At 67.1% G+C, this 57,671-nt stretch carries 48 protein-coding genes and 1 pseudogene (2 of these 49 running past the window's edge); 23 read left to right on the top strand and 26 right to left on the bottom strand.

The window, feature by feature from the left end; all coding sequences use genetic code 11:
• From RR42_RS03330 to RR42_RS03320, 3 genes are all read right to left on the bottom strand, one after another.
• Positions 1–20, bottom strand: the start of a protein-coding gene (locus tag RR42_RS03330; protein ID WP_043343998.1) for a GYD domain-containing protein. 274 nt of this gene lie to the left of the window's left edge; only the first 20 of its 294 coding nucleotides appear in the window; the start codon lies at positions 18–20; the stop codon falls past the left edge of the window.
• A gap of 211 nt (positions 21–231) precedes the next feature.
• Complete coding sequence (locus tag RR42_RS03325) at positions 232–1,509, bottom strand: ATP-binding protein (protein ID WP_043343995.1); 1,278 nt, start codon at positions 1,507–1,509, stop codon at positions 232–234.
• Positions 1,506–2,237, bottom strand: a complete 732-nt coding sequence (locus RR42_RS03320; protein ID WP_043343992.1) for a response regulator — start codon at positions 2,235–2,237, stop codon at positions 1,506–1,508. The genes RR42_RS03325 and RR42_RS03320 overlap by 4 nt, the downstream gene beginning before the upstream one ends.
• Before the next feature lie 331 nt (positions 2,238–2,568).
• Here RR42_RS03320 and RR42_RS03315 point away from each other — a divergent pair, with 331 nt between their 5' ends.
• The 4 genes from RR42_RS03315 to RR42_RS03300 are packed head-to-tail and all read left to right on the top strand — an operon-like array spanning position 2,569 to position 11,987.
• Positions 2,569–4,008: an MdtA/MuxA family multidrug efflux RND transporter periplasmic adaptor subunit gene (locus RR42_RS03315; RefSeq protein ID WP_043343990.1), complete on the top strand. Its 1,440-nt coding sequence runs from the start codon at positions 2,569–2,571 to the stop codon at positions 4,006–4,008.
• Positions 4,009–4,017: 9 nt separating this feature from the next.
• Positions 4,018–7,191, top strand: a complete 3,174-nt coding sequence (locus RR42_RS03310; RefSeq protein ID WP_043343988.1) for an MdtB/MuxB family multidrug efflux RND transporter permease subunit — start codon at positions 4,018–4,020, stop codon at positions 7,189–7,191.
• Entirely contained in the window at positions 7,191–10,487 is a 3,297-nt protein-coding gene (locus tag RR42_RS03305; RefSeq protein ID WP_043343985.1) for an efflux RND transporter permease subunit, read from the top strand. Before RR42_RS03310 ends, RR42_RS03305 begins: the two co-directional genes overlap by 1 nt.
• A gap of 9 nt (positions 10,488–10,496) precedes the next feature.
• Complete coding sequence (locus RR42_RS03300; RefSeq protein WP_043343982.1) at positions 10,497–11,987, top strand: efflux transporter outer membrane subunit; 1,491 nt, start codon at positions 10,497–10,499, stop codon at positions 11,985–11,987.
• A gap of 44 nt (positions 11,988–12,031) precedes the next feature.
• Here RR42_RS03300 and RR42_RS03295 read toward each other — a convergent pair whose 3' ends face one another.
• Positions 12,032–13,459: a sensor histidine kinase gene (locus RR42_RS03295; protein ID WP_043343980.1), complete on the bottom strand. Its 1,428-nt coding sequence runs from the start codon at positions 13,457–13,459 to the stop codon at positions 12,032–12,034.
• Positions 13,452–14,153, bottom strand: a complete 702-nt coding sequence (locus RR42_RS03290; protein ID WP_043343978.1) for a response regulator — start codon at positions 14,151–14,153, stop codon at positions 13,452–13,454. The genes RR42_RS03295 and RR42_RS03290 overlap by 8 nt, the downstream gene beginning before the upstream one ends.
• 125 nt (positions 14,154–14,278) lie before the next feature.
• Here RR42_RS03290 and RR42_RS03285 point away from each other — a divergent pair, with 125 nt between their 5' ends.
• A complete protein-coding gene (locus tag RR42_RS03285; protein ID WP_052494426.1) occupies positions 14,279–15,256 on the top strand; it encodes a tripartite tricarboxylate transporter substrate binding protein in 978 nt (325 codons plus the stop codon).
• A 57-nt stretch (positions 15,257–15,313) separates the two neighbouring features.
• Here the strand turns inward: RR42_RS03285 and RR42_RS03280 are convergent, their stop codons facing one another.
• Entirely contained in the window at positions 15,314–16,219 is a 906-nt protein-coding gene (locus RR42_RS03280) for a LysR family transcriptional regulator (protein WP_043343975.1), read from the bottom strand.
• Positions 16,220–16,336: 117 nt separating this feature from the next.
• Between RR42_RS03280 and RR42_RS03275 the strand changes: the two genes are divergently transcribed.
• Positions 16,337–16,807: a PACE efflux transporter gene (locus tag RR42_RS03275; RefSeq protein ID WP_043343973.1), complete on the top strand. Its 471-nt coding sequence runs from the start codon at positions 16,337–16,339 to the stop codon at positions 16,805–16,807.
• Between the two features lie 94 nt (positions 16,808–16,901).
• Here the strand turns inward: RR42_RS03275 and RR42_RS03270 are convergent, their stop codons facing one another.
• Positions 16,902–17,111 (bottom strand): glycine zipper 2TM domain-containing protein, encoded by a 210-nt coding sequence (locus RR42_RS03270; RefSeq protein ID WP_043343970.1) that lies wholly within the window; start codon positions 17,109–17,111, stop codon positions 16,902–16,904.
• Positions 17,112–17,465: 354 nt separating this feature from the next.
• Between RR42_RS03270 and RR42_RS03265 the strand changes: the two genes are divergently transcribed.
• The 5 genes from RR42_RS03265 (at position 17,466) to dacB (ending at position 22,794) form a co-directional block, all read left to right on the top strand.
• On the top strand, positions 17,466–18,746 hold the full coding sequence (locus RR42_RS03265) for a flavin-dependent oxidoreductase (protein WP_043343966.1): 1,281 nt from the start codon (positions 17,466–17,468) through the stop codon (positions 18,744–18,746).
• Positions 18,747–18,841: 95 nt separating this feature from the next.
• Positions 18,842–20,026 carry an ABC transporter substrate-binding protein gene (locus RR42_RS03260; RefSeq protein ID WP_082054787.1) on the top strand — a complete coding sequence of 395 codons (1,185 nt, stop codon included), beginning with the start codon at positions 18,842–18,844 and terminating at the stop codon, positions 20,024–20,026.
• Positions 20,023–20,523 carry a DUF3237 domain-containing protein gene (locus RR42_RS03255; RefSeq protein ID WP_043343963.1) on the top strand — a complete coding sequence of 167 codons (501 nt, stop codon included), beginning with the start codon at positions 20,023–20,025 and terminating at the stop codon, positions 20,521–20,523. Before RR42_RS03260 ends, RR42_RS03255 begins: the two co-directional genes overlap by 4 nt.
• 60 nt (positions 20,524–20,583) lie before the next feature.
• Positions 20,584–21,189: a MarR family winged helix-turn-helix transcriptional regulator gene (locus tag RR42_RS03250; RefSeq protein ID WP_052494425.1), complete on the top strand. Its 606-nt coding sequence runs from the start codon at positions 20,584–20,586 to the stop codon at positions 21,187–21,189.
• A 72-nt stretch (positions 21,190–21,261) separates the two neighbouring features.
• Positions 21,262–22,794, top strand: a complete 1,533-nt coding sequence (dacB, locus tag RR42_RS03245) for a D-alanyl-D-alanine carboxypeptidase/D-alanyl-D-alanine-endopeptidase (protein ID WP_043343962.1) — start codon at positions 21,262–21,264, stop codon at positions 22,792–22,794.
• A 384-nt stretch (positions 22,795–23,178) separates the two neighbouring features.
• Here dacB and RR42_RS03240 read toward each other — a convergent pair whose 3' ends face one another.
• The 9 genes from RR42_RS03240 to RR42_RS03200 form a co-directional block, all read right to left on the bottom strand.
• Positions 23,179–24,351, bottom strand: coding sequence for an integrase core domain-containing protein (locus RR42_RS03240; protein WP_043343959.1), 1,173 nt, complete (start codon positions 24,349–24,351; stop codon positions 23,179–23,181).
• Positions 24,352–24,618: 267 nt separating this feature from the next.
• Entirely contained in the window at positions 24,619–25,605 is a 987-nt protein-coding gene (locus RR42_RS03235) for an L-threonylcarbamoyladenylate synthase (RefSeq protein WP_043343954.1), read from the bottom strand.
• Between the two features lie 105 nt (positions 25,606–25,710).
• The gene (locus RR42_RS03230; protein WP_043343951.1) at positions 25,711–26,955 is read right to left on the bottom strand and encodes a 5-(carboxyamino)imidazole ribonucleotide synthase; all 1,245 of its coding nucleotides are present in this window, start codon (positions 26,953–26,955) and stop codon (positions 25,711–25,713) included.
• A gap of 59 nt (positions 26,956–27,014) precedes the next feature.
• Positions 27,015–27,512, bottom strand: a complete 498-nt coding sequence (gene purE, locus RR42_RS03225; protein WP_006158083.1) for a 5-(carboxyamino)imidazole ribonucleotide mutase — start codon at positions 27,510–27,512, stop codon at positions 27,015–27,017.
• A 61-nt stretch (positions 27,513–27,573) separates the two neighbouring features.
• The gene (locus RR42_RS03220; protein WP_043343946.1) at positions 27,574–28,482 is read right to left on the bottom strand and encodes a phosphoribosylaminoimidazolesuccinocarboxamide synthase; all 909 of its coding nucleotides are present in this window, start codon (positions 28,480–28,482) and stop codon (positions 27,574–27,576) included.
• Positions 28,483–28,668: 186 nt separating this feature from the next.
• The gene (gene fba, locus RR42_RS03215) at positions 28,669–29,733 is read right to left on the bottom strand and encodes a class II fructose-bisphosphate aldolase (protein WP_043343944.1); all 1,065 of its coding nucleotides are present in this window, start codon (positions 29,731–29,733) and stop codon (positions 28,669–28,671) included.
• A 162-nt stretch (positions 29,734–29,895) separates the two neighbouring features.
• Complete coding sequence (pyk, locus tag RR42_RS03210) at positions 29,896–31,332, bottom strand: pyruvate kinase (RefSeq protein WP_043351281.1); 1,437 nt, start codon at positions 31,330–31,332, stop codon at positions 29,896–29,898.
• Between the two features lie 13 nt (positions 31,333–31,345).
• Positions 31,346–32,239, bottom strand: coding sequence for a DUF4349 domain-containing protein (locus RR42_RS37560; protein WP_052494424.1), 894 nt, complete (start codon positions 32,237–32,239; stop codon positions 31,346–31,348).
• 32 nt (positions 32,240–32,271) lie between these two features.
• Positions 32,272–33,480, bottom strand: coding sequence for a phosphoglycerate kinase (locus RR42_RS03200; RefSeq protein WP_043343942.1), 1,209 nt, complete (start codon positions 33,478–33,480; stop codon positions 32,272–32,274).
• 361 nt (positions 33,481–33,841) lie between these two features.
• Here RR42_RS03200 and RR42_RS03195 point away from each other — a divergent pair, with 361 nt between their 5' ends.
• Complete coding sequence (locus RR42_RS03195) at positions 33,842–34,969, top strand: helix-turn-helix transcriptional regulator (protein ID WP_043343939.1); 1,128 nt, start codon at positions 33,842–33,844, stop codon at positions 34,967–34,969.
• Between the two features lie 40 nt (positions 34,970–35,009).
• Here RR42_RS03195 and RR42_RS03190 read toward each other — a convergent pair whose 3' ends face one another.
• The 4 genes from RR42_RS03190 to RR42_RS03175 form a co-directional block, all read right to left on the bottom strand.
• Positions 35,010–35,333, bottom strand: a complete 324-nt coding sequence (locus RR42_RS03190) for an AzlD domain-containing protein (protein ID WP_043343936.1) — start codon at positions 35,331–35,333, stop codon at positions 35,010–35,012.
• Positions 35,330–36,160, bottom strand: a complete 831-nt coding sequence (locus RR42_RS03185; protein ID WP_043343932.1) for an AzlC family ABC transporter permease — start codon at positions 36,158–36,160, stop codon at positions 35,330–35,332. Before RR42_RS03185 ends, RR42_RS03190 begins: the two co-directional genes overlap by 4 nt.
• Positions 36,161–36,313: 153 nt before the next feature.
• Complete coding sequence (locus tag RR42_RS03180) at positions 36,314–37,354, bottom strand: Bug family tripartite tricarboxylate transporter substrate binding protein (RefSeq protein ID WP_043343928.1); 1,041 nt, start codon at positions 37,352–37,354, stop codon at positions 36,314–36,316.
• A gap of 217 nt (positions 37,355–37,571) precedes the next feature.
• On the bottom strand, positions 37,572–40,499 hold the full coding sequence (locus RR42_RS03175; protein WP_419188878.1) for a DEAD/DEAH box helicase: 2,928 nt from the start codon (positions 40,497–40,499) through the stop codon (positions 37,572–37,574).
• A gap of 1,308 nt (positions 40,500–41,807) precedes the next feature.
• Here RR42_RS03175 and RR42_RS03170 point away from each other — a divergent pair.
• From RR42_RS03170 to RR42_RS03150, 5 genes are all read left to right on the top strand, one after another.
• Positions 41,808–42,002, top strand: a complete 195-nt coding sequence (locus RR42_RS03170; RefSeq protein WP_006158072.1) for a zinc-finger domain-containing protein — start codon at positions 41,808–41,810, stop codon at positions 42,000–42,002.
• Between the two features lie 121 nt (positions 42,003–42,123).
• Positions 42,124–43,146 (top strand): lipopolysaccharide heptosyltransferase II, encoded by a 1,023-nt coding sequence (gene waaF / locus RR42_RS03165; RefSeq protein ID WP_043343924.1) that lies wholly within the window; start codon positions 42,124–42,126, stop codon positions 43,144–43,146.
• A 57-nt stretch (positions 43,147–43,203) separates the two neighbouring features.
• Complete coding sequence (locus tag RR42_RS03160; RefSeq protein WP_043343921.1) at positions 43,204–43,644, top strand: YybH family protein; 441 nt, start codon at positions 43,204–43,206, stop codon at positions 43,642–43,644.
• Positions 43,645–43,723: 79 nt separating this feature from the next.
• Positions 43,724–44,791 (top strand): YheT family hydrolase, encoded by a 1,068-nt coding sequence (locus tag RR42_RS03155; protein ID WP_173430671.1) that lies wholly within the window; start codon positions 43,724–43,726, stop codon positions 44,789–44,791.
• A 77-nt stretch (positions 44,792–44,868) separates the two neighbouring features.
• On the top strand, positions 44,869–45,480 hold the full coding sequence (locus RR42_RS03150; protein ID WP_043343918.1) for a DUF2946 family protein: 612 nt from the start codon (positions 44,869–44,871) through the stop codon (positions 45,478–45,480).
• A gap of 48 nt (positions 45,481–45,528) precedes the next feature.
• On the opposite strand, the gene RR42_RS03145 is transcribed toward RR42_RS03150, so the two are convergent.
• A complete protein-coding gene (locus RR42_RS03145) occupies positions 45,529–47,241 on the bottom strand; it encodes a M48 family metalloprotease (RefSeq protein WP_052494742.1) in 1,713 nt (570 codons plus the stop codon).
• 190 nt (positions 47,242–47,431) lie between these two features.
• Here RR42_RS03145 and moaC point away from each other — a divergent pair, with 190 nt between their 5' ends.
• The 6 genes and pseudogenes from moaC to RR42_RS03120 all read left to right on the top strand — a co-directional run bounded on the left by moaC (position 47,432) and on the right by RR42_RS03120 (position 51,822).
• Entirely contained in the window at positions 47,432–47,914 is a 483-nt protein-coding gene (moaC, locus tag RR42_RS03140; protein ID WP_043343914.1) for a cyclic pyranopterin monophosphate synthase MoaC, read from the top strand.
• A 922-nt stretch (positions 47,915–48,836) separates the two neighbouring features.
• Positions 48,837–49,799 (top strand): M35 family metallo-endopeptidase, encoded by a 963-nt coding sequence (locus RR42_RS38240; protein WP_082054786.1) that lies wholly within the window; start codon positions 48,837–48,839, stop codon positions 49,797–49,799.
• Complete coding sequence (locus RR42_RS03130) at positions 49,786–50,202, top strand: hypothetical protein (RefSeq protein WP_052494423.1); 417 nt, start codon at positions 49,786–49,788, stop codon at positions 50,200–50,202. Before RR42_RS38240 ends, RR42_RS03130 begins: the two co-directional genes overlap by 14 nt.
• A 32-nt stretch (positions 50,203–50,234) precedes the next feature.
• Positions 50,235–50,434: pseudogene (locus RR42_RS40920) on the top strand (cyclic pyranopterin monophosphate synthase MoaC); the annotation flags it as partial.
• A gap of 238 nt (positions 50,435–50,672) precedes the next feature.
• Positions 50,673–51,167, top strand: a complete 495-nt coding sequence (locus RR42_RS40640; RefSeq protein WP_043351269.1) for a hypothetical protein — start codon at positions 50,673–50,675, stop codon at positions 51,165–51,167.
• A gap of 178 nt (positions 51,168–51,345) precedes the next feature.
• Positions 51,346–51,822, top strand: a complete 477-nt coding sequence (locus RR42_RS03120) for a YMGG-like glycine zipper-containing protein (protein WP_144409872.1) — start codon at positions 51,346–51,348, stop codon at positions 51,820–51,822.
• Positions 51,823–51,851: 29 nt separating this feature from the next.
• Here RR42_RS03120 and RR42_RS03115 read toward each other — a convergent pair whose 3' ends face one another.
• From RR42_RS03115 to sucC, 5 genes are all read right to left on the bottom strand, one after another.
• Positions 51,852–53,732 carry a PglL family O-oligosaccharyltransferase gene (locus RR42_RS03115; protein ID WP_043343911.1) on the bottom strand — a complete coding sequence of 627 codons (1,881 nt, stop codon included), beginning with the start codon at positions 53,730–53,732 and terminating at the stop codon, positions 51,852–51,854.
• Between the two features lie 102 nt (positions 53,733–53,834).
• Positions 53,835–54,365: a pilin gene (locus RR42_RS41585; protein ID WP_144409731.1), complete on the bottom strand. Its 531-nt coding sequence runs from the start codon at positions 54,363–54,365 to the stop codon at positions 53,835–53,837.
• Positions 54,366–54,673: 308 nt separating this feature from the next.
• Positions 54,674–55,369, bottom strand: coding sequence for a TerC family protein (locus tag RR42_RS03105; protein ID WP_043343908.1), 696 nt, complete (start codon positions 55,367–55,369; stop codon positions 54,674–54,676).
• 306 nt (positions 55,370–55,675) lie between these two features.
• A complete protein-coding gene (sucD, locus tag RR42_RS03100) occupies positions 55,676–56,557 on the bottom strand; it encodes a succinate--CoA ligase subunit alpha (RefSeq protein ID WP_043343904.1) in 882 nt (293 codons plus the stop codon).
• Between the two features lie 81 nt (positions 56,558–56,638).
• Positions 56,639–57,671: the 3' portion of an ADP-forming succinate--CoA ligase subunit beta gene (sucC, locus tag RR42_RS03095; protein WP_043343899.1), read on the bottom strand. It continues 134 nt past the right edge of the window; the window shows 1,033 of its 1,167 coding nt (coding positions 135–1,167); its start codon lies off the right edge, out of view — the gene reads right to left on this strand; its stop codon occupies positions 56,639–56,641.

Genomic DNA, 57,671 nt, shown 5'->3' with positions numbered 1-57,671 from the left:
AGCGTGACGAACGTTGCCATGATGCGTCTCCTGATCAACTGGATTGGCGCTTCGCGTTGTCAAAGCGCACAGAGCAACTACTCACAGCAAGCTGCGTACCACGCAAGCCAGCATATGGCCCGCGTGGCCATGGCGTAAGCCGGCAGCCCCCGCGCAGGGGAAAACCGCCTGAATGTGTTCCAGATCTGATACGGGCCGGGACGCCGCCGTCCGGCGGACGGCGGCTGGCGCTCAGGCCGCTTGTGCCAGCGTCGCGAACGGAAACACCATTTCCACCCGCAAGCCGCCCTCGTCCCGGTTTGCCAGCACCAGGCGGCCGCCCGCCTGGCGCACCAGCCGGTCGACGATGGCCAGGCCCAGGCCCGAGTGCGCATTGCCGCCGCGTGCCGGGTCCAGCCGCACGAATGGCAGGGTGACCTTCTCCATGGCATCCGGCGGAATGCCTTCGCCGTGGTCCTCCACCACCATGTGCCAGCCATCGGCCTGGCGCGAGGTCCTGAGCAGCACCGGCGCCGCCCCGTAGGCATAGGCGTTGTCGACCAGGTTGCCGACGATACGGTCGAGCTGGGTGGCGATCATGCGAAAGCCCTCGCCTGCCATCAGCGAGACCTCCACCGACTTGTCCTGCTCGGCCAGCGAGGCGGCCAGCTCGCCGATACGGCGATCGACCGGCACCGGCCGCGCCGCGGGTTCGCCGCTCTGGGCAAAGGTCAGGAACTGCTCGACGATGGCGGACATGGACTCGACATCGCGCGTGACGCCGGCCGCGGCCTTGGGATCGGCCAGCATCTCGGCGCGCAGCCGCAACCGTGCCAGCGGCGTCTTGAGGTCGTGGGCGATGCCGGCAAGCATCGTATTGCGCTCCTGGTCGATGCGGGTCAGGTCAGCCATCATGCGGTTGAAGCGCACGATCAACTGGCGCAGCTCATGCGGGCCGCGCTCACGCAGCGGCTTGACGATGTGCTGGCGCGACAGCTGCTCGGCCGCGGCGGCCATGTCGCGCACGGGGCGCTGGATCTGCCAGGCAATCAGCAGGGCCACGGCCATGGCTACGCCGACCACCAGGATCACGCCAGGCAGCAGGCGGTTGTCAGGTGGGGGGTTGACCACCCACAGCGCCGGCATCGCGATCCAGTCCTGCCGGTGCGGCAGCTTGACCCAGATGCGCGTGGTCTGGTCTTCCTCTAGCCGTACCTGGGTCCCAGGCGGCATGCGCTGGGAGAACTGCTCGACCAGCCGGCGCGCCCGGCCCTTGGCCGCCACGGTGTGCTCGGCCGCGCTGGCCTCGCTGGCCACCTCCACCAGGCTTGGCAGCTTGATGGGCGGCTGAGCGGCAAGCGCGCGCTGGATGCTCTCGAACTGGAACATCATCTGCTCGACGGAGTAATCCACCTGCTGCTGGCGGCGATCCATGCGCAGGATGGCAAGCCAGGAGAAATGGCTCAGCACCAGCACCGCTGCGATCAGCAGCGCGATGCGTCCGAACAGCGTATCGATGCGCAACTTCATTGGACAATGTCTTCAGCTTCGTCGGGCACGAAGGTATAACCGCGCCCCCGTACCGTCTGGATGTAGCGCGGCCGCTGGGCGTCTTCGTCCAGCAGGCGGCGCAGGCGCCAGATCTGGACGTCGATGCCGCGGTCGCTGATGCCGCTCGCGGTGCCGTACATCAGCTCCACGATGCGCTCGCGCGACAGCACTTCAAGCGGGTGCATCAACAGCAGCTTGAGCAGCGCGAACTCCGTATCGCTGATCGCCACCGGGTCGCCGCTGCGCACCAGCGAACGCTGGCGGAAGTTGACGCGGAACGGCCCGAAGGCCATGCCCTCGCGGTCTTCCGGCGCGGCCGCGGGGCGGGCCAGCTTGCGGCGCAGCACCGCGTTGATCCGCGCCAGCAGCTCGCGCGGCGAGAATGGCTTGCCGAGATAATCGTCCGCGCCGATCTCCAGCCCGACGATGCGGTCGATCTCGTCGCTGCGCGCGGTGAGCAGGATCACGGGAATGTCGTCGTTCTTGGCGCGCAGGTTGCGCAATGCGGTCAGCCCATCCACCTTGGGCATCATCAGGTCAAGCACGACCAGGGCGGGGCGCTCGCGCTCCAGGCGCGCCTGCAAGCCTTCGCCATCGTGCAGCACGGACACGGCAAAGCCCTGCTGGGTGAGGTATTCGCGCAGCAGGTCGCGGAGTTCGGGATCGTCGTCGACGACGAGGATCTGGGTAGGCTGATTGGCTCGCATAGGCAGATGATAGCTAGGCTGGGCGCGGCAATCCGGGCGAATTGTTTCAGGGCATTACACCCGGGCCGCTGGTAATGATCTGTAAGAATGGTCGCCCGCGCTGAAACATGGGCGCTGCCAAGGCGCATTATGCTTCGCTTATGTTGCCGTTGCCGGCGGTTGCCGGACCAGGACGGCCCCGCCCGACGCCACCCGGCCAGCGCGCCATTGCGCAGGAAGCCGCGTGCCGCCAACGGCACGTGCCGACGGCGTTACGGCATACTTCTGCCTCTCTTACCCCGAAAATCGTTCGAACGCGTCCTTGTTGACGCGTCGCTCCCAGGACCCGGTCATGGCCAACCCCGAAGAACATCAACCGGCTAAGCTGCCACCACCGCCCAAGGCTGCCTCGCGCCGCCGCAAACTGATTGCCGCCGCGCTGATCCTGCTGCTGGCCGGCGGCGGCTGGTATTGGTACAAGCATCGTACGCCCGCCGCCGGCGGCGCGAACGGCAGCCGTGGCGGCCCTGGGGGCCCTGGGGGCCCTGGGGGTCCCGGCGGCCAGCGCTCGCCGGTGGTGGTCAGCACCGTGGCCCAGCGTAATATGGACGTCATCCTCAACGGCCTGGGCAATGTCACGCCCGTGGCCAATGTGACCGTGCGCGCCCAGGTGTCCGGGCCTTTGCTCAAGGTCCTGTTCAAGGAGGGCCAGATGGTCAAGGCCGGCGACGTGCTTGCCGAGATCGATCCGCGCCCGTTCCAGGCCACGCTGGACCAGGCCGTGGGCACGCTGGCGCGCGACCGCGCCTTGCTGGAAAACGCCCGCCTGGACCAGAGGCGCTACCGCACCCTGCTCGGCCAGGACTCCATCTCCAGCCAGCAGGTAGACACCCAGGACGCCCTGGTGCGCCAGTATGAAGGCGTGGTCAAGACCGACCAGGCCAACGTGGACAGCGCCCGCCTGCAACTGGGCTACACCCGCATCATCGCGCCGGCCTCCGGGCGCATCGGCCTGCGCCAGGTCGACCCGGGCAATATCGTCAGCACCAGCGACACCAACGGCATCGCCCTGATCACCCAGATCCAGCCGATCGCGGTGCTCTACACCATCCCTGAGGACAACCTGCCGTCGGTGCTCAAGCGGCTGCACGCGGGCGAGACCATTCCCGTCCAGGCCTGGGACCGCCAGGCCCGCAACCGCCTGGCCGAGGGCACGCTGCTGACCACCGACAACCAGATCGACACCACCACCGGCACGGTCAAGCTCAAGGCGATCTTCCAGAACCAGGACGGCCTGCTGTTCCCGAACCAGTTCGTCAACATGCGCACCAAGGTGGACACCATCGAGGACGCCACCGTGGTACCGGTGGCGGCGATCCAGCGCGGCCAGCAAGGCACCTTTGTCTATGTGGTGGACGACAGCAGCAAGGTCAAGGTCCAGGTGGTCGCGCTCGGCCCGAGCGACGGCGAGCGCACCGTGGTGACCAAGGGCCTGCAGCCCGGCCAGCGCGTGGTGATCGACGGCGCCGACCGGCTCAAGGAAGGCATGACGGTGGAAACCGTGGACCCGGCGGCGCGCGCCGCCGCGCTGGTACCGGCCAGTGCGCCGCGCGGGCGCGGACGGCGCCGCGATGGAGGCGCCAGCGGCGCGGCCGGCGCCTCCGGCGTGCCGGGCGCCTCGGGTGCGCATGGTGAAGGGCGGCGTCACCGCGACGGCGCAAGCGCGGCGGCAACGGATGGCGGCGCCAGCGCTGGCGCCGCGGCGGGCGCGGCGCCCCAGCGGCCGCAGTAAGGACCCAGCATGAATCCCTCACGCCTGTTCATCGAGCGGCCGGTCGCCACCGCGCTGCTGATGGTCGCCATCCTGCTGTCGGGCCTGGTGGCCTTCAAGCTGCTGCCGCTGTCGGCGCTGCCGGAGGTCGACTACCCGACCATCCAGGTCACCACGCTGTATCCGGGCGCCAGCCCGGATGTGATGACTTCGTCCATCACGGCGCCGCTGGAGCGCCAGTTCGGCCAGATGCCGGGCCTCAAGCAGATGTCGTCGTCGTCCTCGGGCGGCGCCTCGGTGATCACGCTGCAGTTCGAGCTCACGCTGTCGCTGGACGTGGCCGAGCAAGAGGTGCAGGCCGCCATCAACGCCGGCGGCAACCTGCTGCCGGCGGATCTGCCGATGCCGCCGGTGTACAGCAAGGTCAACCCGGCCGACGCGCCGATCATGACGCTGGCCATGACGTCCGACACCATGCCGCTGCCCAAGCTGCAGGACATGGTGGACACCCGCGTGGCGCAAAAGATCTCGCAGTTGCAGGGCGTGGGGCTGGTGAGCATCAGCGGCGGGCAGCGCCCGGCGGTGCGCATCCAGGCCAATCCGACCGCGCTGGCCGCGCTCGGCATGTCGATCGACGACCTGCGCACGGCGATCGGCAGCGCCAACGTCAATGGCGCCAAGGGCAGCTTCGACGGCCCCGCGCGCGCCTCCACCATCGACGCCAACGACCAGCTCAAGTCCGCCGACGAGTACCGCCAGATCATCGTCGGCTACCAGAACGGCGCGCCGATCCGCATCACCGATGTGGCCAACATCGTCGACGGGCCCGAGAACAGCCGCCTGGCGGCCTGGGCCAACGACAAGCCGGCCATCGTGCTGAGCATCCAGCGCCAGCCCGGCGCCAATGTGATCGAGGTGGTGGACCGCATCAAGGCGCTGCTGCCGCAATTGCAGAATGCGCTGCCGGCCTCGGTCAAGGTGCAGTTGCTGACCGACCGCACCACCACCATCCGCGCCTCGGTGCGCGACGTGGAGTTCGAGCTGCTGCTGGCGGTCGCGCTGGTGGTGATGGTGATCTTCGTCTTCCTGCGCAACGTGCCCGCCACCATCATCCCGGGCGTGGCGGTGCCGCTGTCGCTGGTGGGCACCTTCGGCGTGATGTACCTGGCTGGCTTCTCGATCAACAACCTGACGCTGATGGCGCTGACCATTGCCACCGGCTTCGTGGTGGACGATGCGATCGTGATGATCGAGAACATCATGCGCTACATCGAAAAGGGCGATTCGCCCATGGAGGCGGCGCTCAAGGGGTCCAAGCAGATTGGCTTCACCATCATCTCGCTGACGTTCTCGCTGGTGGCCGTGCTGATCCCGCTGCTGTTCATGGGCGATGTGGTCGGGCGCCTGTTTCGCGAGTTCGCCATCACGCTGGCGGTGTCGATCCTGATCTCGGCGGTGGTCTCGCTGACGCTCACGCCGATGATGTGCGCGCGCCTGCTGCACCATGTGCCCGAAGAGAAGCTCTCGCGCTTTCACCGCGCCACCGGCCGCTTCTTCGACAACGTGATCGACCGCTACGGCCGCGCGCTGGAATGGGTGCTGGACCGCCAGAAGCTCACCCTGCTGGTCGCCGTCGGCACCATGGTGCTGACCGTGGTGCTGTACATGCTGGTGCCCAAAGGCTTTTTCCCGGTGCAGGACACCGGCGTGATCCAGGGCATTACCGAAGCGTCCCAGACCACCTCGTTCCCCGCCATGGCACGCAAGCAGCAGGCAGTGGCCAAGGTGGTGCTGGAAGACCCGGCGGTGGAGAGCCTGTCCTCCTTCGTCGGGGTCGACGGCACCAATACCACGCTCAACGCCGGGCGCCTCTTGATCAACCTGAAGCCCAAGGACCAGCGCAGCGACTCCATCGAGGACGTGACGCGCCGCCTGCAGGCCGCGGTCGACAAGCTCGGCGGGGTTTCGCTCTATACCCAGCCGGTGCAGGACCTGACCATCGAGGACCGTGTGGCACGCACGCAGTACCAGTTCACCGTGCAGGACCCGGATCCCACCACGCTGGCCACCTGGGTGCCGAGGCTGGTCGAGCGCCTGAAGCTGGAGCCGGAGCTGCGCGATGTGGCCAGCGACCAGCAGAACAACGGCCTGCGCGCCTATGTGGATATCGACCGCGACGCCGCGGCGCGCTTTGGCATCACCACCGCGGTGATCGACAGCGCGTTGTACAGCGCCTTCGGCCAGCGCCTGGTATCGACCATCTTCACCCAGGCGAGCCAGTACCGCGTGGTACTGGAGGCCATGCCGCAGTTCCGCACCGACCCGCAGTCGCTGGCGGAGCTGCGCCTGCCCTCCTCCTCCGGCGGGCAGGTGCCGCTGGGCGCGTTCGCGCGCATCAGCGAGCGCACCGGGCCGCTGGTGATCAACCACCAGGGCCAGTTCCCGTCCGCCACCATCTCGTTCAACCTGGCGCCGGGCGAATCGCTCGGCGCCGCGGTCGACAAGATCGCCAAGGTGGAGCAGGAAATCGGCCTGCCGATCTCGATGCAGACTGACTTCCAGGGCGCCGCGCTGGCCTTCCGCGCTTCGCTGTCCAACACGCTGTGGCTGATCCTGGCCGCGGTGATCACGATGTACATCGTGCTGGGCGTGCTCTATGAGAGCACCATCCATCCCGTGACCATCCTCTCCACCCTGCCCTCGGCCGGCGTGGGCGCGCTGCTGGCGCTGCTGGTCTCGGGCCAGGACCTGGGCATCATCGCGATCATCGGCATCATCCTGCTGATCGGTATCGTCAAGAAGAACGCCATCATGATGATCGACTTCGCGCTCGAGGCCGAGCGCGAGGGCGGCATGGCGCCGCGCGAGGCGATCTTCCAGGCCTGCCTGCTGCGCTTGCGCCCCATCCTGATGACCACCATGGCGGCCCTGCTGGCGGCGCTGCCGCTGATGCTGGGCACCGGCATCGGCTCGGAGCTGCGCCGCCCGCTGGGCATCACCATGGTGGGCGGCCTGCTGGTCAGCCAGGTGCTGACGCTGTTCACCACGCCGGTGATCTACCTGGCGTTCGACAGCGTGGCAACGCGCCTGAAGGCCTGGCGCCGGCGCCGGTTTGGCGACGACGCGGGTGGCGGCGCAGGTGGCGGCGCGGGTGGCGGCGCGGGTGGCAATGAAGCCGGGCATGCTCCGGAGCCGAGGCCGTAATGAACCTGTCGGCCACGTTCATCCATCGCCCGGTCGCCACCGCGCTGCTGACCATCGGCATCCTGCTGGCGGGGCTGGCGGCGCTGCGGCTGCTGCCGGTGTCGCCGCTGCCGCAGGTGGATTTCCCCACCATCTCGGTGTCCGCTTCGCTGCCCGGCGCCAGCCCCGAGACCATGGCCGCTACCGTGGCCACGCCGCTGGAGCGCGCCCTGGGCGCCATTGCCGGCGTCACCGAGATCACCTCCAGCAGTTCGCTGGGCTCGACCCGCATCACGATGCAGTTCGAGCTCTCGCGCGACATCGACGGCGCCGCGCGTGACGTGCAGGCCGCCATCAACGCCTCGCGCGCCACGCTGCCCACCAGCCTGCCGAGCAACCCGACGTACCGCAAGGTCAACCCGGCCGACGCGCCGATCATGATCATCGCGCTGACTTCGCCCACCATGACGCGCGGCCAGCTCTACGATGCGGCCTCGACCATCCTGGCGCAGAAGATGTCGCAGATCGAGGGCGTGGGCCAGGTCACCATCGGCGGCTCGTCGCTGCCGGCGGTGCGGGTGGAGCTCAACCCCACGGCGCTCAACAAGTACGGGGTCTCGCTGGAGGATGTGCGCAACACCATCAGCGCCACCAACGCCAACCGTCCGCTCGGCTCGCTCGAAAACACCACCACCAACTGGCAGGTCTACGCCAACGACCAGGCCATGAAGGCGGCGGACTACATGCCGCTGATCGTGCGCTACGCCACGCCGGGCACCTACTCGTCGGCCTCGGCCGGCGCGCTGATCGCCAGCACGGCCAACGCCACCGCGGGCGGCGGCGTCAGCACCAAGACCGTCAACGGCGTCACCACCACCACGCTGACCACCAGCAGCGGCACCACCACCATTTCCACCGGCGCCACCGGCGGCAACGCCAGCAGCCGCGGCCCGAACGCCTTCGCGGTGCCGATCCGGCTGTCGGACGTGGCGCGGGTGACCGACTCGGTGCAGGACATCCGCAACGCCGGCTCCGCCAACGGCCAGCCCTCAGTGCTGCTGGTGCTCAACCGCTCTCCCGGCGCCAACATCATCGAGACGGTGGACCGCGTCACCGAGATGCTGCCGTCGCTGCAGCAGATGATCCCGTCCGCCATCAAGATGGAAGTGATGATGGACCGCACCCCCACCATCCGCGGCTCGCTGCGCGAGGTGGAGCACACCCTGATGATCTCGGTGGCGCTGGTGATCATGGTGGTGTTCCTGTTCCTGCGCAATGTGCGCGCCACGCTGATCCCTAGCGTGGCGGTGCCGGTGTCGCTGATCGGCACCTTCTCGGTGATGTACCTGGCGGGCTTCTCGCTCAACAACCTGTCGCTGATGGCGCTCACGGTCGCCACCGGCTTTGTGGTGGATGACGCCATCGTGGTGCTGGAGAACATCTCGCGGCACATCGAGGAAGGCATGAAGCCGCTCGAAGCCGCGCTCAAGGGCTCGCGCGAAGTCGGCTTCACGGTGCTGTCGATGAGCTTGTCGCTGATCGCGGTGTTCATCCCGCTGCTGATGATGGGCGGCATCGTCGGGCGGCTGTTCCAGGAGTTCGCCATCACCTTGTCGGTGGCGATCCTGGTGTCGCTGGTGGTCTCGCTCACGGCCACGCCGATGATGTGCGCGCGCCTGCTCAAGCCGGTGCGCCCCGAGCGCCAGGGGCGTCTCTACCGCGCCAGCGAGCGGGTGTTCGCCTGGATGCACGATGGGTACTCACGCACGCTGGCGGTGGCGCTGCGCCACAGCGCGCTGGTGTGGCTGGTGCTGCTGGCCACCATCGGCCTCAATGTCTGGCTCTACACGATCGTGCCCAAGGGCTTCTTCCCGCAGCAGGATACGGGGCGCCTGATCGGCTTTATCCGTGCCGACCAGGCCACCTCGTTCCAGGCCATGCGCCCCAAGCTGGATAACTTCATCAAGATCGTGCAGTCCGACCCGGCGGTGGTCAATGTCACCGGCTTCACCGGCGGCTCGCAACGCAATACCGGCCAGATGTTCGTCACGCTCAAGCCGCTGTCCGAGCGCGATTCCGCGGATGCCATCGTGGCACGCCTGCGCGTCAAGCTCGCCAAGGAGCCCGGCGCGAGCCTGTTCCTGACCTCGGTGCAGGACATCCGCATTGGCGGGCGCCAAAGCAGCTCGGCCTACCAGTTCACGCTGCAGTCGGACGATCTCGACGTCCTGCGCGAGTGGGAGCCCAAGGTGCGCGCGGCCATCTCCAACCTCAAGGGGCTGGAAGACGTCGACACCGATACAAACGACAAGGGCTTGCAGACCTCGGTGATCATCGACCGCGACACCGCGTCCAAGCTCGGCGTCACCACGCAGCAGATCGATGCGGTGCTCAACGATGCCTTCGGCCAGCGCCTGGTGTCCACCATCTACAATCCGCTCAACCAGTACCGGGTGGTGATGGAGCTCAGCCCCGAGTACCTGGAAGGCCCGCATGCGCTCCAGGATATCTATGTGGTCACGGGCGGCGGCAAGCGGGTGCCGCTGTCGGCCTTCGCGCACTTCGCGCCCACCAGCACCCCGCTGGGCGTCAATCACCAGGGCCAGTTCGCGGCCTCCACCATCTCCTTCAACCTGGCCGAGGGCGTCTCGCTATCGCAGGCCACGGACATGGTCAAGGATGCGATGGCGCGCATCGGCGTGCCGGAGACGCTGCAGGCCAACTTCCAGGGCAGCGCCAAAGCCTTCCAGGATTCGCTCAAGAGCCAGCCGCTGCTGATCCTGGCCGCGCTGATCACCATCTATATCGTGCTCGGCATGCTGTACGAGAGCTATGTGCATCCGCTCACCATCCTGTCCACGCTGCCGTCCGCCGGCGTGGGCGCGCTGCTGGCGCTGCTGGCCTCGGGCACGGACTTCAGCATCATCGCGCTGATCGGCGTGATCCTGCTGATCGGCATCGTCAAGAAGAACGCCATCATGATGATCGACTTCGCCATCGACGCCGAGCGGCGCGAAGGCCTGTCGCCGCGTGACGCCATCTACCGCGCCTGCCTGCTGCGTTTCCGCCCGATCCTGATGACCACCATGGCCGCCCTGCTGGGCGCCATACCCCTGGCGATCGGCCACGGCGACGGCGCCGAGCTGCGCGCGCCGCTGGGCATCTCCATCGTCGGCGGGCTGGTGGTCAGCCAGTTGCTGACGCTGTACACGACGCCCGTGGTGTACCTGACGCTGGACCGCTGGCGCCTGAAGGTGAAAGCCTGGCGCCAGCGCCGCTCCGCCGTGCCTGCGGCCACGATCAGCCTCGAACCCTGAATGCGATCCATGAACGCTTTTATTCGCCTCCCTGCCCTCTCCGTCCCCGCGACCGTGCTGACGGTAGCCTGCGCCCTGCTGCTGGGCGGCTGCGCCGTGGGTCCCGACTACAAGCGGCCCGACGCGCCCGCCACCCCGGCTTTCAAGGAAGCACCCGCCGACACCTCGCAGTGGGGCGAGTGGAAACCGGCCGAGCCGCGCGATACCAGCGCGCGCAGCAACTGGTGGGCGGTGTTCGGCGATCCGGCACTCGACACGCTGATGTCGCAGGTGCAGGTATCCAACCAGAACATCAAGGCGGCCGAGGCGCAGTACCGGCAGGCGCTGGCCGCGCTGCAATCGGCGCGCGCCGGCTACTTCCCCACGGTGGGCGCATCTGCCGGGCTGAACCGCGCGAGCGGCAGCAGCGGCCTGATCGGCAACAGCCAGAACGCCACGCTGTCGGCCAGCTGGGAGATCGATGTGTGGGGCCGCGTGCGCAGGCAGGTGGAAAGCAGCGAAGCCAGCGCGCAGGCCAGCCAGTCCGACCTGGCTTCGACCTTGCTGTCGACCCAGTCCACGCTGGCGCAGAGCTATTTCCTGCTGCGCATCGCCGACCAGCAGAAGGCCTTGCTTGACCGCACCGTAGTCGACTACGAGAAGTCACTGCAACTGGTACGCAACCAGTACGCGGCCGGCACCGCCCAGCGCTCCGACGTGCTGCAATCCGAGACTCAGCTCAAGTCCGCGCAGGCGCAGCAGATCGATATCCAGATCACGCGCGCGCAGCTCGAGCACGCCCTTGCCATCCTGACCGGCAAGCCACCGGCCAACCTCTCCATCGCGCCGCAGGACTATGCCGCCGCGGTGCCGCGCGTGCCTGTCGCGGTGCCGTCGGCGCTGCTGGAACGCCGGCCCGATATCGGCGCGGCCGAGCGCCGCATGGCCGCGGCCAACGCGCAGATCGGCGTAGCCCAGGCGGCTTATTACCCGACGCTGTCGCTGTCGGCCACCGGCGGGCTTTCCGCTGGCACGCTGGCGCGCTGGCTGTCGCTGCCGGACCGCGTGTGGTCGATCGGCCCGGCGCTGGCAGGCACGCTGTTCGACGGTGGCCTGCGCAGCGCGGCCAAGGCGCAGGCGGTGGCGGCCTACGACCAGACCGTGGCCAACTACCGCCAGACGGTGCTCGCCGCGTTCCAGGAGGTCGAGGACAACCTGGCCGGCGCGCGCCTGCTGGAGCAGGAAGGCGTGGTGCAGAACGACGCGCTGCGTTCGGCGCGCGATGCGCTGGCCCTGGTCAACAACCGTTACCGCGCCGGCACCGCCAGCCTGCTGGACGTACTGACCGCGCAGACCACCGCCTACACGGCGGAACGCACCTACTTGACCATCTTAGGCCGCCAGTACACCACCAGCGCGGTGTTGATCAAGGCGCTGGGCGGCGGTTGGCATATCGAGACGGATAGCGCGTCGAATACGGCGCCGGCTGGCACAGCGCCCGGCGGCTCGGCAACGCAATAGCAGATCGCAAATGGCGAATAGCGGTGGGAGCCTTCGCGGCCGCCCTATGCCGGCGCGAAGCGCACCCGCACCAGCAGGCCCCTGCCGTGCGCGCCATCCAGCAGCACCAGCGACGCGCCATGCGCCACGGCGATGTCGCGCACGATGGTCAGGCCAAGCCCCGAGCCAGTGGGCGCCGCCTCACCAGGCGCCTTCAAACCCGCCGCCTTGCCCCGGTAGAACGGCTCCAGCACCGCCGCGCGTTGCGCGGCGGGAATGCCGGGGCCGTCGTCCTCCACTTCCAGTACTACCGCCTCGCCCGCGCGCAAGACACGCGCCGTGACCATGCCGCCCGATGGCGTATAGCGCAGGGCGTTGTCGACCAGGTTGGTCACCAGCTCGTGCAGCAGATCGGTGCCGCGCACTGGCTGCGCGCCCTCGCCTTCGAAGCCCAGGTCGATGCGGCGCGCACGCGCGGCGGGCGTTAGCTCGAGGCAGACCTCTTTCACCAACGCCGCGAGGTCCAGCGCGCGCGGCGCCTCGGCCCCGCCGTGCGCGGCACGCGCCATCGACAGCAGGCGGTCGGCCAGCGCGGCCATGCGCGCGGTGCTGTCGGCCAGGCCCTGCGCGATGCGCCGTTGCTCGTCGGGATCGTGCTCGCGCGCGGCCAGCTGGGCCTGCGTGTGCAGCACGGCTAGCGGCGTGCGCAACTGGTGCGCCGCGTCGGCGATAAAGCGGCGCTGCGCGGCAAGCACCTGTTCCAGCCGCGCCATGTAGCCGTTCATGGCTTCCACCAGCGGCGCGGTCTCGCGCGGGGCGCTGTCGAGCGGCAGCGGCGTGGTGGCGCCGGGCTGGCGTTGCGCCACTGCTTCGCGCAGCGCATCGAGCGGTGCCAGCGCGCGCCGCGTGAACAGCCAGATCACCAGCACCGCGGCCAGCACCAGCATCAGCTGGCCCCACAGCACATCGAACAGGATGTTGCGCGTCAGCGCCTGGCGCGAGTCCAGCGTCTCGCCCACCTCGATCAAGGCCATGCCGCCGCGCGTGCCGCTGGCGTCCATCACCGGCTGGCGCAGCGCGGCGATGCGGATCGGCTGGCCACGGTAGGTGCGGTCGTAGAAGCTCACCAGCGCGGGATACAGCTTGGTGCGCGGCTGGCTGGCATCGAACGGCGGCAGGTCGTCGTAGCCCGAGACGAACTCGCCATGCACGCCGCTGACGCGGTAGAACATGGTGGCGTTCATGCCCACCTCGAAGGTATCGAGCGAGATATACGGCACGTCCACGCGCACGCCTTCGGGGGTCAGCGTGATGCGCTCGGAGATATTGCGCGCCGATGCCAGCAAGGTGCGGTCATAGGCCTGGTTGGCGGACTCCAGCGCATTGGAGTAAGCCACCACGCCGTACGCGGCCTGCAGCGCCAGCATGGGCGGGATCAGCCACCACAGCAGGCGCGCGCGCAGGCTGGCGGCGCGCTTGCGCGGCTCAGCCAACGCTGGGCTCCAGCACGTAGCCCAGCCCGCGCAAGGTCACGATGGCGGCGCCCGAGCCGTCGAGCTTGCGGCGCAGGCGATGCACGTAGACCTCGATCACATCCGGCTGGGTGTCGTCGGCCAGGGTGAAGATGCTGGCGTAGATGCGGTCCTTGCTGACGGTCTTGCCGGGCGGCGTCATCAGTATCTCCAGCACCGCATGCTCGCGCGGCGTCAGCGCCAGCGGCACGCCGCCCACCTGGAAATGGCGCGACACCGTATCGAACCCCAGGCCGCCGCACACCACCAGCGGCGCCTCGGTCTGGCGCGCGCGGCGCAACAGCGCCTTCACGCGCGCCTCGAACTCGGCCAGGTCGAAGGGCTTGGCCATGTAGTCGTCGGCACCCAGGTCCAGGCCCTTGACCCGGTCGCCCACTTCGCCGCGCGCGGTCAGGATCATCACCGGCACGCGGCAGCCGCGAGCGCGCAGGCGCGCGAGCAGGTCCAGGCCGTCGCGGTCGGGCAGGGTCAGGTCCAGCAGCACCAGCGCGTAGTCACTGCCGGCCCCGCCCGCGCTGCCGGCGTGCGTGCTGAACAGCAGGGATTCCGCGCTAGCCGCGTCGGCCGCGCGCTCCACGGTGAAATGCAGCGCGCGCAGCGCCTGCATCACCCAGGTGGCCAGTTCATCGTGGTCCTCGACCAGCAGTACTCTCATGAAAGGGGGTTCTCCTGCTTCTTGGCGGCGATTTGTTATGCCTGATTTTCGCGTCGCCAGCCAGCGGATTTTTCGGGATTTCCCGGTAAGCTGTCAGCCGTCCACTCACCCCCCGAGGAGAATCGATGCGCCACGTCCTGGCCGCCCTGCGCTTTGCCTGCGCGGCGCTCGCCCTCGCCGCTGCCTGCGCGCGGCCGGCGGCCGCCGCGCCGGAATGCATCGTGCCCGCCAAGCCCGGCGGCGGCTTCGACCTGACCTGCAAGCTGGCGCAGCGCGCGCTGCTCGAAGCCGGGTTCACCGAGCAGCCGGTGCGGCTGGCCTACATGCCGGGCGGCATCGGCGCGGTGGCCTACAACAGCATCGTGGCGCAACGCCCCGCCGAGCCCGACACCATCGTCGCATTTTCAGACGGCTCCCTGCTGGCGCTGGCCCAAGGCAAGTTCGGCAAGTATGGCGCGGCGGACGTGCGCTGGGTTGGCGCGCTCGGCACCGATTACGGCGTGATAGCGGTACGCGCCGATTCGCCCTTCAAGACCCTGAAGGACCTGGTGGCCGCGCTCAGGTCGGATCCGGACCAGGTACTGTTCGGGGCCGGCGGCACCATCGGCAACCAGGACTGGATGAAGGCCGCGATGGTGGCGCGGCAGGCCGGCGTGGGCTACAAGCGCATGCGCTTCGTGGGTTTCGAGGGTGGCGGCGAGGCGTTCACGGCACTGCAGGGCGGGCACGTCCAGGCGGTGTCCGGCGACGCATCGGAGGCCGCCATGCAGCTCGGCGCCGGCGGCATCCGCATCCTGGCCGTGCTGGCGGCGCAGCGCCTGCCCGGCAGGCTGGCCGGTGTGCCCACCGCGCGCGAGCAGGGCTTCGACATCGTCTGGCCCATCCTGCGCGGCTTCTACATGGGCCCCAAGGTTGCGCAGGCGGACTACCAGCGCTGGGCCGAGCGCTTCGAACGCCTGCAGGCCAGCCCGGCATTCGCCCGGCTGCGCGCGGAGCAAGGCCTGTTCCCGGCCGACCTGGGCGGCGCTGACCTGGATACCTATGTGCAGCGAACGGTGCAGCGCTATCGCACGCTGGCCAAGGAATTCGGGCTGACCCGATAGTGCCGACAGCCCGATGACCCCGATAACACCGATGACGCCGGGAAGCTGCCGGCATCGCTACGGCCGGGCGCGCACCTCGGGACGCGGCAGCGGCTGCTTGCTCACCCGCTCCTTGAGCCAGGTGGCGGCCTTGCCGAGCGGCCGCTGCTTGTGCCACACCAGCTCCATCGCCACCGGCCAGTCCTGGTCGTCGAACTCCAGCGCGGGCGACACCAGTTGCGTGCCCGCCGGCGAGTTGGCCGCCACGTGCCAGGGCACGAAGGCCCAGCCCAGCCGGCGCTTGACCAGCTCAACGATGACCCACTGGCTCTCCACCCACCAGACTTCGGCGGCCACGCGCAGCCGCATCTTTTCCTCGCTGTCGGTGCGGGTGGCCACCATCAACTGCCGGTAGCGCTTGAGTTCCTCCCAGCCCACGCGCTGGTCCGCAAGCGGATGGTCGGGGGCACAGATGATCCGCATCGGCACCCAGCCCAGCGCGCGGAAACCCAGCTCCGGCGGAAGCACCTCCTGGCGCCACATGATGCCTAGGTCGGCGCAACGCTCCAGCACCAGCCGGCTGACGTCTTCCATCAAAGGAAACAGCAGCTCCAGCTCCACCGCCGGGAAGCGCGCGGAGAACTCCTCCAGCATCACACCCAGGGTTTCCTCCGGATAGAGTTCGTCCACCGCCAGCACCAGGCGGCTTTCCACGCCCTCGCCCAGGCTCTTGGCCACGCCACGGAAATGCTCGCAACGCTCCAGGATCACGCGCGCCTCGGCCAGCAGGCGTTCGCCCGCGGCGGTCAGGGTGGGATAGCGCCCGCCACGGTCGAACAACTGGTTGCCCAGATCGATCTCGAGATTGGACACGGCCGCGCTGACAACCGACTGGGCCTTGCCCAGCCGGCGCGCGGCTGCGGAGAAAGAGCCACATTCGGCGGCTGCGGCAAAGGCCTGCAATTGTTCGAGCGAGAGGCTCATGTTGATTCCCTGGGACGGGCCGCTGCCCATCCATCGTTTTTAGCGATAGAACCCAACTTTACCATCCCAGAATACTCGATAGAATGCCCTCTATTCACACGCCAGACAGGAAGCATCATGCGCAGCACCAAGGACAGAATTCGTCATACCATCGGCTTTGAAGTGATCGGCTTGCTGATTGTCGCGCCCGTGGGCAGCTGGGTCTTTGGCTTCGCCCTGCACCAGATCGGCATCCTCGCCGTGGTGGCATCGTTGATCGCCGCCGGCTGGAACTACCTCTACAACGTGCTGTTCGACAAGGCCATGCTGCGGTTCACCGGGCAGTTGCGCAAGCCGGTGGCCGTGCGGGTGCTCCACGCCATCCTGTTCGAACTGGGCCTGCTGATGGTGTTCCTGCCGATGGTGGCGTGGTATCTCGACATGAGCCTGTTCGATGCCTTCATCATGGACATCGCCCTGGCAGCCTTCTACGTGGTCTATGCGTTCGTCTACAACTGGGCCTACGACACGGTGTTCCCGGTGGCCAACGCCGGGCAAGGCGGGAAGACTGGGAAGGCCGGAAAGGCCGTCGTAAAGTCTGCCTGCTGACCCTTAGCTAAAAAAAAAGCAAAAGCGGATGCCGATGGCATCCGCTTTTTGTTTTGTGGCGGGCCGCTTCACGCTGCGCCCCGCTGCTGCTTGCTTACCGGCGTTCGGGCGTCACCACGTTGCCGACCACGCCGCCCAGCGCCGCGCCACCGATGGTGGCCGCCGGGCCGCCGATCAGGGCCGCGCCGGCCACACCGCCGACACCCGCGCCGATGGCGGTATTGCGCTGCTTGGGCGTCATGTCGGCGCAGCCCGCCACGCTCAGCAGCGTGGCCAGCAGGATAGACAGGGTTACGGTACGCATGATGAGGCTCCTTTTGGGATTTGCTTTGCGCCCGGTAATGCACCCAGGCATCGTTATCGCGTCGTTATCGCGTTCACCGCAAGGTCCATGCTTTGCGGCAGGTACGTTCACTATGAGGCCCGGGGCCGCCCTGCGGAACCGGTGCCTGACCGAACATCGTGTCAGCGGATTCCCACAAATCCCGTGATCAGGACGTGCATGCGGCGCTTGCCTGCGGGTTTCCCCGCACGCCGCCGATCTTGAAGCCCTCGTGCATTTAGTTATACTCTATAACAATATTGCCAGTGGCCGCCGGCTCCGCATGGAGCACCCTCGCGGCCCGGCGATTCCATAACAAGCCGTGGAGACAACACCATGAAGATCGCGATCGCCGGTGGCGGCATCGGCGGCCTGACGCTGGCACTGCTTTGCCACCGGCACGGCATAGAGGCCGAGGTCTGGGAAGCCAGCGAGACGCTGCGCCCGCTCGGCGTGGGCATCAACCTGCTGCCGCACGCGGTGCGCGAGCTGTCCGAGCTGGGACTGCACGATGCACTGGCCGAGCTGGCAGTGCAGACCTCGTCCCTGTCCTACTACAACAAGCTTGGCCAGCGCATCTGGCACGAGCCGCGCGGGCGCGCGGCGGGCTACGGCCAGCCGCAGTTCTCCATCCATCGCGGCGAATTCCAGATGCTGCTCTACCGCACCGTGGTGGAGCGCCTGGGCGCCGAGCGCGTGCATGCCGGCCATACGTTTGAAGCGGTCACGAGCACCGGCGCGCGCGCGGGCGATCCCGTGGAGTTCACGCTGCGCCGGCGCAGCGACAACGCGCAAGTCACGGCGCGGGCCGATGTGCTGGTGGGCGCCGACGGCATCCACTCCGCCGTGCGCCGCCACTTCTATCCGCAGGGCGACGCGCCGCGCTTCTCGCGCCGCACGCTGTGGCGCGCCGTCACCGAGGCGCCGCCGTACCTGGACGGCAGTTCGATGTTCATGGCGGGCCATCAGGACCAGAAATTCGTGGCCTACCCGATCTCCGAGCCGCTGCGCCGCCAGGGGCGCTCGCTGGTCAACTGGATCGCCGAGCTGCGCGTGCCCGACAGCGCGCCGGATACCCCGCCGCGCAGCGACTGGAACAAGCAGGTCGACAAGTCCGTGTTCCGCGAAGCCTTTGCGAACTGGCGCTGGGACTGGATCGACATCCCGGCGCTGATCGACGGCGCGCAGGCCATCTACGAATTCCCCATGGTCGACAAGGACACGCTGCCGCGCTGGACCTTCGACCGCGTAACGCTGCTGGGCGACGCTGCCCACCCGATGTACCCGATCGGCTCCAACGGCAGCGCGCAGGCCATCCTCGATGCACGCTACCTGATGGACAGCCTCCTGGCCAACGGCGCACCGCGCGACGCCTGCGACAGCGGCTATGCGCTGCGCGAGTACGAAGCGCAGCGGCTGCCGCGCACCGCGGCCATCGTGCTGCGCAACCGCATGAACGGGCCCGAGCAGGTCATGCAGCTGGCCGAGCAGCGCGCGCCGCAGGGCTTCAGCGATATCGAAACCGTGATCCCGCGCACCGAGCTCGAAGCGATCGCGCTGCGCTACAAGCAACTCGCCGGCTTCGACCAGCAATCGCTGCAGGTGCCGCCGCGCTAAGCGGGCCGCGCGCCTCTGTGATTGCGCCAGTCCGTCGTATCATGCCCCCCGACCGGCCCTGAGAAGCCGGCGTTGTTCGAAGAAAAGGAGACATCTTGCCGCGCCCCAGCCCTACACGCCTTACCCGCCTTGCCACGCCCGCCAGCCGCCTTGCGCTCGCCATCACCGCCAGCCTTGCCGCCGCGCTTGGCGCCGCGCCCGCGCTTGCCGAAGTGACGGTCGGCGTCAGCATCGCGTCGACCGGGCCATCGGCCTCGCTCGGCATCCCGCAGAAGAACAGCATGCCCTTGCTGCCGGAGACCATCGCCGGCGAGAAGATCCGCTATATCGTGCTGGACGACGGCTCCGATCCCACCCAGGCCACCAAGGTGGCGCGCCGCTTCGTCAGCGAGGACAAGGTCGACATCATCCTCGGCTCGTCGGCGGTGGCGCCATCGATCGCCATTGCCGAAGTCGCCGACGAGAGCCAGACGGTGCAGCTGGCCTTCTCGCCGATCGAGCTCAAGCCCGGCCGCGGCGAATGGACATATCGCCTGGCCCAACCGGTCAAGCTGATGGCCGAGGCCGTGGCGGATGCGGCGCACGCCAGAGGCATCAAGACCATCGCCTTCATCGGCTTTGCCGACGCCTACGGCGAGACCTGGCTCAAGGAGTTCACCACCGCCGCCACCGCGCGCGGCATGCGCCTGGTGGCCACCGAGCGCTATGCGCGCTCGGACACCAGTGTGACCGCGCAAACGCTCAAGCTGATCGCCGCCCACCCCGACGCGGTGCTGATCGCAGGCGCCGGCACCGGCGCGGCCCTGCCGCACACCACGCTGCGCGAGCGCGGGTACGCGGGCCCGGTCTACCACACGCATGGCGCGGCCACCAAGGACCTGATCCGCATCGGCGGCAAAGCCGTCAACGGCTCCATCCTGCCCGCCGGGCCGGTGATCGTGGCCGAGCAGCTGCCGGACAGCGCCGCCACCAAGAAGCCGGGGCTGGACTACGTGGGCCGCTACGAAAAACAGTACGGACCCGACAGCCGCACCCAGTTCGGCGCCCACCCCTACGATGCGGGCCTGGTGCTGCAGCGCATCGTGCCGGTGGCGCTCAAGCAGGCCAAGCCGGGCACGCCGGAATTTCGCCGCGCGCTCAAGGCCGCGCTGGAGAGCGAGCGCAATATCGTGGTGTCGCACGGCGTGCTGAACTACACCGCGCAGGATCATTTCGGCTTTGACACCCGCGCCCGCGTGATGCTGACCATCGACAATGGCAACTGGAAGCTGCTGAAATGACCGCGCCCCGCGCCATCACCGCCCTGCCCGCGCCCACGCTGGAGCACGTGGCGGACTTCAGCTTCCGGCTGGCACCGGTCACCGAGGTGGGCGCAAGCGCGCTGGGCAACCGGCGGGTCATCCCCATTCTCGACGGCGTCGTTTCCGGGCCGCGCCTGCAAGGGCGCATCCTGCCCGGCGGCGCGGATTTCCAGCTGGTGCGCCACGACGCCGGCAACGGCATCGTCGTGGCCGACATCGAGGCCCGCTATGTGCTGGAGACCGACGACGGCGCGCGCATCTACATCGTCAACGCTGGCGTGCGCAGCGGCCCCGCCGAGCTGATCGCGCGCCTGGCCGGTGGCGAGATCGTCGACCCGCGCCTGATCTATTTCCGCACCGCGCCCCGCTTCGAGACGGCCGCGCCCGGCTATGACTGGCTCATGCAGCACCTGTTTGTCGCCACCGGCGCCCGCTATCCGGACCGGGTGGAAATGCGGTATTTTCGCGTCGTATAGGCGCCCCGGTTTTTCAGGCAGCCATCGCCACCCACATCCATCGACCGACGCCAAGGCATCATGACCACAGCAAAGGCGCGAGCGCGCCGCAGCCGCGACGCCCTCGCCCCCGATCCCGCCGGCGCCAGCCAGGCAGCCGATGCGCCCGGCGGATTCGACCCGCATATCGCCAGCGTCGACTACGGCGTGCTGGACAGCCTGGTCGGCTACGCCATCCGCCGCGCGCAGATCCGTATCTACGAAGACTTCGTGCAATCGCTGGCGCAGTGGAACATCACGCCGCCGCGTTTCTCCGCGCTCGTGATCGTCTCGCGCAATCCGCTGCTCAAGCTGACCGAGCTGGCCAGCATCCTGGGCATCGCGCGCTCGGGGGCGGTGCTGCTGGTCGACGCGCTGGAAGACATGAAGCTGGTGGCGCGCCGCCCGGCGCCGCACGATCGCCGCGCCTACAGCCTGGTACTGACCCCGGCGGGACGGCGCACGCTGGAAGCCGCCACCGCCGCGGTGTGCGCGCACGATGCGCGCGTCGCCGGCGCATTGTCGGCGCAGGAACAAGACACCCTGCGCGCGCTGCTCGGAAAGCTCGCGCCGCCGCAGGCGATCGGTGCGGACCATCCGGACCGTCCGCACCATTCGGCAGATCCCGCAGACACCGCAAACGACTAGACGGAGCTTCCCGCGGAAAAACCTGCGCAAATCGAATGGCGGCGTCATCCGCGCCCAGGCCCATGCGTTAACATGGGCATCATGCCGAATCGCCCATCCCCAATTCTTCACCGCCTGCTGCCGCTTTGCGCCGCCGGGCTGCTTTGCATCAGCGGCGTGAGTACCGCCGCCAAGACCCCCGTTCACAAGACCAAGGCCACCCACGCCGCGTCCGCGTCCGCCGAGCCGCGCTCCGGCTTGCCGGGCAGCGTAACGGCCGCGCTCAAGCGCGCGCATGTGCCCGCCTCGGCCACCAGCTTCTACGTGATCAAGGTCGGCGCGCCGGCGCCCCGCGCAAGCTGGAACGCGCAAACGCCGATGAACCCGGCTTCCACCATGAAGCTGGTCACCACCTTCGCCGGGCTCCAGCTGCTTGGCCCCGGCTACCGCTGGCAGACCGCGCTGTACGCCGACAACCAGCCAGCAGCCGATGGCACCGTCAACGGCAACGTCTACCTGCGTGGCTATGGCGACCCCAAGCTGGTGCCGGAAGAAATGGCCAAGCTGGTCAACAGTGCCCGCACCGCAGGCGCCACCACCATCAATGGCGACGTGGTGCTGGACCGCAGCTACTTCGATTCCGCCCTCGACAAGGGCGCCACCATCGATGGCGAAACCCAGCGCGCCTACAACGTCAGCCCCGACGCGCTGCTCTACGCCTTCAAGACGCTGTCGTTTACCATCACGCCCGATCCGGCCAACCAGTCGGTCGCGGTGTCGGTCACGCCCGCGCTGGCGCAGCTCAAGCTCGACAACCGCCTGGCACTGTCCCACGGCAAATGCGGCGACTGGTCGGCACGCGCCCGCCCCGCCGTCACGCCACAGGCCGACGGCACCGTGCTGGCCTCCTTCGACGGCAGCTACGCCGCCGACTGCGGCGAACACGTGGTCAACATCGCCACGCTCTCGCACAACGAATTCACCTGGGGTGGCTTTGTCGCCGAATGGCAACTGGCCGGCGGCCGCTTCACCCACCAGCCAGCCCTGCGCATGGGCCGCGCCCCGCGCAACGCCTTCCTGCTGGCACGCCACTACGGCCAGCCCCTGTCGGAAATCGTGCGCGACATCAACAAGTTCTCGAACAATGTGATGGCCCGCCAGCTTTACCTGACCATTGGCGCGGAGATGGATCGCAGCGGCCCGGCCAGCACCACCCGCTCGGCCAAGGTGGTGCAGCGCTGGCTGGCGCGCCAGGGGCTGGACATGCCTGGCCTGGCACTCGACAACGGCTCCGGACTATCGCGCGAAGAACGCATCAGTGCCTACGATATGTCGCGGCTGCTGCAGCAAGCGCTGGCCAGTGAAGTCGGCCCGGTGCTGATCGATTCGCTGCCGATCCTCGGCGTGGACGGCACGCTGCGCAACCGCCTGACGCACGCCGGCGCGGCCGGCAATGCCTACATGAAGACAGGAACGTTGAACGACGTCCGCGCGCTGGCCGGCTATGTCGACGCGCTGAACGGCGACCGCTATGTGGTGGTCAGCTACATCAACCACGCCAACGCAGCACAAGCCCGCGAAGCCCACGACGCCCTGTTGCAATGGGTGTATCAGGGCGCACCCTGAGTGGCGTGATACCGGCAGCCGGTACGGGATGAGCGCGGACCCTTGCAAGCACCCGCCCTCTCCCACAAGTGGGAGAGGGGAGCCAACCAGCGGCAAGATCAACCGTTCAACTGATCAGCCGCTCCACCCATTGTGGTAGCCGTGTGAAGCGCCCGAAGGGCGCGCCACACCCCAGCGCGATGCGAAGCGAGCCGTCAAGGTTCACCTAGGCCGTATGGGGCGCCTCGGGATTCGGCGAAAAGAGCGGAAAAGAGGGACCCATGTCTGAGTATCGCCTTAAGGCGATGCGAGTTTGGGTCCCGGCCGCTCTTTTCGTCGAAGCCCGAGCAGGGTGTCGCCCCATCCGGTGTACGAATCAACCACATGGGTAACAAACGAGTTCACTCACATAGGTAACACTTTGATTGTCAGGTAGTGCTGCTTCGCCTGGCGTTCATCAATCAATCCTATGGCAATGGGGCCGAAGTGCACACGCCATATCCCATCGGCAACTGCCTCCAATCCGACCACCTCGCCCTGCAAGAGATGACCGACATAGATGATCTTGCCCGCCTGGTAGATCAGCCCCGCTTTCGTCACTCGGTGCGGCAGGATGTAGCTCGCGTAGCTCATCTCCTCAAGACGACTCGGATAGGCCCGCATCGACTTTGTGTAGCAACTCTGCGGCGTGCATTGCTCCAACGCCTCGTGCGGCCTTTCCCGATTGTAGTAGCGCCGGAATTCATCCATGCGACGCTGCTGGCTGCTCAACGTGGCCGCTGGCGGCTGCGCCGTCGCTCGCTTGAGCGTGCGGTGCATGCGCTCGTGCCGACCGTTCTGCTCCGGATGCCCTCGCTCGATCCGCTCCGGCACGATCCCCAGCTTCAGCCACCAGATCGACAACTGCGACAACCCTGCGCTACCCGTACTCGCGAACGGAACGCCGTTGTCCGTGCGCAGCCGGTCCGGCAAGCCGTAGCGCCGGAACAGTTGCTCGAAGACCGCACGCGTAGGTACCAACTGGGGCCCGTTCAAGCCCTTGCAACCCAGCAGATACCGGCTCGCATGGTCCATTACCGTCAACGGGTAACACCACCGGTGGTCCCCCGTCAGAAACTGCCCCTTGTAGTCCGCACTCCACAAGCCGTTCGGCTCCTGGGTCGAGCGCAATACGCCTTCGTGCGGCATCACACGACGTCGCAAGCGCCGTGGGAGGATCCGTCCTGCTTGCTTAAGTACGTTGTAGATCGTCGTGCGCGAGGGCACCAGCTCTGCCCCGTACCGGGCCTCCAGCAGCTTCTGGATCTTCTTCGGCCCTTGCTCCATCCCGCCCTGCGTTCGCAGCGCCAGAATCGCCTGGCGGATCGCGTAGGGCACGCGATCCTGCTCACGCCGACGCCGGCTGCGTTCGGCCAGTCCATCCAGCCCCTCTGCTTCGTACCGCTCAAGCCACTTGTAACCTGTCTTCCGGCTGACGCCATATCGCGCGCACAGCGCGCTCATGCTCTCAACACCCTTGACGTGATCGACCACAAACAAAATTCGTTGGTCCATGGGTTTCAGCTCGCTCCAGGGCATGGGCATCTCCTTTCAGGGTCGCCCATGCAGGGTAGAAAACTGTTACCTATGTGCTTGAACTCAAGTGTTACCTATGTGAGTGAGTCGTACCCCGGCGCGCCTTTTTTGCCTACTTTTTTGGCAAGACAAAAAAGTAGGTCGCCGCCCCGCAGGGGTGGTGAAACTGCAGTTGAAGTTGAAGTTAAGCAGTTGCAGTTGTAGTTGCAGTTGCAGTTGCAGCCAACCACCACCGCCCTTACCCCATTACCCCCATTACCCCCTGCCCCCTTACCCCCCAAACGCAGCCGCAGCCCGCTGCAACCGATCCCGCACCGCATCCCACTCATGCCCAGCCGGCAAGGCCTCAAACACCAGCCGCGCAAACCCATCCCCATCCAGCCGGCGCAACAAGCGATAAAGCGCACGCGCATAACCCTCGGCATCGGCGGGCGCCTGCACCCACACACATCGCGGATCGGCCGCCGCCTGAACACCAACCCACGCCACGCGCGCGTCGGCGGGCAAATCGGCCAGTTGCGCAGGCAGATCCGCGGCCGAGCACAAGGCCAACGGCGTATGCGGTGCATAGTGCGCCTTGAGCGTGCCTGACGCGCGCGGCGCGGCAGCGTCCGGCGGCAACGGCGTGACGCCCAGCACCTGCGCCATCATGGCCGGCGTGATGGCGCCCGGGCGCAGCAGCACCGGGCCAATGCCCTGCTCCAGCCGCGACAGGTCCACGATGGTCGATTCAATGCCAACCTCAACACCGTCGCCTTCAAGCACGAAGACCGCGTCGCCAAACTCGTCGCGCACGTGCTGCGCCGTGGTCGGGCTAACCTGCCCGAACTTGTTCGCGGACGGCGCGGCAATGCCGCCGCGGCCACGCTTGAAGCGGCTCAGCAGCGCCTGCGCAACCGGATGCGACGGGCAACGCAGGCCAATGCTGTCCTGGCCGCCGGCGACCGCCGCCGGGATATGCTCGGCGCGCTTGAGGATCAGCGTGAGCGGGCCTGGCCAGAAGGCGTCGATCAGGTCTTGCGCGGCCGGCGGCACATCGTCCACCCAGTAGCTGATGTCGCCACCATCCACCACGTGCACGATGATCGGGTGATTGGGCGGGCGTCCCTTGGCCGCGTAGATGCGGGCGATGGCCTCGGGGTTTTCCGCGTCGGCGCCCAGGCCGTAGACCGTCTCGGTCGGGAAGGCGACCAGTTCGCCGGCCTCCAGCAGTTGGACCGCTTGGTCAAGTTCGGCGGACGTGGGCATGCGCGACATCGGGGATCTCTGGGGTGGCGTTACTACGGAGCAACGAAGCTACGGAACTATGGAGCTGCGAAAGCGGGAAAACGGAAAAGCCCGGCGCATGCGCCGGGCAAGCCATCATGGCGCAATGTGCAGCGCCGTCAGGGCCGCATCGAAGGCGCGCTCGGCATCGGCCGCCGCGCCGCCCACGCAATTCACGTGCCCCATCTTGCGCGAGGGGCGCGCATCGCTCTTGCCGTACAAGTGCAGCTTGGCGCCGGGCTGGGCCACGACTTCGTCCCAGGCCGGCGTGCGTTCCAGGCCGAATTCGAACCACACATCGCCCAGCAGGTTGAGCATCTTGCCGGCCGAATGCTGGCGCGTGCTGCCCAGCGGCAGGCGCGCCATGGCGCGCACCTGCTGCTCGAACTGGCTGGTCTCGCAGGCGTCCATGGTGATATGGCCGGAGTTGTGCGGGCGCGGCGCCATTTCATTGGCGACCAGCGAGCCATCGGTCAGCACGAAGAACTCGATGCACAGCACGCCCACGTAGCCCATCTCGGTGGTGATGGTGGCGGCCGCGGCGCGGGCGCGCGCGGCGATCTCGTCGGAGACGCTGGTGGACGGCATCACGGTGGAGAACAGGATGCCGTCGCGGTGCACGTTTTCGGCGAGCGGCCAGGTGGCGGTGGTGCCGTCGGCAGCGCGCGCGGCCAGTACCGAGACCTCGTAGGCCAGCGGCAACATCTTTTCCAGCACACACGGCACGTGCTGCATCGCGCGCCACGCTGCGCGCACGTCTTCGCGGGTCCTGACGCGGGCCTGGCCCTTGCCGTCATAGCCCATGCGCGCGGTCTTGAGGATGCCGGGCAGCAGGTCCTCGGGCACCTGGTCGACGTCCGCGTCGTGCTGGATCACCCAGTGCGGCGCGGTGGGCACGCCGGTGTGCTCGGCGCAGGAAGCGAAGAACTTCTTCTCGCCGATACGGTTCTGCGCGATCGACACGCAATAGCCGCGCGGCGCGACGAAGGCGCCGAGCTGCTCCAGCCGGTCGAGCGAGAGCGAGGGCACGTTCTCGAACTCGGTGGTCACCGCCGGGCACAGCTTGGCCATCTCGGCCAGCGCGGCTTCATCCGTATAGGCCGCGCAGATGTGCTTCTCGGCGATCGTGCCGGCCGGGCTGTCCTGGTCCGGATCGAGCACGCAAACCTTGTAGCCCATCGACTGCGCGGCATGGGTGAACATGCGGCCGAGCTGGCCGCCGCCCAGCATGCCTAGCCAGGCGCCGGGCAGCACCGGCGCGCTGGGATTGTCGATGCCGAACTCGGCACGCGACTCCGGCGTGTGGGCTTCGACCAGGTGGGGATGGATATCGGTTGGCATTGCGCGTCTTTCCGGATTCGGGGGCTTGGGGCTGGTCGGTATGCGTGCGAATGTGCGTATTACACCGGCAGCGTCATGGCGCGGGCAGCTTCGGTCTGCTTGGCGCGGAACGCCTCCAGCGCGGCGGCCAGCGCGTCGTCGGTGGTGGCGAGCGTGGCGATGGCGTGCAGCGCGGCATTGGCTGCGCCCGCTTCGCCGATGGCGAAGGTGGCAACCGGCACGCCCTTGGGCATCTGCACGATCGACAGCAGCGAGTCCTCGCCACGCAGGTAGCGCGACGGCACCGGCACGCCGAACACCGGCACGATGGTCTTGGCGGCGATCATGCCGGGCAGGTGCGCGGCACCGCCGGCACCGGCGATGATGGCGCGCAGGCCCCGCTCGCGCGCGGTGGCGGCGTACTCGAACATGTCGTCGGCCATGCGGTGGGCGGAGACCACGCGTGCCTCGAAGGCCACGCCGAAATCCTTCAGCATGGCGACCGCGTTCTGCATCACGTCCCAGTCGGAACTGCTGCCCATCACAACGCCGACCAGCGGCTTGGCTGTATTGCTCACGTCAAATCCTTAAATATCGGTCCGGCGCCTGGTGGCGCCAGTTCTCGCCATCCGGCGAAAATTACTGCAGTTCCTCGCCGGTCAGGCGCGTCAGCGCCTCGCGGTACTTGGCGGCGGTCTTCTCGATCACGTCGGCAGGCAGTGCGGGCGCCGGGGCGGTCTTGGGCCAGGGCTTGCCGTCGATGCGCACGGCTTCCAGCCAGTCGCGCACGAACTGCTTGTCGAAGGACGGCGGGTTGGTGCCGACTTCATACGAGTCCGCGGGCCAGAAGCGCGAGGAGTCGGCGGTCAGCACTTCGTCCATCAGCGTCAGCGTGCCGTTCTCGTCCAGGCCGAACTCGAACTTGGTGTCGGCGATGATGATGCCGCGGGTGGCGGCGTAGTCGGCGGCTTCCTTGTACAGGCGGATCGAGATATCGCGCATCTGGCGGGCCAGGTCGGCGCCGATGCGCTCTTCCGTTTCAGCAAAGGAGATGTTCTCGTCGTGCTCGCCCATCTCGGCCTTGGCGGCCGGGGTGAAGATCGGCTCGGGCAGCTTCTGCGCGTTCTGCAGGCCGGCGGGCAACTCGATGCCGCACACGCTGCCCGTGGCCTGGTAGTCCTTCCAGCCGCTGCCGGCCAGGTAGCCGCGCACCACGGCTTCCACCAGGATCGGCTTGAGGCGCTTGACCACCACGGCACGGCCTTGCACCTGCTCGACTTCGGCCGGGCTCACCACGGTCTCGGCGGCAATGCCGGTTTCGTGGTTCGGCACGATGTGAGCCAGCTTCTTGAACCAGAAGTTGGCCATCTGGTTGAGCACGCGGCCCTTGGCCGGGATCGGCTCGCCCAGGATGACGTCGAAGGCCGACAGGCGGTCGGTGGTGACGATCAGCAGCTTGTCGTCGCCCACGGCGTAGTTGTCGCGGACCTTGCCGTGGCCGAGCAGCGGCAGCGAAGTGATGGAGGACTGGTAGAGAGCGTTCGACATGGTGTTTCGGTGGTTCGGTGGTTCCGATGGAAGGCACTAACAGAATGATTCTGGCGCCTGGCCAGAACAACTGCTTCGCTTCATTTTGTTAGCGCTTTTCAGCGCCCCGGCACCGGGGCCTGAAAAGCGTCGTCCCCGCACCTCCCCGTTTGACGGGATCGGAGCTGGGACGGCACGGGGTCCTGCTTACTGCACGACCTGGGCGAGTTCGCCCGACTTGTACTTCTGCGCGATGGCGTCGAGCGAGACCGGCTTGATCTTGGCGGCCTGGCCTTCGCAGCCGAAGGCGACGTAGCGTGCCTTGCAAACCAGCTTGGCGGCTTCGCGGGCCGGCTTCAGGTATTCGCGCGGGTCGAACTTGCTCGGGTTCTCGGCAAAGAAGCGGCGGATCGCGCCGGTCATGGCAAGGCGGATATCGGTGTCGATATTGATCTTGCGCACGCCATACTTGATGGCGTCCTGGATTTCCTCGACCGGCACGCCGTAGGTTTCCTTCATGTCGCCACCGAACTGGCGGATTTCCGCGAGCAGTTCCTGCGGGACCGACGACGAGCCGTGCATCACCAGGTGGGTGTTGGGGATGCGGGCATGGATTTCCTTGATGCGGTTGATCGCCAGGATATCGCCAGTGGGCTTGCGGGTGAACTTGTAAGCGCCGTGCGAAGTGCCGATGGCGATCGCCAGCGCGTCCAGCTGGGTGGCCTTGACGAAGTCGGCGGCTTGCTCAGGGTCGGTCAGCAGCATGGAATGGTCCAGCTTGCCTTCGGCGCCGATGCCGTCTTCCTCGCCGGCTTCGCCGGTCTCGAGCGAGCCCAGGCAGCCAAGCTCGCCTTCCACGGTCACGCCGATGGCGTGCGAGAGCTGCACCACCTTGCGGGTCACTTCGATGTTGTACTCGTAGTCGGACGGGGTCTTGCCGTCTTCGCGCAGCGAGCCGTCCATCATCACCGAGGAGAAGCCCAGGTCGATGGCGGCCTGGCAGATCGCCGGCGACTGGCCGTGATCCTGGTGCATCACCACCGGGATGTGCGGATAGGCTTCCACAGCGGCTTCGATCAGGTGGCGCAGGAAGTGCTCGCCGGCGTACTTGCGTGCGCCTGCGGAGGCTTGCATGATCACCGGCGCATTGACTTCGTCCGCGGCCTGCATGATGGCCTGAACCTGTTCCAGGTTGTTCACGTTGAAGGCGGGCAGCGCGTAGCCGTTTTCGGCGGCGTGGTCGAGCAGCTGGCGCATCGATACGAGTGGCATGTCAAACTCCTAAAGAAAGAATGGGGTGTCTCGTTGAATGATCTGGTCGATCTGGTCGATCTGGTCGTTCTTTGCTGTTCGCGCAAGACGCCGTCTCAACGCGATTTATCGTGGGTGATCCTGTGCGCTCGAGCGCCGGCGGTCTGTCCGGCGCGGCACATATCAGGCGCCAACCCGGACAATCTTCAGCGTATTCGTGCCACCCGGCTGGCCCATCGGCTCGCCAATGGTCAGCACGATAAAGTCGCCGCGCTGCACAACGCCGCGCGACAGCAGTAGTTCCTCAGCCTGTTCCAGCGCGGTGTCCCGGTCGGCGCTGGCTTCCAGCGGCAGCGGCACCACATTGCGGTAGAGCTGCATCTTGCGCTGCGACGCCAGGTTGGGCGTCATTGCGTAGATCGGCACATGGATGCGATGCCGGCTCATCCACAGCGCGGTGGCGCCGGAATCGGTCAGCGCGGCAATGGCCTTTACCTGCAAATGATAGGCGGTGAACAGTGCGCCCATGGCGATCGACTGGTCGATGCGGCCAAAGGTCTGGTTGAGAAAATCGGTGTCGAGCTGGACCACCTCGGACTTCTCCGCCTCGACGCAGACCGCAGCCATGGCTTCCACGGTTTCCACCGGATAGCGGCCGGCGGCGGTCTCGGCCGACAGCATCACGGCATCGGTGCCGTCCAGCACGGCGTTGGCCACGTCCGACACCTCGGCGCGCGTGGGCACCGGGTTGACGATCATGCTCTCCATCATCTGGGTGGCGGTGATGGTCAGCTTGTTGGCCTCGCGCGCCAGCCGGATCATGCGCTTTTGCAGCGCGGGCACGGCCGCGTTGCCCACTTCCACGGCCAGGTCGCCGCGGGCCACCATGATGCCGTCGGAGGCCTGCAGGATCTCTTCCAGCACGCCCGGGCGGATCGCTTCGGCGCGCTCGATCTTGGCGATCATGCGGGCCTTGTGCTGGTGCGGCTGGCCGGCCACCGCGGCGAGCTGGCGCGCCATTTCCATATCGGTGGCGTTCTTGGGGAAGCTCACCGCGACATAGTCCGCGCCCAGCGCCATGGCGGTCTTGATGTCTTCCATGTCCTTGGCGGTCAGCGCCGGCGCCGACAGGCCGCCGCCCTGGCGGTTGATGCCCTTGTTGTTCGACAGCTCGCCGCCGATCCGCACCGTGGTGAAGATCTCGTGGCCTAGCACGCGGTCCACCACCAGCACGATCAAGCCATCGTTGAGCAGCAGCAGGTCGCCCGGGCCCACGTCGCGCGGCAGGTCCTCGTAATCGAGGCCGGCGCGTTCCTGGTTGCCCAGGGTACAGGTGGCGTCGAGGATGAAGGGCTCACCCACTTCCAGCGTGATCTTGCCGTGCTCGAACTTGCCGACGCGGATCTTCGGCCCTTGCAGGTCAGCCATGATGGCGACTTCCCTGCCGCAGGCCCTGGCCGCCTCGCGCACCAGGCGAGCGCGCTCGATATGGTCCGCGGCTACGCCGTGGGAGAAATTCAGGCGCACCACGTCGACCCCTGCCGCGATCATGCGCGTGAGCATTTCCAGCGTGCTGGAAGCGGGGCCGATGGTAGCGACGATCTTGGTGGAACGGGTCATGAACTGATTTTCCTTATCGAGGGCCAGCGCCGCCCGGCGGCGCCGGTACGGCTTGCTTCCTGCGCGCCACGCGGCGCCGGCGCCAGGCCAGCGCAAGCCACAGCAGCGGCACACCAACCAGCAGCCACGGCAGCGCGCCGGCGGCCACGCGGATCAGCATGGCCAGGCTGCCGAGGAACAACTCGGCGATATCGTTGACGGCAGCGCGCAGCGGCGACACCTTGCGCTGGCTGACGAAGGTCTCGCGCGCGACAAAGTCGATGCGGACCTCATTGCGATCGGTCTGCGCCGCCAGCATCTTGCGCACTCCGTTGATCGCATCCAGCTCACCCTGCACGCGCGCCAGCTCGCGCTCCAGCTCGATCACGTCGCGCAGCGGGCCGCGCGCGTTCTGCAGCATGGCGCGCAGGCGGTCACGCAGCTCGGTGGTGTTCTTGATGCGGGCTTCGGCATCGATCACCTGGTCGGTCTTGTCCTCGCTCGACACCGCGTTGGACACCACCGTGCCGCCCTGCTCGGCCGCCTTGAGCAGATCCGGCAAAGCCTTGGGCGCGATGCGCGCGCGCAACTCGCCGCGCGGCAGCGCGCCGTCGCGGCTGCGGGTAAAGCCCGCCTCCAGCAACTCGCAGCCGAGCGCCTGGCAGCGTTGCACCACGCTCTTCCAGCCAGACTCCAGGAAGTCGGCGGCGTTCTCCACCGTCAGCGCGTACTTCAGCGCGAGATAGCGGCGCTGCGCCTCCTGCTGCTCGCCCTGGCCACCCCGAGCCAGTTCGCCGGTGGTCATCCCGTCGGCCGCGGCGGCGGCCATGGGGCGCCCCTCGGGCGCGCCGCCCGGGCGGCCGCACGCGGACAGGGCCAGCATCGAGGCGGCCAGCAGCAACGCCGCCAGAGCACGCCGGCCGGTCATGCCCGCGCCAAATCCACGCAAACCTGTCACCCTCAGCCCGCGGCGCGCTGTTCCAGCACCTCGAACGCGGGCAGCTTCTTGCCTTCCAGGAACTCCAGGAAAGCGCCGCCACCGGTGGAGATGTAGCCCACCTGGTCAGCGATGCCGTACTTGGCGATGGCCGCCAGCGTGTCGCCGCCGCCGGCGATCGAGAACGCCTTGGACTCGGCGATGGCTTGGGCCAGCACCTTGGTGCCATTGCTGAACTGGTCGAACTCGAACACGCCGACCGGGCCATTCCACACGATGGTGCCGGCCAGCTTGAGCTGGTCCGCCAGCATCTGCGCGGTCTTGGGGCCGATGTCGAGGATCATGTCGTCGTCGGCCACGTCCTTCGCGTCCTTGACGGTGGCAACCGCGGTGGCGCTGAATTCCTTGGCGCACACCACGTCCACGGGGATGGGCACCGAGGCGCCGCGCGCGGCCATGAGATCGATGATGGTGCGTGCATCGGCCACCAGGTCAGCCTCGGCCAGCGACTTGCCGATCTTCAGGCCGGCAGCCAGCATGAAGGTATTGGCGATGCCACCGCCGACGATCAGGTTGTCGACCTTGCCGGCCAGCGTCTTGAGGATGGTCAGCTTGGTGGACACCTTGGAGCCGGCGACGATTGCCACCAGCGGACGCGCCGGCTGGCCCAGGGCCTTGCCCAGCGCATCGATCTCGGCGGCCAGCAGCGGACCGGCGCAGGCGATGGGCGCGTATTTGGCGATGCCGTGGGTGGTGGCTTCGGCGCGGTGCGCGGTGCCGAAGGCATCGTTGACGTAGACGTCGCACAGCTTGGCCATTTTCTGCGCCAGTTCGTCGCTGTTCTTCTTTTCGCCCTTGTTGACGCGGCAGTTTTCCAGCAGCACCACTTCGCCCGGCTTGACCGCGCTCACTTCGCCGTTGCCGTCGACCCAGTTCTGCACCAGCTTGACCGGCTTGCCGAGCAACTCGGCCAGGCGCGCGGCCACGGGCGCCAGCGAATCCTCGGGCTTGAACTCGCCTTCGGTCGGGCGGCCCAGGTGCGACGTCACCATCACGGCGGCGCCTGCCTGCAGACAAGCCTCGATGGCGGGCACCGAGGCGCGGATGCGGGTATCTTCGGTGATTTGGCCGGCGTCATCCTGCGGCACGTTCAGGTCGGCGCGGATAAAAACCCGCTTGCCGGCAATTTTGCCTTGGGAGATGAGATCGGAAAGACGCAGGACAGAGGTCATGGCGGTGGCTGGAGAGCGAAAATCGGGGAAAATCGGCATTTTACCTGATCGCAGGGGCCATTTTGCGGGATTGCGCCCCGGATGCACCCGCCAGCGCGTGCCCAGTTCATCACATGGAGCGAACAACGTGCCGCATCCTCGCAACGCACCCCCTGAAAGGGGGGTGCGACAATTGCATTGCGTCTCGTACGCTGCTGCCAAAGCGCGCACTGTATGCACAAGTCGGTACAAGATAAGCACGCAAGAACATAGCCAGAGGCCCGCCTCAGACGGGACCCAAGGCACTGGTGCCGGACACGCTTACGGTAAGCGGCGTCGGCGCCACGCGGCTAACGCCGTTGTCGCGAAGGCAGGGGTAACCATGAACGAAGACATGCACGGGGCAATCCGTGGCTTGTACGAAGGGATTCTTGATGCGCAGGCTTGGCAGCAGAGCCTGCACACCTTGAGCAACATTGTCGGCAGCGCGCACGCATCGATGATCGTGCGCGACACCGATCGCGACCTGATGACGGTCAACGAGGTCGTGCGCCCGGTGCAGGAGTTGTTCACCGCCTACGAGAAGGAGTTCCACGCGCTGGATCCGGGCAAGCTGTTTGCCCACAACCTCTCCCCCGGGGAGTGGTACATCGATGCGCGCGATTTCGGCGAAGGCGCGATGCAGCGCAGCCCCTTCTACCGGGAATTCTTCCACCGCTTCGACCTGTGCTCCTACGCAGCCTGCCTGGTCGAGCGAAAGCCCCACTACGAGGTGTATTTCGCGCTGCAGCGCTCGTTCTCGCAAGGCAATTTCACGCCGGCGGATGTCAGCGCGCTGGACTGGGCGCTGCCTCACATGCGCAGCGCCATGGCCATGCGCGACCGCACCATCGGGCTGTCGACGCTGGCGCAACTGTCAGGGCAGATCCTGGAGCGCCTGTCGTTCGGCGTGATCGCCTTCTCGCCCGAGCGGCGCGTGCTGCTGAGCAACGGCATCGGCGAGCGCTGGGTGCGGCGGCTGGCCCCCACCGGCAAGACGGGCGAGTGGCAATTGTCGCGCTCGCTGGCCGACATGGTGACTGCCGCCTGCGCGCCGCGCAGCGCGGTACCGGCGCAGGCGGCAATCGCCCGCCATGGCAACGGCGCCTGCGCGCAGCTGACCGTGCTGCCGCTGCCGCCCTCCCACATCTTTGCGCTGCCCTGGCAGCAACCCGCCGCGCTGGTGGTGATCCATGAAGACGCGCAGGCACCGGCGGAGCTGCCGCAACTGCTGCGCGAAGTCTATGGACTGACGCCCGCCGAGATCCGCCTGGCAAGCCTGCTGGCCACCGGCATGGGCCTGCCCGAAGCCAGCGAGCGCCTGAACGTGCGCCACGAAACCGCGCGCAGCCAGCTCAAGGCGGTATTCCTCAAGACCGGCGCCAGCACGCAGGCCCGCCTGACGCGGCTGCTGACCCAGCTGGGCACGGCGCTCGGCCCCGGGCCGCAAGGGCCGGGCGACGCCGCCTAGCGGTCTCGCCCTCAGGGCCCGGCGCTCACCCAGCCCCGGCTCAGCCGAGCAGCCGCATGGCGGTATAGACCGCCATGCCCGCCACGATCATGCCCACCATGCGCCGTGTCACCAGGTAGAACACCAGCGCCACCGCGCCGGCCACCAGCTTGTAGTTGCTTGGGGCCAGCGTGAAATGCCCCTGCCAGGTCATCAGGTCGGGCAGGATGATGGCCGCCAGCGCCGCCGCTGGCGCGTAGCGCAGCGCGCGCTGGATGCGGTCCGGCACCGTCACGCGCTCGCCCGCCATCAGGAACAGCGCACGCGTGACGATGGTCACCAGCGCCATGCCGACCAGCGCGATCCAGATCTCGAGATGGCTCATGCCCGGTCCTTTGCCGCCGGAGCCGCTGAGCGGGCCGCCGCCTGCGCGGGCGCATGCTCGGCCTTGCGGCGGCGGATGCCCGCCAAGGTCGCGCGAGCGGCCAGTTCGTCACTGGCCATGCCGGCCGCGATCGCCCCCACCACCGCCACCACCAGGCCGAGCCGGTAAGGCAGGGCAAAGCACAGCAGCGCCAGCGCGCACGCCACGGCCACCGCCAGCAGCGTCGAGCGCGAGCGGATGGTCGTGACCATCACGGGAATCAGCGCCAGCGTGCCGGCCAATCCCAGGCCCCAGCTGTCCGGGAACGCGCTGGCCAGCACGATGCCGATGATCGACGAGACCTGCCACATGGCGAAATTGGTCAGCGCCATGCCCCAGAAGTAGCCTTCCTTGCCCGGCTCATGGCCTGGCGTGGCATAGCGCTGCATGAAGTAGACGAAATGCAGGTCGCCGTTGAACGACCCCAGCAGCGTGCGGCGCCACAACGGCAGATAGCTGAAATGCGGCTGCAGCCCCGCGCTGAAGATCACGAAGCGCAGGTTGACGATGGCGGCGGTCAGCCACACCGTCCACAGCGGCAGGCCCGCCGCAAACAGCGGCAGCACGGACAACTGGGCCGAGCCCGCGTAGACCAGCAAGGACATGCCGATCGCCTCGGGCACGTTCATCACCGACTTGCTCATGGCCACGCCCGTCACCAGTCCCCAAGAGAACACGGCAGGCAGGGAAGGTGCGAAATAACGCGCCCCCTCGATAAAGCCGGCCCGCTCGGCCGGGGCAAAACGATGCCAAGGACGCAGCAGGGCCTGGGGCGGTCGGAAGGTCATAACGGAAGGCTGGGGGGCTGGCAGCCGCCGGGGGCGGACTAGCCCTTAGGGGGAATTGGGCATTATAGGGGGAGTGGGAGGAGGTGGTAAGTGGTTGCTTAACTTGTTGGGGGGAGGGGGGACTAGCCTTACACCCATCCGCCAACAACCATATCAATCAATAGACGCCCCAACGCTCCTGACCACCCCCGCCCACTTCTGCCGATCCGCCTTCACAGTCGTCCGGAACTGCTCCACCGTCTCGATCCGCGGCGAATTCCCCGCCTCGATCAGTTTCTGCCGGATCGCTGGCGTTTCGAGCGCGACCTTGACCGCATCGTTGATCTTCTTGCTGATCTTGGGATCCAGCCCCTTGGGACCGAAGAAGCCAAACCAGATGGTGCTGTTGAAGCCGGGCAACCCGCTCTCGGCAATCGTCGGCACTTCGGGAATCACCGCCACATGGCTCTTGGTGGTCACGCCAAGCAGCCGCACCTTGCCGGCGCGATACTGCGGCAACACGCTCTGCACCTGATTGAAAATGCAGCAGACCTCGCCCTTGAGCACGGCTTGCAGCGCATCGGGGCCGCCCTTGTACGGCACATGGACCATATCCAGGCCGGCGCGCGCGTTGAATTCGGCGAAGGCCAGGTGCGTGCCGGTGCCGTTGCCGGTCGACGCGTAGTTGTACTTGCCGGGGTTGGCCTTGACCTTCTCGATGAACTCCTTGACCGACTTCACGTCGATCACGGCAGGGTTCACGGTCAGCACGTTGGAGACTTCCACCAGCGGCGCGACGGGCGTGAAATCGGCTTCGGCGTCGAACGGCAGGCTCTTGTACAGGGCCGGGTTGATGCCGTGGGTGGCGGCGGTGCCGAGCAGCAGCGTGTAGCCGTCGGGCTTGGCATGGGCCACCACTTCGGAGGCCACATTGCCACCGGCGCCGGGGCGGTAGTCATAGATGATGGTGGCCTTGAGCGACTTCTGCAGCGATTCCTGCAGCGTGCGGCCCACCATGTCCACGCCGGAGCCGGCGGTAAAGCCCATCAGGATGGTGATCGGCTGGGTCGGCCAGGCCGGGTCCTGCGCGCGGGCCGGTGCGGCCAGCGTGCTCAGCGCGGCCAGCAAGCCAAGGCCGGCGGCCAGGCGGGAAGCACGGGAAGCACGGGACGAATGGAAAGCGGACGAGATGCGGCGGGTAGCAGTGCGGAACATGGGGGTACCGTCGAAAAAAAGAATGCGGGTCGGGGCTGCCGGCCGGGGTCTGTCGCCCCGGGCAAAACAGCAAGATACCAACGATCCGCCGCATTACCAACGACGGAGTTCGCTTGAAGGTATGCCATGTTGGTATAAGCAGACATGGACCGGAGTCCCGCGGCCGCCCACACAGGTGAAAGCTGAAAGCTGAAAGGTGAAAGCGCCACTTGCGCCCCTAGCTGCGCAACAGCCCCACCAGTTCATCGATGTCCGGCAGCGCCGCCGCCGTGCCGATAAAGCCGGCCTCGCCGTCCTCGCCCGCCTCCAGGATGCCATCGGCCAGCGCGCGCTTGCCGTGGTGCAGCGTGAGGATGCGCTCCTCGATGGTGCCCGCGCTGATCAACCGGTAGACGGTCACCGGGCGCTGCTGCCCGATGCGGTGGGCGCGGCCCATGGCCTGGTCCTCTGCCGCCGGGTTCCACCAGGGGTCGGCGATGATCACATAGTCGGCGGCCGTCAGGTTAAGGCCGAAGCCGCCGGCCTTCAGGCTGATCAGGAAGACATCGCCCGCGCCGGCCTGGAACGCCGCCACGCGCCGCGTGCGCTCGGCCGCCGGCGTGGCGCCGTCGAGGTACTGCCAGGCCAGGCCGGCCTCGTCCAGCCCCTGGCGCAGCAGTTGCAGGAAATCGACGAACTGGCTAAAGACCAGCGTCTTGTGCCCGTTGGCGGCCAGCTCGCCCGCCAGTTGCACGAAGGCGCGCACCTTGGCGCCCGCCTGCCCGAGCTCCAGTTGCAGCTCGGGCGTGACCAGGCGCGCGTCGCAGGCGGCGCGCCGCATCCGCATGAGTTGCGCCAGCACATGGATGCGCGCCTCGGCGGCGGGCTGGCCGGCGGCGGTCTTGCGGGCCTTCGGGCCTTTGACCACGGCCTCGGCTTCGGCGAGCGCCTGGCGGCGCAGCGCTTCATAGTGGGCCGCCTCGATCGGGTCCTGCTCGATGCGCAACACCAGCTCGGTGCGCGGCGGCAGTTCGTCCAGCACCTGGGCCTTGGTCCGGCGCAGCACGAACGGCGCGATCATGCGGCGCAGCCGCTGGGCCGCCTCGCGCACGCCATTGCGCTCGATCGGCACGGCGAAGTGCTCGTTGAAGCGGACCAGCGAGCCGAGCAGGCCGGGGTTGCAAAAGCGCATGATCGACCACAGCTCGGCCAGCCGGTTTTCCACCGGCGTGCCCGACAGCGCCATGCGGAAATCGGCCCGCAGCTCGAACACCGCCTGCGAGCGTTTGGTGGCGGCGTTCTTGAACGCCTGCGCTTCGTCGGCCACCACCGTGTGCCACTCGCGCTGGCAGAAGGCGTCGCGCGCCTGCAGCAGCAGCGTGTACGAAACGATCACCACGTCATGCGGGCCGGCCTGTTCCAGCAAGGCCGCGCGCTCGCCCTCGGCATAGATGTGCACGCGCAGCGTCGGTGCGAAGCGCCTTGCCTCTTCGGCCCAGTTGCCGCACACGGAGGTCGGCGCGATCACCAGCGCGGCGCCGCCGCCAGCGCGCGCCAGCATCACGGCGAGCGCCTGCAGCGTCTTGCCCAGCCCCATGTCGTCGGCCAGGCAGGCGCCGAAGCCGGCCTCGGCGAGCGACATGGCCCAGCGGTAGCCGTCTTCCTGGTAGGGCCGCAGTTCCGCGGCCAGGTTGGCCGGCAGCACGGCGTCGCTGTTGCGCGCGCGGCGCAGCCGCGCCACGCGCTGGCGAAAATGCTGGTCGGGGTCGATGCCGGCGCCGGCCAGCACGTCGTCCAGCCAGGGTGCCGCCATCAGCGGCACCTTGATGCCGTCGGGCACGTTGTGCGCCACGCTGGCCAGGTCGCGCAGCCTGGCGCGCAGGCTGCGCGTGAGCGCCACATACACGCCCTGCCCCATCGGCATGAAGCGCCCGGCATGGCTGCCGGCCCAGGCCAGCAGCTGGCCGAGCTGCAGCACCAGCCCCTCGGCCACGCCCAGTTCGCCGACCAGCTTGAACCATTCGCTCTCGGTTTCGATATGCACCGCCAGTTGCGGGATGTCGGCGCCCACCACGCGGATTTCCTTGCCCCGGGGCCATTCCACCGCCAGCACGGCGGGCAGCCCTGGCAACTGCTCGACCACCGACAACGCCTCCTCCGGGTCGGCCAGGGTCCAGTCGTATTCGCCGCTATCCGGCGAGCGCGGCACCAGGAAGGGCAGCGCGCCGAACACTTCGGCCACGTTCGCCAACTCGGACTTGAGGTCGCGCACCGTGGCCAGGCTCTCCCCTTTGACCGCCGCCATCAGCCGCTCGCGCCCGCTGCCCGGGGCCAGCCGCGGCCCAAGTGGACCCAGCGGCGTCACCACCAGGCGCAGCGAAAGACCTTCGCCCAGCGGGGACAACTCGGCGCGCAGCCGGCTCTCGGTCTCGAGCTCGCGGGCGCTGCCGTCGTGGTCGGAGTGCACCTGGAAATGACCGGACAACGCGCGCAGCGTGGCGTCAAGCTGCGCATGGGCCTCGGCCGGCACCGCCAGCCCATCGGCGATCAGTTGCGCCGCGCCCTGCTGCGCGGGCGTGAGGCGGATCACGCGCAGGCGCTGCGAGCCTTCGCGCAGCACGGTGATCTGGCGCAAGGCCTCGGCGTCCGCGCGGCTGCCGGCGGGCAGGAAGCTGTCCATCGCCGGGGCCTCGCGCACCGGGGGCGAGACCCGCAAGGTGTAGCGGCCGCCCTGGCGCACCACTTCCAGCGTCGGGGCGCCCTCCACCACTTCCAGCGTCTGCTCGGGCGCCTGCGCCAGCACCACGCCCGGATGCCCGACCAGCGCCAGCATGGCGGCGGCGCGATCGAGCACGTAGCGGCGGTGATAGGACTGGTCGCGGCGGACCGCGCGGGCGACGCGGGCGTCCCACGGCTCCAGCCGGTCGTCTTCGGCGAGGCGGGCCAGCGGCACGGGACGCGGCTTGTTCCAGCCGCGCGGGCCGCGCTGTTGCTCCAGCGGCTCGATGGTGCCGACCGCGCCGTCGGCGTCGATGGTCAACGCCCACAACAGGCGGCTGGCGCTGGCGCCGTCGGGCGCGCGCGTCTCGCCCGCCAGGGCCTGCAACGCTTCGAGCGCGAGCCGCCAGCTTTCCTGGCGCTGGCCGGCAAAGAAGGTTTGCGGCACCGGCTCGCCCGCTTCCAGTGCCAGCGCGGCGTCCAGTTGCTGCGCGAACCAGTGCAGGCCGCAGCCTTGCAGGCGCGCACGCAGGGCCGCGAGGGCCTCGGCGCGGGCGGCCGCCGGCTGGCGCCGTCCGCTGGCTTGCTTCACGTCGCCAAGCCAGGCGCGCAACAGAACGCGCCAGAACTGCGCGAGCGGCGGCACCTCGGGGCGCAATTCGAACGCGGACTCGTCCAGCCGCGCATCGCCCTTGTGCACGGCCAGCACGTGGCACCACAGTCCCCAGCGCTCGCTCGGCGCCGGGCTGCGCGTGCCCGCTTGCGCCTGGCAGAATTTGCGGGCTTGTTCGAGGTGGGCCGGCGTACGCTGGGCCAGCAAGGACAGCGGATAGCAAGGCGCCAGCGAGGGCGGCAACAAGCCGGTACGCTGGCGGCTCTCGGCCCGCAGCCGCTTGAGCGCAGCCTCGAAGCCCGCCTGGGCGGCTGGCCAGTCGCCTTCCTGCAAGTGGGCAAACGCACGCAGGGCGTCGCCATCGCCGCCCGCGTCGCCCGTCGTGCTGAGCAAGGCAAGGGCCGCCGGGCGCTCGCCGGCGTACAGCCGGCCCTCGGCCAGCGCGATGCGAACGGGGACCGGCAGCGCCTGCGGATCGTCGGCGTGGCGGGCCAGTCCATAATCCAGGTAAGGCTGCATGCGGGGATCCCAGTCGAAATAGAGACAGTCCAGGATCGCCAGCAAGATGCGCCAGCGCCAGGGTGGCACCACCCGGTCCAGCAACGCGGCGTCGCCGCTGGCCAATGCCGCTTCCACCAGCATCTCGGCGCGCTCGGCTGCCTGCCCCCAAGGCGCCAGCATTTCGCCGATCGCCGCCTCCGAGGCGCCTGAGAACAGCGCCTCGCGCAGCCGCCTGGCGTGCATGCGGCCGGGCGATTCACGATGGGAGGCGGAGGGTCCGGAAGGCGGCGGCAGGGTCACGGGTGGCAGTGGCGGCATACACAATGTGACGATTTTAGACCCCGGCGCGCCCGCGCCCGCGTTGGCACAGGGGGTCCCGGGGTTTACAATGTCTCTTTTGCATGGCTGGCGGCGCTCTCGAGTCATCGAGGTACGCGAGAAGCGCATCGCGCGCGACGCGGTGTACGCTCGGACGAAGCCTTCCGCGCGGCCGGCGGCGCCAATGAACCATGCAGGCACTGGCTGACCGCGGCCTGGAACCATCCCGAGACGCGAAGGCCCGCCAGGCAATCACGAACCGCTTAACCAGTCATACTTCAGTCCATACAAAAGACTAAAGACTAAAACCATCCCCGCGACACCATGACGCAAACCGCCTCCCTGATCGAAATCGGCGCGGAAGACCTTCCGCTGCACTGCCCCACCGGCAACACGCCGACCTGGAACTACCATCCGCGCGTCTTCCTTGACGTGACCGACACCGGCGAGGTGAAGTGCCCGTACTGCGGTACCGTCTACAAGCTCAAGCCCGGCACCGTGATCAAGGGTCACCACTGACACGGCCCACGCTTGACCGCACCACCCCGATGCTCCGGCCCGCCTTGCGGCGCGCTGGAGCGTCGGCGTGCGTGGCGCGCGCAGCTTGCGCCACGCCCACCCTTCCGGCAGCGCCCCACTCATGAAAAAAGCCCTCGTCATCGCCCCCAACTGGATCGGCGACGCCCTGATGGCGCAGCCGCTCTTCACCCTCATGAAAGCGCGCCATCCGCGCCTGCAGATCGACGCCCTCGCCCCTAAATGGGTGGCGCCGGTGCTGGCCCGCATGCCCGAGATCCACCAGGTCTTCCCCAGCGAGCTGGCGCACGGCAAGCTGCAGCTCTCGGCCCGCCTGATGTTCGCCCAGCAGCTCAAGAACGAAGGCTACGACGCAGCCTATGTGCTGCCGAATTCGCTCAAGTCCGCACTGATCCCCTGGCTGGCCGCTATCCCGCTGCGCGTCGGCTATCGCGGCGAAGCCCGCTTCGGCCTGCTCAATATCCGCCACGGCAATCCGCTCCGCGACCAGCGCCCGCCCATGGTGGAGCACTACGCGCGGCTGGCGCTCAAGCCCGGCGCCCGCTTGCCGGAGAACCTGCCCGAGCCGCGCCTGCGAACCGATCCGGTGCGCATGGCCAAGACCGCGGAGCGCTTCGGCATTGCGCCGCAGACGCGCCTGATCGCGTTCTGCCCTGGCGCGGAGTTCGGCCCGGCCAAGCGCTGGCCGGCGGCGCATTTCGCCGAGCTGGCGCAGATGCTCAAGCGCTCGTTCCCGTATGCGCAAATGGTCACGCTGGGCTCGCCCAAGGACGCCGAGATCGCCGACGAGATCGTCAAGGCCGCACCCTTCGTGCGCAACCTGTGCGGCCAGACCTCGCTGGACGATGCCGTCGACCTGCTGGCGATGTCGGAAGCCGCCGTGTGCAACGACTCCGGCCTGATGCACGTCACCGCGGCGCTGAACCGGCCGCAGGTGGCGGTGTTCGGCTCCAGTGACCCACGCCATACACCCCCGCTGTCGCAGGCTGCGAGTATCATGTGGCTGCAGCTCGAATGCAGTCCGTGCTTCAAGCGCGAGTGCCCGCTTGGCCACCTGCGCTGCCTGAAGGACATCGAGCCCGAAATGGTGTTTGTGGAGCTGCGCAAGCTCCTGCACCGGGCCTGAAGCGCTGACCCGCCGTTCGTGTTTATCCGGCCAACGAATCCCTGAGCCCAGTCCACCATGCCTCGTTTTGCCCGCCTGTTCGATTCCGCCGAAGACATCGTAGAAGCCTTTCGCGAGGCCATGAAGCTACGCGATGCCGAGGGCGCGCTGCGCCTGTGGCTGGATGAGGACTCGGTTACCTGCGTGATGCCGGACGGCCAGCGCCTGATCGGCCACGAGCACCTGCGCCAGGCCTTTGCACAGTTGCTGGACGTGCAGCCGGTGCTGATCGACGTGATCGAGACCAGCAGCCATACCTCGATGGGCGTCGCCATCTTCGACGTGACCGAAGCCCTGCGCTTTGGCGGCGACCGCGTCGAAGCCGACCTCTATGTGCACACCACCTATGTGCTGATGCAGAACCACGAGGGCTGGCGCCTGGCGCACATCCATTGCAGCCCGGCCAACGCCGCCCAGGTCGCGACCGTGAGCACGGCGCCAGGCCAGGCTCTCCACTAGGACTGGGCGCGCGCGTGACGGGCCGGCCAGCCTGTTACGCCGCGTCGCTTGACCGCCTATCGCCTATCGCCTTGCAGGCATGAGCCAGCTTCCACCTTCGCACCACCGGCCCGCGCCGGACGACCTCCGCGCCACCGACCCGTTCGGCGGCGGCCGCCGCATGCCCTGGTGGCTCGCCGGCGGCCACGCCCAAACCATCATTGCGGCACGCTTCACGCAGCGCCCGCCGCGCGTGGCCTTCAAGCGCGAGCGCTGGACCGCCCCGGACGATGACTTCGTCGACCTGGACTGGACCACGCACCCGGTCACGCCCGATACCCCGCTGCTGGTGATGTTCCATGGCCTGGAAGGCGACTCCGGCAGCCATTACGCACAGGCCATGATGCATGCGCTGGCGGCGCGCGGCTGGCAGGGCGTGATCCCGCACTTTCGTGGCTGCTCGGGCGAGCTGAACCTGGCGCCGCGCTTCTATCACTCGGGAGACTCCGAGGAACTCCACTGGATCCTGGAGCGGCTGCACCGGCAGTACTGCGGCCACGGGCGCAAGCTGCTGGTGGTGGGCATTTCGCTCGGCGGCAATGCCCTGCTGCGCTTGCTGGGCGAACAAGGCAGCGCCGCAGGCCATATCAGCGCGGCGGCATCGGTCTCGGCGCCGCTGGACCTGGCCGGCGGCGGCGCAGCGCTGTCGCAAGGCTTCAACATGCTGTACACGCGCATGTTCCTGCAAACCCTGAAGCGCAAGTCGCTGGCCAAGCTGAGCCAGTATCCCCGGCTGTTCGACCGCGAGGCCATGCTCGCCAGCCGCGACCTGTACGCCTTCGACAATATCGTGACGGCGCCGCTGCACGGCTTTCGCGATACCGATGACTACTGGGCGCGCGCCTCCAGCAAGCCGGTGCTCGGCGAAATCAAAGTGCCCACGCTGGTGCTCAACGCGCGCAACGATCCCTTCCTGCCAGCGCGCTACCTGCCTGGCCCCGCCGAGGTCAGCCCGCAGGTCTGGCTGGAACAGCCCGAGCACGGTGGTCACGTCGGTTTCATGACACCGCGCGAAGATAGGCTGCGCGCGCTGCCGGTGCTGCCCTTTGCGGGGCATATCGAGTGGCTGCCGGCGCGCATCCTGCGGTTTTTCGACGCCGTGGCCTAGCGCACTGGCTCAGCGTCACTAGAACGAATGCGAGCGGAATGCCCCGGCACGGGCGGTCCCGCAAGGAGGCACCGAAAATGGATGAGACAGTCAAGCAAGCCATGGCCCGCTGGCCCAACGTACCCAACTGCTACGGCTGGCTGGCGCTGGACCGGCGCGGGCAATGGCGCATGCGCAACGAGTACGCCCAGCAGCACGGCCTGTCCGGCGACCCGATCCGCCACGATGCGCTGATCGCCTTTATCGAGCGCAACTACCAGCGCGACGAACGCGGCGGCTGGTATTTCCAGAACGGCCCGCAGCGCGTGTTCGTGTCGCTGGCCTATGCGCCGTGGATCGTGCGGCTGCACCAGGGCAAGCTGCACACCACCTCTCAGCGCGCCTTCACGCTGCATGCATGCCATGCGGACGAGCACGGCAATGTGGTGCTGGTCGGCACGGTGGAGGGTGAGGGGGGTGAAGGGGGTGAAAGCGCTGGCGGCCCGCAAGCCGCGCTGCTGCACGACCATGACCTGGATGGCTTTAGCAGCGCCTGCACCTGGCACGGCGAGGCCTGCGGGGCCAATCTCGGCGTATTTCATTTCAACGGCGCCGACGTGCAGATCGAGCCGATCGCCGAGGATGAAGTGCCGGCGCGCTACGGCTTTGTGCGCCAGCCGCAACCGCCTGCGGGTGAACAGGCGGCCTGAGCAGGCGGCCTGGGCAGGCGGCCTGGGCAGGCGGCCTGAACATGAGCATCAGTTAGGCATGCCCTTGTTGTCCTGCTTCTCCTCGCGGTACTGGCGCTCCAGCTGGTGCAGCCGCGCATCGACTTCCGACAGCGTGTAGAAATCGCCGTCGCCTGCCTTGCGTGCGATCTGCAACTGCTCGATGGCGGCCTGGTAGGCGCCATCCACCGCGTATTTCTCCGCCAGCGCCTGGTGCTGCTGCACGCGCCGGCCCTGCGCGGCGTAGGCCCGCGCCAGCATGTCCCACCACTCGGAGCGGGCGATTTCCTCGCGCGTGCGCTCGCGCAGGAAGGTCACCGCCTGGTCCGTGCGGCCGGCGTCGAGCAAGGTCGCCGCATAGCTCAGCGCCAACGCGTGCGACAACGGGAACGCTTTCATCGACGCCGCCGCCTGGTTCAGCGCGTCCTGCTGCCGGCCCTGGGCGCGCGCCAGCTCGATCGCCATCACATCCAGCATCGGGCTGCCCGAGGTAGCGCCGGGGATCGTGCCGTACAAGCGGCGGGCTTCGGCCAGCGACTGCTGGGCCGCGGCGTTGCGGCCCAACCGCTGCTCGGCGAACGCGATGCCGTAGTGGAGCGCGGGCAGGCGCGCCGGCGAGGCTGACGCCAGTTGCGTCTGCAGCGCCGCGCGCGCGTTCTGCAGATCGCTAGGCGAGGTTTCCTGCAGGATGCGGGCGCGCATCCGCGCGAACTCGTACTCGGGCGTGCTCGCCACGTGGCGCACCGCCACATGGCTCACGCGGTCCTGCATGTCGGCGATGCGCTCCGAGGTGAGCGGGTGGGTGCGCACGTACGACGGCACCGAGCTTTCCGAAATCCCCATCACGCGTTGCAGCCGCTTGAAGAAGTCAGGCATGCCCTGCGGGTCAAACCCGGCAGCGGTCATGATCTGGAAGCCGACCCGGTCGGCCTCGCGCTCCGCGCCGCGCGAGAAGGACAGCTGGTTGGACACCGCCGCCGCCTGCCCGCCCATGGCCAGCGCCGCGGCCGCGTCGCCGCTCTTGGTGGCGGCAAGGCCTGCCAGCACCATCGAGGCCAGCGCGATCCACATCGACTGGTCCTGCGTGGTGATGCCGCGCGCGATATGCCGCTGCATCACGTGGCCGATTTCGTGGCCCAGCACCGAGGCCAGCTCGGACTCGGTATCGGACTGCACCAGCAGGCCGGTGTGCACGCCGATATACCCGCCGGGCAGCGCAAAGGCGTTGATGCTGCGATCGCGCACCGCGAACAGCTCGAACCCCGTGGCAAAGGTGCCGGCGCCGGTGGAGCCAGAGATGTTCTGCCGACGCGCCGCCTGCACCAGGCGATAGCCGAGCGCGTTCAGGTAATCGGCCAGCAGCGGATCGGACACGTAGTCCGGGTCGCGCCGGATGTCGCGCATGATGCGCTCGCCCAGGCGCCGCTCCATGTCGGGCGTGAGCGATGCGGTGGACGGATCGCCCAGGTCGGGCAGCTGCACGCCGGAGGTCTCCACCACGGTGTTGTTGCTGCGCAGGCCAAAATCGGATTTCTGCCCCGCCTTCACGCTGCGGTTCAGGTTGTCATAGACCTGGTCGCTGCCGTCGCGGCTGTCGCTCCCCGGTGCGGCCGCGGCCGCCGCGGTACGCGTGGAATCGTTGAGCAGCAGCCGCTGCTGGGGCCAGGCGGGCAACGCCATCGTCAGCGCCACCAGCGCCGCCAGCGAGCGGCGGGCGAGGCCCAAGGAAGTCCTGGAAGACATGAGGCGCGCCTGGCGGGCAGGCGAGGAGAGCGCTCCGGCGAGCGTTTGGTTCTTGCGCATGTTGCTATGATAGCGGCCTCCGGAAGCCATTCCCATCGGGCGCCGCCCGGTCTTGCCACGCCCTGCCCCGGCATGCGCGGCAAGCGCATCCGTCACGCATTCATTGCCCCGCATCCGCCAGGTCCACGCCATGAGCCAGCTCACCCATTTCGATTCCGCCGGACAAGCCCATATGGTCGACGTCGGCGCCAAGGCACACAGCCACCGCGTGGCCGTCGCCACCGGCACCATCACCATGCTGCCCGCCACCTTTGCACTGGTGCGCGACGGCACGGCCAAGAAGGGCGACGTGCTAGGCATCGCGCGCGTGGCTGCCATCATGGCCACCAAGCGCACCTCCGACCTGATCCCGCTATGCCACCCGATCTCGCTCACCAAGGTGGCCGTGGACTACGCGATGGACGAGGCCAGCGCCACCATCCGCTGCACCGTGCGCACCGAGACCCACGGCCAGACCGGCGTGGAAATGGAAGCGCTGACCGGCGTGCAGGTGGCGCTGCTGACCATCTACGACATGTGCAAGGCGGTGGATCGGGGGATGGTGATTGGGGATGTGAAGCTGCTGGAAAAGCATGGGGGGAAATCGGGGGATTGGGTGGCCGAAAAGACCTAAGCATCTGATTTCATTAAGCCATTCTCAGCCCGCCCTTACGCCCCCCCACTGCTTTCCATGTGGGTCCCGATAGGCTCACCCCAGCCTTATGGGTGCATTAAAAGTCGCAAATTCTTCGGTTCCAAGGTAGTAGTTGAGCGCCGCGCTATGCAGATGCGTGAGGTCGCCTAGGCCACGGTTGTCAGTGAAGTGGCGACCTGAGCGCAATCACCAACCACGCAAGGCGGGAATGAGAACTCAATGTCCCGACCCCCGTAGCGATGGTACGCAAGGCCTTCCGCGCCTCGGCGAGAACCCGAGTTCCCGGCACCCTTGAGGAACAGGCATTGCTCGAAGCGGCCTAGCCGGTAGGTCGGCCCAATCCTTGGCTATCCCCAGCTATCACGCTCGCCGTGAAAACCTGTAACCCATTGATTTTTCTGGGCACCCCGCAACTTGTCTGGGAACAATAAGCCAGCAGCCGACTGATGCTTGTTGACGGAAATTCACATTTTTCCGGATTCGTCTGATTTCATAAGACTAGTCTTTTCTATATATCTGGCTAACAGCACAGATTGCTGTGCAACAACGGAGGGAGATGGATTGGACAGACCATCTTTATCCTCGCGTGCCGCGTGCGCGTGGGCATGTCCCGCACACCAAGCCAGACCTTAGGTTCTGGTGGCATACGAGCCTAAGGACGGAGTACCCAACGTGGCTAAAAGGGAGCGGAATCAAGCCGTCGCGACAGCAATTCCACACGTCCCCGGCAAGGCTCCTGTTGACGCCAAAGCGATATACGGCCCTGAAGCGCAGGATGGCACTTCGTGCCCATTGAAGTGTTTTTTTGGCGAAGCGAAACAAGGACCATCACGCATGAGTAAGTCTCATCGCCTCCTGCCGACAAATACTCCGCATCAATGACGAATAGGGAGATTGAACGATGATCGATATGCGAAACGCACTGCGCAACGGTGACCGGACTAGCACAAATGGCGTGTTAGTGGGCACCGGAGCGATGCTTCATCACGGCGTCAACGTGGCAATCGAAGGCGACTTCGCAACCTGCCCGGCGTGCAAAAGGGGCGGCATAGTGACCAATGATTGCTATCCGTCGTTCGACCTTATGGGGCAGCAAATCCTTGTGGAAGGTGCCCGAGTCAATTGCGAATGCCCGGTGAAACCAATCGTCATCGCCTCACAGAACGACTTCACCATCGAGGTGAGCCTCGGCAACGGTATTCGCATGTCCGCCGATACCACCAGCACGCTGTCATCCGCGGCACGGAGTAAGCTTGTGGAAAACATGCACGGCAGTAAGCTTGCTGACGATCCGGACCGGATCTGCCCGAACATGACGAACGAGGAATTTGCTCGGCTCGTGATGGAGCGGCGCAACAAAGCCGTATCCCTCGTCGATAAACGACTAACCGAACTAAAGAGATGGTCGTCAGCTGACAGATTCCGGGTCTCGGAATGGTTCGGGTCTGATGATGCTCCTACCCGGGCAAGCTTGACGGGAGGACTTGGTCGCCTACGCGGTGTTCTAGCTATGCTAACGCCCGACAATTTCGTTCGATACTCCGAAAGCGCGATGGCGCACGTCGGCTGCACCTCAAATTCCAAGAAGAAAGTCGGAGTCGTAGCCGAAGTTTGCGCGCCGGACACGCGAACCCACACCATCGCAATCCATCTGGAATTCTGTGAGTTGCGGGATTATTCCTATACTGCGGATTCTCAGGTTTCAACGCTGATTCACGAAGTCTCGCACTTTGCCGATACCTTTGGTGCGCGAGATATCGAGTATTTCATGAGCGAGTGTTTAAAGTTCGCAAAAACTCGGCCCGAACTGACACTTCAGAACGCGGACAGCATTGCGGGGTATGTGATCTATGAGCGCGGCTAACATCGTTCTTGCGCTGTCGGCATTCTTGTCGATGCAGTGCGCGCATGCGTGCATGCCGGGCAAGAACATCGACGTTTACTTCGCGCCCAACTCAAGTGTTGTGACCGCATCCGAAATGCTCCGCCTGGCGAACTGGATGGTCGATCAGCGCATCAAGTACCCGAGGCAAACGGCCATCACGGTCGGGGGCTATGCCGAGGAAGGCGAGAGTCGCCCCAAATCCCTGGCGGCGGAACGTCTCCACGCGGTCGCGCATGCCTTGAAAGAGACGAACTTCAATCAGGTGCCTGTGCAAGAACACGTTGGCGTGTACAGGCCGGGCGATGTGAGCAACGGGAGGCGTGTCGAAATCTCCCTGCTTCCGGCCTGCCCTAACGAATGTTGCGGGCCAAGCGGAAAGTAGAAGAATCCACAGCGATCAGCGATGCAGTTCGCGGCATCGCTTCCGAAGTCGACGTGCCAGGCATTGCGCGCGTGGCTGCCATCATGGCCACCAAGCGCACCTCCGACCTGATCCCGCCATGCCACCCGATCTCGCTCACCAAGGTGGCGGTGGATCGCGGCATGGTGATGGGCGATGTGAAGCTGCTGGAAAAGCATGGGGGAAATCGGGGGATTGGGTGGTGGGCACCTGAGCAGGCTGCCCGGCACCCGCCGCATGTGCCTGATCCGCATCGCCGATACGAGCCGCATTTCTTATCAATCCTGACACAGTCCCGCGCCAGCGCCGCTTCCGCTGTAACAAGCGTAACGCCGCATTTCGCCAGAGCGCGGTGCGTCGCGGCTTGCGGCAAATTGGTATTCAATGCAGTCAGGGGGCGCAAACTGCGCTGCCAGCGGAACCGCGTTCCGCGTCGATCCAAGGTGGGCAACATGAACGGGCGTAGGGTTGGCCAGCTTTTGCTGGTGTTGGCGGCGCTGGGCGCGAGCGGTACCGCGCTGGCGGGAAGAGGTGGCGGTGGCTGGCACGGTGGTGGTGGTGGTGGCGGATGGCACGGTGGTGGCGGATGGCACGGTGGTGGTGGATGGCACGGCGGCGGTGGCTGGCATGGTGGCTGGCACGGCGGCGTAGGCGTCTATATCGGCCCCGGATTCGGCTACGGCTATGGGTGGGGCTACCCCTACCCGTACTACTACCCGCCCGGCTACGCCTATGGGCCCGCGATCGTCGAGGTGCCGGCCTCGCCACCGCAATACATCGAGCAGGGCGAGGACGGCACGATGGAAATGGACAGCGGCGGTGTCGCGGCGCCCGCGCCCCAGCAGCAGGCGTACTGGTACCACTGCACGCGGCCGGATGGCTACTACCCGTATATCAAGGCCTGCCCCGGCGGCTGGCAGAAGGTGCCGGCACAGCCTCCCGCCTGACACCTGGGGCTTGACGCCTGACAGGCAGGCACGCTGAATTCCCAAGCGCTTACGGCGCGCCGCGCCGGTGCGCGCGGGCGACGATCGATGACCGAGGTACCGAGGTGCCGAGATGAATGTCCTTAACCACTTCAAGCGCCCAAGCCGGCCACTCCTGCTGAGCCTGCCGCTCGCGGCGATGGTCCTGGCCGGCTGCGCGGTGATGCCCAGCGGGCCAAGCGTGATGGTGCTGCCGGGCACAGGCAAGAACTTCGACCAGTTCCGGGCCGACGACTATAGCTGCCGCCAGTTCGCCCTTGGCCAGGTAGGCGGCGTCACCGCCAACCAGGCGGCCACCAACAGCGCGGTAGGCAGCGCCGTGGTGGGCACGGCGCTCGGCGCGGCGGCCGGCGCGGCCTTCAATGGCGGCTCGGGCGCGGCTGTGGGCGCGGGCGTGGGCCTGCTCACCGGCGCCGCCGTAGGGGCAGGCAATGCCCAATATGCCGGCTACGGCAGCCAGCGCCGGTACGACGCCGCGTATGTGCAATGCATGTACGCAAGTGGCCACCGGGTACCGGTTTACGGGCGCATGGCCTCGGCCCCGCGTCCGGCTGCAGCGCCGACGTATTACTATCCTCCGCCACCGCCGCCGCCGCCGGGCTACCCACCACAGTAAGCGCGCGCCGCGGCTTGGCCTTGGAAGGCTTACTCCGCCTTGCCTTTGCCGCGCAACCGCACCCAGTCGCAGAAATCCCGCGGCCGCGCCGCCGCGTCGACTTCAGCGCAGGCGCGGGCGAGTTCCGCGAACTGGTTAGCCTCATCCCCCGCGAAGTAGAAGCGCAGGCGCTCCAGCCACGCCCGGGCCTGCGCCGGATCGCCGGTCAGCGCCATGAGCCAGGCGGTGCGCGAGATCAGTGTCGGGGTTGGCAGCAGGTGTACCGCAGCGATATGCGGTCCAAGCAATTGCGCGGCGTTCTCCGGCGTGATCTTGGCCTCCTCGATCGCGTCCGAAGCGGCAGCCTGCCGGAACCAGAAATTCGGCATCGGCAATGCGGCCCGGCGCTCGGCACGGGCGTACTCGCGCGCCTCGGCGCGGCGATAGTCCTGCCACATTGTCGTCAGGATGGCTGCCGCCACGCCGGCGAATGCCAGGCCCGCCAGCACGGCAAACCCGCGCGGCACGCGCAGCCGGCCGAACCCCGACGGCTCCAGCCAGCCCAGCATGAAGCAGAACGGCAACACAAAATACAAATAGTGCAGCGGGTACTCCAGCATCGAATGCGCGCACAGCATCGCCAGCCAGGTCAGCACCAGCCCCGTCTGCGCGCGCTCGCGCGCATCCCCGCGCCACAAGCGCTGGCGCGCCACGCGCCATAGCCACGCCAGCAAGCTCAGGAACACACCCGCCGCGCCGATCACGCCCGTCTTGGCCAGCATATCCAGCACGGCATTGTGCGCATGCAGCGACATCTCGACTTTCACGCCCACCTGCGCGAGCTGCTGGAACTGCGCCCAGCCATACTCACCCCAGCCCACCCCGAGCCACGGATGGGCACGGAACATCGCCCACGCGTGCGCCCACATCGCAGCGCGCCACGAGAGCTGGTCGCCCCCCTGCATCTGCGCCACGGTATCGAAGAGGCGCCAGTCCATTGCCTGCCCGGCGCTCTTGATCGCCGGCTGCAAGACCAGCAGCAAAACCACCATGGCCACCGCGGCAAACGCCAACCCGGCGGGACGCCGCATGGGATTGCGCCCGGCGTGGCCGGCGCGCTGCATGGCGCCCGCGAACCCGCCCAGATCGCCCTGATCTCCCGGACCGCCAAACGCCGCCCCGCCCCGCGCCATCCAGGCAGCCACCAGCGCATACACCGCGGCCAGCCCCACGTGCAACACACCCGTGCGCGAGCCAGACAGCACGATGCCGCTCACCAGCAGCAACGCCGCCGCCAGCCAGGCCGGTGCCCGCAACCACCCCCGCGCCGCCAGCCAGACCGCCGCCGCCAGCGCGATGCCGGCCACGGTCGCCTGGTGATTCGGCTGGTTCAGGTTGCCCCACAAGCGGCGGTTGTCATCGTAAAAGTAAGTGGACACCATCCCCAGCGTGTCCGGCTCCAGGCCGAATACCTGCACCCATTGCGCCAGCGTGCCCAGCAACCCGGCCACCAGCCACGCAATGGCCAGCACATCCGCCATCGCCTGCCGCTCCACGGACGACGCCGCACGGCCCTGCCGCCAGGCTGCCCACATTACCGCCGCGCCCAGCGCCAGCGAGAGTTCCGTCAGCAACCGGCTGCCCGACACATCGGCCATGCCGGTCAGCGTTTGCGTCATGCCGGTGGCAATCAGCCAGAGGGGAAAGAGAAGGATCCAGGGGAACTGGGCGGGAGCCGCCTGGTAGGCAGTGCCCCGGCCTTGCCGCTGTGCCAAGGCGCCCAGCACGATGACGGCGAGCGCGAACAGCAATGCGGAAGTCCATTCGCCATAGAAGGTGGCTAGCGGAAGCGTGTGCCGGGAGACCAGCAGCGGTAGCGTGACGGCTACGGCCAGGAAGCTGAGAGGGATGGCTGACCGGGAGGGCAGCATGTGGGGTGCCTTGTTATGCCTTGTGGGCAGAAGGCGGATGATAGCTTGGGGAGCGGGTAAAGAAAAAGCGCCCGAAGGCGCTCATTGGTCAATACTAGCTAATCAGCAATCGCCTTGACCCGCCTTGAAGCCGCGCTTTGCGTTACAGCTCGAACCATTGTTCAACCATGTCATATTTGCATTGCCCGGCGTGATGGTCGGCGTGTCGACGATAACCAAGTTAACCGGAGGCGTTGCACCATCGGTAGCCCCCGTTGTTGCGGTGATAACGCCAGCGGCGACTGCAACCGCCGTCAGGTTTTGAGTAGCGACGAATGCCGGGATATAACCGTTGGCGTTGCCGGTAGTACAGTTTGCCAACGAGCCAGTCTCTTGAGCACACATGGCGACGCCGGTCTTGAACGCTGCTAGTTCGGACGCTGCTCCGGCTGCGCGGGTCCGGGAAGTGTAATCGCCATACTGCGGAATAGCGATCGCAGCCAAAATACCGATAATCGCAACCACGATCATCAGTTCGATCAGCGTGAAACCCTTCTGAGCTCGGCGGCCCAGTTTCTTCATTTGTTGCACCCGTTGTTGCATGATTGACCCCTCGAAGGAATTTTGGATACAAATCGAAACATATTGTTTCATGTGATGCCGTACGTTCTTAGCACTTAGCGTGCCAGCGCCGCCAAGTCTTGATGTCTCGTCGGCGAGTGACAATTTTCGCCACTTCGGGCTCTTCCGGGTGTTGATCCCGCGCAAATTTTGTCACTAAGTATGACGCGGCGGGTCAGTTAGCTTACGTTTTGGCTCAAGTCAGTCTGAAACCGCACTGAAATCACCGCCATGTCTGCGACATGGCCTGCGCTACAGCCCAAAAACAAAACGGGCGGCTCCCGGGCCACCCGTCTGTCCGGCGGTGCCCCAACGGGGCACCACCTCATCTACAAAGCCCGTCAGGCTGTCTGTGGCGCCCGCTTGCTCAGCAGCTTGCCAACCACCACCACCAGCGCGGCGCCGATCACGCCGAACACCAGGTGGGCATGCGGCACGTGCATCTCGAACCATGCGGCGTCCACCGGATCGCTGACCAGCATTTCACCAGCCAGGTAGCCCAGCAGCGCAGCGCCCAGCACGATGATGATGGGGAAGCGGTCCATGACCTTGAGCAGTACGGTGCTGCCGAACACGATCAGGGGGATCGACAGGCCCAGGCCCAGGATCAGCAGCATCAGCTGGCTGCCTTCCGGCCCTTTTTGCGCCGCGGCGGCCACGGCCACCACGTTGTCGAGCGACATCACCAGGTCGGCGATCAGGATAGTGCGGATCGCGGCCCAGATGTTGTCCTTGGCCGAGTGGCCTTCTTCGTCGTCATCGCCGGTGAGCAGCTGCACGCCGATGTAGACCAGCAGGACGGCGCCGACGATCTTCAGGTACGGCAGGCTCAGCAGCTTGACCGCGGCTACCGTCAGCACCACCCGCATGATGATGGCGGCGGCGCTGCCCCAGAAGATGGCCTTCTTCTGCTGGGCGGGCGGGAGGTTGCGGGAGGCCAGCGCGATCACCACGGCGTTGTCGCCGGATAGCACGATGTTGGTCAGGATGATGGATCCCAACGCAATCCAGAAAGCGGTGGAGGACAGCAGTTCCACGGTAAAGCTCCTCGAGTTTCTTAAATTATGATTCGAACGCCACATGGCGCCGCCAACAACCGCGGCGCCTGCGAAATTTCGGATGTCTGAGTCTTCAGACATGAAGATTTACCGTATCAAGCTTTCGATTCGGTTTCAATCGGCATGTCGCGCACCTTGGGAGATACCCTAGGTAACGGTACGCCAGAATGACATGCCCCCGCACGGAGGCGGGGGCATGGAGAGCCGGTGTGCGGTCGCAGTCATGCGAGCGCTCCGGCTCCGGCAAGCATTCCCGCCGGTGGGCGGGAGGCTGCAGATCGGTACTTACAGGATCGACTTGAGCAGGCGAGCCATTTCCGACGGGTTCTTGGTGACCTTGATACCGCAGGCTTCCATGATTTCCAGCTTGGCTTGCGCCGTGTCGGCACCGCCCGAGATCAGCGCGCCGGCGTGGCCCATGCGCTTGCCCGGAGGCGCGGTCACGCCAGCGATGAAGCCAACCACCGGCTTCTTCATGTTTTCCTTGATCCAGTAGGCCGCGTTGGCTTCGTCCGGACCACCGATCTCGCCGATCATGACCACGGCGTCCGTTTCGGGATCGTCGTTGAACATCTTCATGATGTCGATGTGCTTCAGGCCGTTGATGGGGTCGCCACCAATGCCGACTGCCGACGACTGGCCCATGCCCAGCGCGGTCAGCTGACCGACGGCTTCATAGGTCAGCGTGCCCGAGCGCGACACCACGCCAATGCGGCCCTTGCGGTGGATGTGGCCCGGCATGATGCCGATCTTGATTTCGTCAGGCGTGATCAGGCCCGGGCAGTTCGGTCCCAGCAGCAGGGTCTTCTTGTTGCCCTTGGCCATCTTGTCCTTGAGCTCCATCATGTCGCGCACGGGGATGCCTTCGGTGATGCAGACCACCAGGTCCAGGTCGGCGTCAACGGCTTCCCAGATGGCGGCAGCGGCGCCTGCGGGCGGCACGTAGATCACGGACACGGTGGCGCCGGTCGATGCCTTGGCATCCTTGACGCTTGCGTAGATGGGAATGCCTTCGAAGTCTTCGCCCGCTTTCTTCGGGTTCACGCCGGCAACGAAGCAGTTCTTGCCGTTGGCATAGTCGCGGCAGCCACGGGTGTGGAACTGGCCGGTCTTGCCGGTGATGCCCTGGGTGATGACCTTGGTGTCTTTATTAATCAGAATCGACATGCTGTAATCCTTTGCTTGGCTCAAAGCAGCGCGCGAAGGCCTGGCCCCGGCGCGCTGCTGGCGTTCGTGTTCGCGTCTGGCTTACTTGCCCGCGGCAGCAGCCACGACCTTCTGGGCAGCTTCTTCCATGGTATCGGCGGCGATGATGGGCAGGCCCGAGTCGGCCAGCATCTTCTTGCCGATCTCTTCGTTGGTGCCCTTCATGCGCACGACCAGCGGCACGGACAGCGACACGGCCTTGGATGCAGCGATCACGCCCTCAGCGATCACGTCGCAACGCATGATGCCGCCGAAGATGTTGACCAGGATGGCCTTCAGGTTCGGGTTCTTCAGCATCAGCTTGAAGGCTTCGGTCACCTTCTCGGTGGTGGCACCGCCGCCCACGTCCAGGAAGTTGGCCGGCTCGCCGCCGAACAGCTTGATGGTGTCCATGGTGGCCATGGCCAGGCCGGCGCCGTTCACCAGGCAGCCGATGTTGCCGTCCAGCGAGATGTAGGCCAGGTCGAACTTCGACGCTTCGATTTCAGCCGGATCTTCTTCGTCCAGGTCGCGGTAGGCGACGATTTCCGGGTGACGGAACAGGGCGTTGGAGTCGAAGTTGAACTTGGCGTCCAGTGCGATCACCTTACCGTCGCCGGTCAGGATCAGCGGGTTGATTTCAGCCAGCGAGGCGTCGGTGTCCCAGAATGCCTTGTACAGGCCTTGCAGGGCCTGGCGGGCTTGCGCCACGCTTGCGTCGGGCACGCCGATCTTGCGGGCGATGTCGTCAGCGTCCGCGTCGAGCAGGCCGGCCGACGGATCGATGATCAGCGTGTGGATCTTTTCCGGGCTGTGGGCAGCGACTTCCTCGATGTCCATGCCGCCTTCGCTGGAGGCCATCAGGGCGACCTTTTGCGAAACGCGGTCAACCACCAGGCTGACGTACAGTTCCTTCTTGATGTCAGCGCCTTCTTCGATCAGCAGGCGGTTGACCTTCTTGCCTTCCGGGCCGGTCTGGTGCGTGACCAGGGTCATGCCGAGGATGTTGGTGGCGTAGGTCTTGACCTCGTCGATGCTCTTGGCCACCTTCACGCCGCCGCCCTTGCCGCGGCCGCCCGCGTGGATCTGCGCCTTG

It is taken from the genome of Cupriavidus basilensis, from assembly GCF_000832305.1.
In the GTDB taxonomy this organism is placed as follows: Bacteria; Pseudomonadota; Gammaproteobacteria; order Burkholderiales; family Burkholderiaceae; genus Cupriavidus; species Cupriavidus basilensis_F.
The sequence above is the reverse complement of the archived record's forward strand: the minus strand, read 5'-3'. Positions and strand labels throughout refer to the sequence as shown.

Coding starts and splice junctions, on each gene's coding strand:
- RR42_RS03150 (WP_043343918.1), top strand. CDS start 44,869: ATGGATGAGACAGTCAAGCAAGCCATGGCCCGCTGGCCCAACGTACCC.
- RR42_RS03115 (WP_043343911.1), bottom strand. CDS start 53,732: ATGCTGCCCTCCCGGTCAGCCATCCCTCTCAGCTTCCTGGCCGTAGCC.
- RR42_RS03310 (WP_043343988.1), top strand. CDS start 4,018: ATGAATCCCTCACGCCTGTTCATCGAGCGGCCGGTCGCCACCGCGCTG.
- RR42_RS03130 (WP_052494423.1), top strand. CDS start 49,786: ATGAGCGCGGCTAACATCGTTCTTGCGCTGTCGGCATTCTTGTCGATG.
- RR42_RS03270 (WP_043343970.1), bottom strand. CDS start 17,111: ATGCGTACCGTAACCCTGTCTATCCTGCTGGCCACGCTGCTGAGCGTG.
- RR42_RS03305 (WP_043343985.1), top strand. CDS start 7,191: ATGAACCTGTCGGCCACGTTCATCCATCGCCCGGTCGCCACCGCGCTG.
- RR42_RS03145 (WP_052494742.1), bottom strand. CDS start 47,241: ATGTCTTCCAGGACTTCCTTGGGCCTCGCCCGCCGCTCGCTGGCGGCG.
- dacB (WP_043343962.1), top strand. CDS start 21,262: ATGGGCATCATGCCGAATCGCCCATCCCCAATTCTTCACCGCCTGCTG.
- RR42_RS03265 (WP_043343966.1), top strand. CDS start 17,466: ATGAAGATCGCGATCGCCGGTGGCGGCATCGGCGGCCTGACGCTGGCA.
- RR42_RS03235 (WP_043343954.1), bottom strand. CDS start 25,605: ATGTCGCGCATGCCCACGTCCGCCGAACTTGACCAAGCGGTCCAACTG.
- fba (WP_043343944.1), bottom strand. CDS start 29,733: ATGCCACTCGTATCGATGCGCCAGCTGCTCGACCACGCCGCCGAAAAC.
- RR42_RS40640 (WP_043351269.1), top strand. CDS start 50,673: ATGAACGGGCGTAGGGTTGGCCAGCTTTTGCTGGTGTTGGCGGCGCTG.
- sucD (WP_043343904.1), bottom strand. CDS start 56,557: ATGTCGATTCTGATTAATAAAGACACCAAGGTCATCACCCAGGGCATC.
- RR42_RS03220 (WP_043343946.1), bottom strand. CDS start 28,482: ATGTCGAACGCTCTCTACCAGTCCTCCATCACTTCGCTGCCGCTGCTC.
- RR42_RS03285 (WP_052494426.1), top strand. CDS start 14,279: ATGCGCCACGTCCTGGCCGCCCTGCGCTTTGCCTGCGCGGCGCTCGCC.
- RR42_RS03325 (WP_043343995.1), bottom strand. CDS start 1,509: ATGAAGTTGCGCATCGATACGCTGTTCGGACGCATCGCGCTGCTGATC.
- RR42_RS41585 (WP_144409731.1), bottom strand. CDS start 54,365: ATGAAACAATATGTTTCGATTTGTATCCAAAATTCCTTCGAGGGGTCA.
- pyk (WP_043351281.1), bottom strand. CDS start 31,332: ATGACCCGTTCCACCAAGATCGTCGCTACCATCGGCCCCGCTTCCAGC.
- RR42_RS03120 (WP_144409872.1), top strand. CDS start 51,346: ATGGTCCTGGCCGGCTGCGCGGTGATGCCCAGCGGGCCAAGCGTGATG.
- RR42_RS03320 (WP_043343992.1), bottom strand. CDS start 2,237: ATGCGAGCCAATCAGCCTACCCAGATCCTCGTCGTCGACGACGATCCC.
- RR42_RS03200 (WP_043343942.1), bottom strand. CDS start 33,480: ATGACCTCTGTCCTGCGTCTTTCCGATCTCATCTCCCAAGGCAAAATT.
- RR42_RS03230 (WP_043343951.1), bottom strand. CDS start 26,955: ATGCCAACCGATATCCATCCCCACCTGGTCGAAGCCCACACGCCGGAG.
- RR42_RS03275 (WP_043343973.1), top strand. CDS start 16,337: ATGCGCAGCACCAAGGACAGAATTCGTCATACCATCGGCTTTGAAGTG.
- RR42_RS03315 (WP_043343990.1), top strand. CDS start 2,569: ATGGCCAACCCCGAAGAACATCAACCGGCTAAGCTGCCACCACCGCCC.
- RR42_RS03190 (WP_043343936.1), bottom strand. CDS start 35,333: ATGAGCCATCTCGAGATCTGGATCGCGCTGGTCGGCATGGCGCTGGTG.
- RR42_RS03185 (WP_043343932.1), bottom strand. CDS start 36,160: ATGACCTTCCGACCGCCCCAGGCCCTGCTGCGTCCTTGGCATCGTTTT.
- RR42_RS03160 (WP_043343921.1), top strand. CDS start 43,204: ATGCCTCGTTTTGCCCGCCTGTTCGATTCCGCCGAAGACATCGTAGAA.
- RR42_RS37560 (WP_052494424.1), bottom strand. CDS start 32,239: ATGACCGGCCGGCGTGCTCTGGCGGCGTTGCTGCTGGCCGCCTCGATG.
- RR42_RS38240 (WP_082054786.1), top strand. CDS start 48,837: ATGATCGATATGCGAAACGCACTGCGCAACGGTGACCGGACTAGCACA.
- RR42_RS03170 (WP_006158072.1), top strand. CDS start 41,808: ATGACGCAAACCGCCTCCCTGATCGAAATCGGCGCGGAAGACCTTCCG.
- waaF (WP_043343924.1), top strand. CDS start 42,124: ATGAAAAAAGCCCTCGTCATCGCCCCCAACTGGATCGGCGACGCCCTG.
- moaC (WP_043343914.1), top strand. CDS start 47,432: ATGAGCCAGCTCACCCATTTCGATTCCGCCGGACAAGCCCATATGGTC.
- RR42_RS03290 (WP_043343978.1), bottom strand. CDS start 14,153: ATGAGAGTACTGCTGGTCGAGGACCACGATGAACTGGCCACCTGGGTG.
- RR42_RS03300 (WP_043343982.1), top strand. CDS start 10,497: ATGAACGCTTTTATTCGCCTCCCTGCCCTCTCCGTCCCCGCGACCGTG.
- RR42_RS03195 (WP_043343939.1), top strand. CDS start 33,842: ATGAACGAAGACATGCACGGGGCAATCCGTGGCTTGTACGAAGGGATT.
- RR42_RS03180 (WP_043343928.1), bottom strand. CDS start 37,354: ATGTTCCGCACTGCTACCCGCCGCATCTCGTCCGCTTTCCATTCGTCC.
- RR42_RS03155 (WP_173430671.1), top strand. CDS start 43,724: ATGAGCCAGCTTCCACCTTCGCACCACCGGCCCGCGCCGGACGACCTC.
- RR42_RS03250 (WP_052494425.1), top strand. CDS start 20,584: ATGACCACAGCAAAGGCGCGAGCGCGCCGCAGCCGCGACGCCCTCGCC.
- RR42_RS03280 (WP_043343975.1), bottom strand. CDS start 16,219: ATGAGCCTCTCGCTCGAACAATTGCAGGCCTTTGCCGCAGCCGCCGAA.
- RR42_RS03255 (WP_043343963.1), top strand. CDS start 20,023: ATGACCGCGCCCCGCGCCATCACCGCCCTGCCCGCGCCCACGCTGGAG.
- RR42_RS03240 (WP_043343959.1), bottom strand. CDS start 24,351: ATGCCCTGGAGCGAGCTGAAACCCATGGACCAACGAATTTTGTTTGTG.